The organism is Kitasatospora sp. NPDC002543, assembly GCF_053594915.1.
The window spans coordinates 115,343-162,164 of sequence record NZ_JBSFWR010000006.1; the positions used below are offsets into that span (position 1 = coordinate 115,343).

General features: G+C 71.9%; 40 protein-coding genes, 1 pseudogene and 1 riboswitch (1 of these 42 only partly in view). Of the genes and pseudogenes, 28 read left to right on the top strand and 13 right to left on the bottom strand.

Features of this window, described 5'->3' with window-relative positions:
- Positions 1–2,049 carry the 5' portion of a glycogen debranching protein GlgX gene (glgX, locus tag ACWD4P_RS04880; protein WP_449778566.1) on the bottom strand. The gene continues 102 nt to the left of window position 1, outside the view, so only the first 2,049 of its 2,151 coding nucleotides appear in the window; its start codon is at positions 2,047–2,049; its stop codon lies beyond the left edge, outside the window.
- A 278-nt stretch (positions 2,050–2,327) separates the two neighbouring features.
- Here glgX and ACWD4P_RS04885 point away from each other — a divergent pair, with 278 nt between their 5' ends.
- The 4 genes from ACWD4P_RS04885 (at position 2,328) to ACWD4P_RS04900 (ending at position 7,194) form a co-directional block, all read left to right on the top strand.
- Positions 2,328–3,563: a L,D-transpeptidase gene (locus ACWD4P_RS04885; RefSeq protein WP_449778567.1), complete on the top strand. Its 1,236-nt coding sequence runs from the start codon at positions 2,328–2,330 to the stop codon at positions 3,561–3,563.
- Positions 3,564–3,780: 217 nt separating this feature from the next.
- Positions 3,781–5,037: a L,D-transpeptidase gene (locus tag ACWD4P_RS04890; RefSeq protein ID WP_449778568.1), complete on the top strand. Its 1,257-nt coding sequence runs from the start codon at positions 3,781–3,783 to the stop codon at positions 5,035–5,037.
- Between the two features lie 206 nt (positions 5,038–5,243).
- A complete protein-coding gene (locus ACWD4P_RS04895; protein ID WP_449778569.1) occupies positions 5,244–6,497 on the top strand; it encodes a L,D-transpeptidase in 1,254 nt (417 codons plus the stop codon).
- A gap of 148 nt (positions 6,498–6,645) precedes the next feature.
- Positions 6,646–7,194, top strand: a complete 549-nt coding sequence (locus ACWD4P_RS04900; protein ID WP_449778570.1) for an ATP-binding protein — start codon at positions 6,646–6,648, stop codon at positions 7,192–7,194.
- A gap of 324 nt (positions 7,195–7,518) precedes the next feature.
- On the opposite strand, the gene ACWD4P_RS04905 is transcribed toward ACWD4P_RS04900, so the two are convergent.
- The 3 genes from ACWD4P_RS04905 to ACWD4P_RS04915 all read right to left on the bottom strand — a co-directional run bounded on the left by ACWD4P_RS04905 (position 7,519) and on the right by ACWD4P_RS04915 (position 9,581).
- Positions 7,519–8,364 (bottom strand): hypothetical protein, encoded by an 846-nt coding sequence (locus tag ACWD4P_RS04905; RefSeq protein WP_449778571.1) that lies wholly within the window; start codon positions 8,362–8,364, stop codon positions 7,519–7,521.
- A gap of 210 nt (positions 8,365–8,574) precedes the next feature.
- Entirely contained in the window at positions 8,575–8,775 is a 201-nt protein-coding gene (locus tag ACWD4P_RS04910; protein WP_449778572.1) for a DUF397 domain-containing protein, read from the bottom strand.
- Positions 8,772–9,581 (bottom strand): helix-turn-helix domain-containing protein, encoded by an 810-nt coding sequence (locus tag ACWD4P_RS04915; protein WP_449778573.1) that lies wholly within the window; start codon positions 9,579–9,581, stop codon positions 8,772–8,774. The genes ACWD4P_RS04910 and ACWD4P_RS04915 overlap by 4 nt, the downstream gene beginning before the upstream one ends.
- Before the next feature lie 160 nt (positions 9,582–9,741).
- On the opposite strand from ACWD4P_RS04915, the gene ACWD4P_RS04920 reads away from it, so the two are divergent.
- From ACWD4P_RS04920 to ACWD4P_RS04930, 3 genes are all read left to right on the top strand, one after another.
- Positions 9,742–10,176 (top strand): ATP-binding protein, encoded by a 435-nt coding sequence (locus ACWD4P_RS04920; RefSeq protein WP_359820219.1) that lies wholly within the window; start codon positions 9,742–9,744, stop codon positions 10,174–10,176.
- A 184-nt stretch (positions 10,177–10,360) separates the two neighbouring features.
- Positions 10,361–11,671 (top strand): AAA family ATPase, encoded by a 1,311-nt coding sequence (locus ACWD4P_RS04925; RefSeq protein ID WP_449778574.1) that lies wholly within the window; start codon positions 10,361–10,363, stop codon positions 11,669–11,671.
- Positions 11,625–12,254: an RloB family protein gene (locus ACWD4P_RS04930; RefSeq protein WP_449778575.1), complete on the top strand. Its 630-nt coding sequence runs from the start codon at positions 11,625–11,627 to the stop codon at positions 12,252–12,254. Before ACWD4P_RS04925 ends, ACWD4P_RS04930 begins: the two co-directional genes overlap by 47 nt.
- Positions 12,255–12,275: 21 nt before the next feature.
- On the opposite strand, the gene ACWD4P_RS04935 is transcribed toward ACWD4P_RS04930, so the two are convergent.
- Positions 12,276–13,553 carry a hypothetical protein gene (locus tag ACWD4P_RS04935; RefSeq protein WP_449778576.1) on the bottom strand — a complete coding sequence of 426 codons (1,278 nt, stop codon included), beginning with the start codon at positions 13,551–13,553 and terminating at the stop codon, positions 12,276–12,278.
- A 167-nt stretch (positions 13,554–13,720) separates the two neighbouring features.
- The gene (locus ACWD4P_RS04940) at positions 13,721–14,665 is read right to left on the bottom strand and encodes a trypsin-like serine peptidase (RefSeq protein ID WP_449778577.1); all 945 of its coding nucleotides are present in this window, start codon (positions 14,663–14,665) and stop codon (positions 13,721–13,723) included.
- Positions 14,666–14,991: 326 nt separating this feature from the next.
- Between ACWD4P_RS04940 and ACWD4P_RS04945 the strand changes: the two genes are divergently transcribed.
- A complete protein-coding gene (locus ACWD4P_RS04945) occupies positions 14,992–15,933 on the top strand; it encodes a DMT family transporter (RefSeq protein WP_449778578.1) in 942 nt (313 codons plus the stop codon).
- Positions 15,934–16,023: 90 nt separating this feature from the next.
- Complete coding sequence (locus tag ACWD4P_RS04950; protein WP_449778579.1) at positions 16,024–16,797, top strand: class I SAM-dependent methyltransferase; 774 nt, start codon at positions 16,024–16,026, stop codon at positions 16,795–16,797.
- 25 nt (positions 16,798–16,822) lie between these two features.
- On the opposite strand, the gene ACWD4P_RS04955 is transcribed toward ACWD4P_RS04950, so the two are convergent.
- Positions 16,823–17,572 carry a TetR/AcrR family transcriptional regulator gene (locus ACWD4P_RS04955; protein ID WP_449778580.1) on the bottom strand — a complete coding sequence of 250 codons (750 nt, stop codon included), beginning with the start codon at positions 17,570–17,572 and terminating at the stop codon, positions 16,823–16,825.
- Positions 17,573–17,718: 146 nt separating this feature from the next.
- On the opposite strand from ACWD4P_RS04955, the gene ACWD4P_RS04960 reads away from it, so the two are divergent.
- The gene (locus ACWD4P_RS04960) at positions 17,719–18,312 is read left to right on the top strand and encodes an NADPH-dependent FMN reductase (protein WP_449778581.1); all 594 of its coding nucleotides are present in this window, start codon (positions 17,719–17,721) and stop codon (positions 18,310–18,312) included.
- 28 nt (positions 18,313–18,340) lie between these two features.
- Entirely contained in the window at positions 18,341–19,876 is a 1,536-nt protein-coding gene (locus ACWD4P_RS04965; RefSeq protein ID WP_359821480.1) for an MFS transporter, read from the top strand.
- A 142-nt stretch (positions 19,877–20,018) separates the two neighbouring features.
- On the opposite strand, the gene ACWD4P_RS04970 is transcribed toward ACWD4P_RS04965, so the two are convergent.
- The 4 genes from ACWD4P_RS04970 to gcvT all read right to left on the bottom strand — a co-directional run bounded on the left by ACWD4P_RS04970 (position 20,019) and on the right by gcvT (position 24,511).
- A complete protein-coding gene (locus ACWD4P_RS04970) occupies positions 20,019–21,386 on the bottom strand; it encodes an L-serine ammonia-lyase (RefSeq protein WP_359821482.1) in 1,368 nt (455 codons plus the stop codon).
- A 162-nt stretch (positions 21,387–21,548) separates the two neighbouring features.
- The gene (gene glyA, locus ACWD4P_RS04975; RefSeq protein WP_359821485.1) at positions 21,549–22,817 is read right to left on the bottom strand and encodes a serine hydroxymethyltransferase; all 1,269 of its coding nucleotides are present in this window, start codon (positions 22,815–22,817) and stop codon (positions 21,549–21,551) included.
- An 85-nt stretch (positions 22,818–22,902) separates the two neighbouring features.
- The gene (gcvH, locus tag ACWD4P_RS04980; protein WP_359821487.1) at positions 22,903–23,277 is read right to left on the bottom strand and encodes a glycine cleavage system protein GcvH; all 375 of its coding nucleotides are present in this window, start codon (positions 23,275–23,277) and stop codon (positions 22,903–22,905) included.
- A 112-nt stretch (positions 23,278–23,389) separates the two neighbouring features.
- On the bottom strand, positions 23,390–24,511 hold the full coding sequence (gene gcvT, locus ACWD4P_RS04985) for a glycine cleavage system aminomethyltransferase GcvT (protein ID WP_359821490.1): 1,122 nt from the start codon (positions 24,509–24,511) through the stop codon (positions 23,390–23,392).
- A gap of 229 nt (positions 24,512–24,740) precedes the next feature.
- Positions 24,741–24,842: riboswitch (glycine riboswitch) on the bottom strand.
- Between the two features lie 209 nt (positions 24,843–25,051).
- Here gcvT and ACWD4P_RS04990 point away from each other — a divergent pair.
- The 7 genes from ACWD4P_RS04990 to ACWD4P_RS05020 all read left to right on the top strand — a co-directional run bounded on the left by ACWD4P_RS04990 (position 25,052) and on the right by ACWD4P_RS05020 (position 33,512).
- Positions 25,052–25,855: an enhanced serine sensitivity protein SseB C-terminal domain-containing protein gene (locus ACWD4P_RS04990; protein ID WP_449778582.1), complete on the top strand. Its 804-nt coding sequence runs from the start codon at positions 25,052–25,054 to the stop codon at positions 25,853–25,855.
- Between the two features lie 116 nt (positions 25,856–25,971).
- Positions 25,972–26,895: an enhanced serine sensitivity protein SseB C-terminal domain-containing protein gene (locus tag ACWD4P_RS04995; RefSeq protein ID WP_359821495.1), complete on the top strand. Its 924-nt coding sequence runs from the start codon at positions 25,972–25,974 to the stop codon at positions 26,893–26,895.
- A 445-nt stretch (positions 26,896–27,340) separates the two neighbouring features.
- The gene (locus ACWD4P_RS05000) at positions 27,341–28,330 is read left to right on the top strand and encodes an ABC transporter permease (RefSeq protein ID WP_359821496.1); all 990 of its coding nucleotides are present in this window, start codon (positions 27,341–27,343) and stop codon (positions 28,328–28,330) included.
- Between the two features lie 92 nt (positions 28,331–28,422).
- Positions 28,423–30,192, top strand: coding sequence for an ABC transporter substrate-binding protein (locus ACWD4P_RS05005; RefSeq protein WP_359821499.1), 1,770 nt, complete (start codon positions 28,423–28,425; stop codon positions 30,190–30,192).
- A 98-nt stretch (positions 30,193–30,290) separates the two neighbouring features.
- Positions 30,291–31,301, top strand: a complete 1,011-nt coding sequence (locus ACWD4P_RS05010) for an ABC transporter permease (protein WP_359821502.1) — start codon at positions 30,291–30,293, stop codon at positions 31,299–31,301.
- The gene (locus tag ACWD4P_RS05015; RefSeq protein WP_359821505.1) at positions 31,298–32,368 is read left to right on the top strand and encodes an ABC transporter ATP-binding protein; all 1,071 of its coding nucleotides are present in this window, start codon (positions 31,298–31,300) and stop codon (positions 32,366–32,368) included. The genes ACWD4P_RS05010 and ACWD4P_RS05015 overlap by 4 nt, the downstream gene beginning before the upstream one ends.
- A 34-nt stretch (positions 32,369–32,402) precedes the next feature.
- On the top strand, positions 32,403–33,512 hold the full coding sequence (locus ACWD4P_RS05020; RefSeq protein WP_449778583.1) for an ABC transporter ATP-binding protein: 1,110 nt from the start codon (positions 32,403–32,405) through the stop codon (positions 33,510–33,512).
- Positions 33,513–33,589: 77 nt separating this feature from the next.
- On the opposite strand, the gene ACWD4P_RS05025 is transcribed toward ACWD4P_RS05020, so the two are convergent.
- Complete coding sequence (locus ACWD4P_RS05025; protein WP_449778584.1) at positions 33,590–35,002, bottom strand: acyltransferase family protein; 1,413 nt, start codon at positions 35,000–35,002, stop codon at positions 33,590–33,592.
- 129 nt (positions 35,003–35,131) lie between these two features.
- Between ACWD4P_RS05025 and ACWD4P_RS05030 the strand changes: the two genes are divergently transcribed.
- On the top strand, positions 35,132–35,791 hold the full coding sequence (locus tag ACWD4P_RS05030) for a trimeric intracellular cation channel family protein (protein WP_359821511.1): 660 nt from the start codon (positions 35,132–35,134) through the stop codon (positions 35,789–35,791).
- Here the strand turns inward: ACWD4P_RS05030 and ACWD4P_RS05035 are convergent.
- Positions 35,697–36,464 (bottom strand): IclR family transcriptional regulator, encoded by a 768-nt coding sequence (locus tag ACWD4P_RS05035; RefSeq protein ID WP_449778585.1) that lies wholly within the window; start codon positions 36,462–36,464, stop codon positions 35,697–35,699. The two genes, ACWD4P_RS05030 and ACWD4P_RS05035, sit on opposite strands and share 95 nt — an antisense overlap.
- Before the next feature lie 254 nt (positions 36,465–36,718).
- Between ACWD4P_RS05035 and ACWD4P_RS05040 the strand changes: the two genes are divergently transcribed.
- The 9 genes and pseudogenes from ACWD4P_RS05040 to ACWD4P_RS05080 all read left to right on the top strand — a co-directional run.
- Positions 36,719–37,900 carry a cysteine desulfurase family protein gene (locus tag ACWD4P_RS05040; protein ID WP_359821516.1) on the top strand — a complete coding sequence of 394 codons (1,182 nt, stop codon included), beginning with the start codon at positions 36,719–36,721 and terminating at the stop codon, positions 37,898–37,900.
- An 86-nt stretch (positions 37,901–37,986) separates the two neighbouring features.
- On the top strand, positions 37,987–39,123 hold the full coding sequence (gene mnmA, locus ACWD4P_RS05045) for a tRNA 2-thiouridine(34) synthase MnmA (protein ID WP_449778586.1): 1,137 nt from the start codon (positions 37,987–37,989) through the stop codon (positions 39,121–39,123).
- Between the two features lie 118 nt (positions 39,124–39,241).
- Positions 39,242–39,352: pseudogene (locus ACWD4P_RS05050) on the top strand (NUDIX hydrolase); the annotation flags it as partial.
- Positions 39,353–39,503: 151 nt separating this feature from the next.
- The gene (locus tag ACWD4P_RS05055; protein WP_359821521.1) at positions 39,504–40,151 is read left to right on the top strand and encodes a DUF433 domain-containing protein; all 648 of its coding nucleotides are present in this window, start codon (positions 39,504–39,506) and stop codon (positions 40,149–40,151) included.
- Entirely contained in the window at positions 40,148–40,678 is a 531-nt protein-coding gene (locus ACWD4P_RS05060; protein WP_449778587.1) for a PIN-like domain-containing protein, read from the top strand. The genes ACWD4P_RS05055 and ACWD4P_RS05060 overlap by 4 nt, the downstream gene beginning before the upstream one ends.
- Complete coding sequence (locus ACWD4P_RS05065) at positions 40,675–41,199, top strand: LOG family protein (RefSeq protein ID WP_359821527.1); 525 nt, start codon at positions 40,675–40,677, stop codon at positions 41,197–41,199. The genes ACWD4P_RS05060 and ACWD4P_RS05065 overlap by 4 nt, the downstream gene beginning before the upstream one ends.
- 13 nt (positions 41,200–41,212) lie before the next feature.
- Complete coding sequence (locus tag ACWD4P_RS05070) at positions 41,213–41,902, top strand: SDR family oxidoreductase (RefSeq protein WP_359821530.1); 690 nt, start codon at positions 41,213–41,215, stop codon at positions 41,900–41,902.
- 295 nt (positions 41,903–42,197) lie between these two features.
- Positions 42,198–44,450, top strand: coding sequence for a right-handed parallel beta-helix repeat-containing protein (locus tag ACWD4P_RS05075; RefSeq protein ID WP_449778588.1), 2,253 nt, complete (start codon positions 42,198–42,200; stop codon positions 44,448–44,450).
- Positions 44,451–44,687: 237 nt separating this feature from the next.
- The coding region (locus ACWD4P_RS05080) for a right-handed parallel beta-helix repeat-containing protein (RefSeq protein WP_449778589.1) at positions 44,688–46,822 on the top strand (2,135 nt) is incomplete at its 3' end.

The window sequence follows — 46,822 nt, forward strand, 5'->3', positions numbered from 1 at the left end:
CACGGTCTCGTACCGGGCCGCCGTCGCCGCCCCGGGCCCGCCGGGCAGCGTGAACACCACCGGCTCGGGGCCCCCGTTGAGCAGCAGCAGGAAGCTGTCGTCGCCGATCGGCCGCCCGTCCCCGTCGGGTTCGGGCAGCGCGGTGCCGGAGAGCAGCATGCCGAGGCAGGCCGTGGGCGCGAACCAGTCGGCCTCGGTCATCTCCTCGCCGCGCGGCGTGAACCAGGCGAGGTCGGGCCGCCCGCCGGGGGTGGTGGCCCGGCCGGAGAAGAACGCCCGCCGGTGCAGCACCGGGTGCGCCCGGCGCAGCCGGACCAGCCGGGCGGTGAGGGCGCACAGCTCCCGCCAGCCGGGCTGTTCCAGCAACGACCAGTCGAGCCAGCCGACTTCGTTGTCCTGGCAGTAGGCGTTGTTGTTGCCGCCCTGGGTGCGGCCCAGTTCGTCCCCGGCGGTGAGCATCGGGACGCCGGCGGAGAGCAGCAGGGTGGCGGTCAGGTTGCGCAGCTGGCGCAGCCGCAGCGAGTTGACGGCCGGGTCGGTGGTCTCGCCCTCGGCGCCGTGGTTCCAGGAGCGGTTGTCGTCGGTGCCGTCCCGGTTGTCCTCGCCGTTGGCCTCGTTGTGCTTGCGGTCGTAGGAGACGAGGTCGCGCAGGGTGAAACCGTCGTGCGCCGTCACGTAGTTGACCGAGGCGTACGGGCGGCGGCCGGCCCGCTGGTAGAGGTCGGAGGAGCCGGAGAGGCGGTAGCCGAGCTCGCGCACGTCGGGGCGGGCGCCGCGCCAGAAATCCCGCACGGTGTCGCGGTACCGGTCGTTCCACTCGGCCCACAGCGGGGGGAAGCCGCCGACCTGGTAGCCGCCGGGGCCGACGTCCCAGGGCTCGGCGATCAGCTTCACCCGGCCGAGCACCGGGTCCTGGGCGACGGCGGTGAGGAAGGGGTGCTCCATGTCGACGGCGTCGGAGTTCCTGACCAGTGCGGCCGCCAGGTCGAAGCGGAAGCCGTCCACGCCCATCTCCGTCACCCAGTAGCGCAGCGCGTCGGTGACCAGCCGGACCACCTGGGGGCGGCGGGTGTCCAGGGTGTTGCCGCAGCCGGTGTAGTCGGCGTAGCCGCGCGGGCGGTTCGGCGGGAGGCGGTAGTAGGCGGCGTTGTCGATGCCGCGCAGCGACAGCGCGGGGCCGAGGGCGCCGCCCTCGGCGGTGTGGTTGAACACCACGTCCAGGATCACCTCGATCCCGGCGGCGTGCAGGGCGCGGACCATCCGCTTGAACTCGCCGACCTGGCCGCCGCGGGAGCCGGAGGAGGAGTAGCCGGCGTGCGGGGCGAAGTAGCCGATCGTGTTGTAGCCCCAGTAGTTGACCAGTCCGCGGGCCTGGAGGTGGTCCTCGCTGGCGTACTGGTGCACCGGCAGCAGTTCGACGGCCGTCACCCCGAGGCGGGTGAGGTGGGCGAGGGCGGCGGGGTGGGCGAGGCCCGCGTAGGTGCCGCGCAGGTGCGGGGGGACGTCGGGGTGGCGCATGGTGAAGCCGCGCACGTGGAGCTCGTAGAGGACCGTCTCGGGCCACGGGGTCCGCGGGCGGTGGTCGTCGGACCAGTCGTCCTCGTCGTGGACGACCACGGACCTGGGCACGTACGGCGCGGAGTCCCGGTTGTCCCGGACGGTGTCGGCGACGTCCGCCTCCGGCCAGTTGCGGACGGCGGAGCAGGCGGCGTCGTGGGAGGTGTAACAGCCGTCGACGGCGCGGGCGTACGGGTCGAGCAGCAGCTTGGCGGGGTTCCAGCGGGCGCCGGTCCACGGGTCCCAGCGGCCGTGCACGCGGAAGCCGTAGCGGGTGCCCGGGGGGACGCCGGGGAGGAAGCCGTGCCAGACCTGGATGTCCTGTTCGGTCAGGTGGTGGCGGGACTCGTGGCCGTCCTCGTCGAAGAGGCAGAGCTCGACGGCTTCGGCGCCGGGGGTCCAGAGGGCGAAGTTGGTGCCGCGGCGGGCGGGGTCGTGGTGGGCGCCCAGGGGGTGGTGGCTGCCGGGGGTCACGTGCTGGTCCGACGCCATGGGGTGGCCCTCCTGGGTGGTGTTCCGGGTCCGTTCACCTCTTCTTTCCCGGATCGCGTCGACCAGAAGCGGTGAGGTGCGGGGGTTGGGGGGTGGGGGCGTGGGGCGCGGTGAGGGCGCGCGGGTTTCGTCCCGCGCGCCCTTCGGGGGGTGCGGTTCGGTGTGGATGGGTGGGGCCGGTCGACGGGATGGGGGGAATCCGGGGTGGTCGGCGTGTCCCCGTGTCGTCGGGGCTCGTTGTTCCGGGCGTCGGACATGAACAGTGGGAGGGCCCCGGGATGCGGCGCCGAGGACGGGTGTGGGCGCGGGGCGTGGCGGCGGTGGTCTGCTGCCTGGGGCTCCTCGCGGGGTGTGGCGGTCCTCCGGGGGCGCCGGGCGGGGACGCGGTCGCGGGCGGCGCCCGGGCGGTGGCCCAGGGGCCGTCCCGGGCGGTGCTGACGGTGCAGCCGGCCGACGGCGCGCAGGACGTGCTGCCGGAGGCGGCCGTCCGGGTGGGGGTGACGCAGGGGCGGCTGGTGTCCGTGCGGCTGGCGGACGGCAAGGGCGTCGAGGTGCCGGGCACGATCGGGGCCGACGGGAGCGGGTGGACGCCGGACGGGCCGCTGCCGCTCGGGACGGCGTTCACGCTGGACTCCGTCGCGGAGGACGACCAGGGGCAGAAGGCGGCCCAGCACTCGGCGTTCACGACCGTCACGCCGACGCACACCTTCGTGGCCTTCTTCACCCCGGAGGACGGTTCGACGGTCGGCGTCGGCATGCCGGTCTCGCTGCGCTTCAGCCGGCCGATCACCGACCGGGCGGCGGTGGAGAAGGCGGTGCAGGTCACCGCGGACCCGCCGGTGCCGGTGGCCGCGCACTGGTTCGGCAACCAGCGGCTGGACTTCCGGCCGCAGCAGTACTGGGCGGCCGGCACCCGGGTCTCGGTGGCGCTGCGGCTCAAGGACGTGCAGGGCGCGCCGGGGGAGTACGGCACCCAGAGCCGGGACCTGCACTTCACCGTCGGCCGGGCGCAGGTCTCCACCGTCGACCTGGACGCCCACACGCTGACGGTGCGGGCCGGGCAGGGCGGCAAGGTGGTCCGGGTGCTCAAGGTCTCCGGTGGCAGCCGTGACCACTCCACCTACCGGGGGGTGATGGTGGTGTCGGAGAAGTACAAGGTGACCCGGATGAACTCGCAGACCGTCGGCATGGGCGACGAGTACGACATCAAGGACGTGCCGCACGCGATGCGGCTCACCGCCTCCGGCACCTTCGTGCACGGCAACTACTGGGCGGATCCCGGGGTGTTCGGCTCCGCCAACACCAGCCACGGCTGCATCGGGCTGGCCGACGCCAAGGGCGGGTCGAGCAAGGACTCCCCGGCGGGCTGGCTGTTCGAGCACAGTCTGCCCGGGGACGTGCTGGAGGTGAAGGCCTCCTCCGGGGACTTCGTGCCGCCGCAGAACGGCCTCAACGGCTGGAACGTGCCGTGGGAGCAGTGGGTGGCCGGGAGCGCGCTGCGGCAGGTGCCGTAGGCGCAGCGGCGGCGCTTGCGCCTGGTCTGTCCGTCTTTGCCACCGTCTTTACGACTGCTTCACATGCCGTCAACCCCACTCCCCTCAGGTTTCACTCGGATGGCTTAGTTATCCTGCTCCGGCGCGTCCGGGATCCGGCCGGAAAGATCGGCCGGATGGTGCAACTCATGGGGGCACTCAACGCGTCAAGTGAGTGAATACCGGGAGGGGAGAAACCGTGAAGACGGGTAAGACGGCCGGCGCAGCGATACGCACCACCAACCGCTACGGGCGCAGGAGTGCGATGGCGCTGGTCATGGGTGGGGTGCTGCTGCTCACCGCGGCCTGCAACGACGACAAGGGCGGCGGTTCGAGCGGTTCGGGCGGTTCGGCGGGCGGCGGCAGCTCCGCCTCGGCCGCCGCGGACGGGGGCGGCGCGGCCACGCCGAAGCCCTCGGCGGCGGTGCTCGCCGTGGAGCCGGCCGACGGCGCCCAGGACGTCGCGCCGAACGGGCTCCAGGTGTCCGTCTCCAACGGCAAGCTGACCACGGTCGAGGTGACCGACAAGGACGGCAAGCCGGTCGAGGGGGCGATCACCCCGGACGGTGCCGGCTGGAAGCCCGCCGGGACGCTGGCCGTCGGCATGGCGTACAAGGTGAGCGCGCAGGCCAAGGACTCCGAGGGCCTGGTGGCCGCGTCCACCACCTCGTTCACCACGCTGACGCCGGACAAGAAGGTCTCCACCAACGACAACATCAGCGACGGCGCCACCTACGGCGTCGGCATGATCGTCTCGGTGAACTTCAACAAGGACGTCAAGAACAAGGACGCCGTCGTCAAGGGCATCAGCATCGAGTCCAGCAACGGCACCGTGGTCAAGGGCCACTGGTTCGGCGACCGCCGGGTGGACTTCCGTCCGGAGCAGTACTGGGCGCCGGGCACCAAGGTGACCGTCAAGTACCGGCTGAAGAACGTCGAGGTCGCCCCCGGCATCTACGGCGACGTGGACAAGGACGAGCCGTTCACCATCGGCCGGTCGATGGTCTCCACCGCGGACGCCAAGTCGCACCAGATGACCGTCGAGCGGGACGGCCAGAGCACCACCGTGCCGGTCACCCTGGGCGCCGACGCCACGCCGTCCTGGGGCGGGACGATGGTGGTCATGTCCAAGGAGAAGGTCACCCGGATGAACTCGCAGACCGTCGGTCTCGGCGGCGAGTACGACATCAAGGACGTGCCGCACGCGATGCGGCTGACCACCTCCGGCACCTTCGTGCACGGCAACTACTGGGCCAGCCCGTTCGGCAAGACCAACGCGAGCCACGGCTGCGTGTCGATGCAGGACGTGAAGGGCGGCAGCGACTCCTCGGTCGCGGGCAAGTTCTTCAACGACTCGATGGTCGGCGACCCGATCAAGGTCGTGAACACGAAGGAGAAGACCGTCGCGCCCTCCAACGGGCTGGGCGGCTGGAACGTCGACTGGGCCAACTGGTAGGCCCTACCCGCGCGGTGGGCCCGGCAGTCCGGGCCCGCCGCGCGTTCTCCGCAGTCCGGCCCGGTCCTCACCCGTTGGGGTCGGGCCACTGCGGTTTCCGGGGCGGCGAGCCCCACGCATGGCGCAACCTTTCCGGTGGCCGGGCGCGTCGAGCGGTCGGGTCCGTCGGATCCACGGGGACTACGGGGTTTGAGGGAGGGATCGGCGTGAGGTCGATACGCGGAGTGGTGGCGGTCGGTCTGGTCGGCGGGGCGATGGCGCTGACGGCCGCCTGCGGCGGGGGGAACGGGGGCGGCGGCGGGGGGAGTGCCGCGAAGGCCGATCTGGGGGCCGGTGCGGCGAGCGCCAAGCCCGCGGCGGTGCCCTCGACGGTGTCCTCGGCGGTGCCCGGCAGCACGGTGCCGAAGGTCTCCAAGGCCGCCGTGAACATCGAGCCCAAGGCCGGTTCGGTGGACGTCGCGCCGAACGCGCTGAAGATCGGTGCGACCGGGGGCAGGCTCACCACCGTCAAGGTGAACGACAGGACGGGCAAGGAGGTCCCCGGCACCATCTCCGCCGACGGCTCCTCCTGGACCCCGGCGGCCGGGCTGGAGGTCGGCACCGCCTACCGGGTCAGCGCGATGGCCGCGGACGCCGACGGCGCGGTCGCCACGGCGGACAGCGACTTCTCCACGCTGACCCCGACGGCGCTCGCCAAGGCCTCGGACAACGTGGACGACGGCGCGACGTACGGCGTCGGCATGATCGTCTCGGTGGCCTTCGGCAAGGACGTGAAGAACAAGGACGAGGTCGCCCGGGGGATCACCTTCGAGACCACCAACGGCACCGTGGTCAGGGGGCATTGGTTCGGCGACCGCCGGCTGGACTTCCGTCCGGAGCAGTACTGGGCGCCGGACACCAAGGTGGTCGTGCACTACCGGCTCAAGAGCGTCGAGATCGCCCCCGGGGTGTACGGCACGGACCGGGACGAGCCCTTCACGATCGGGCGGTCCCAGGTTTCGACGGTTGACGCCGCCGCACACAAGATGACGGTCGTATCTGCTGGTCAGACGAACGAGATCGACATCAGCGCCGGCGCACCCGAACACCCCACCTGGAACGGGACGATGGTGGTCATGTCCAAGGAGGGCGTGGTGCGGATGCAGTCCAGCACCCTGCCCGGGATGACCGGCGCGCCGTACGACCTCCAGGTCCCGCACTCGATGCGGCTCACCGACTCCGGCACGTACGTGCACGGCAACTACTGGAGCAAGAGCAGCACCTTCGGCGAGGACAACGTCAGCCACGGCTGCGTGGGCCTCAAGGACGTCGAGGGCGGCGGCTCCAACACCTCGATGGGCAAGTTCTACGACGGTTCGCTGGTCGGCGACGTGATGGTCGTGAAGAACTCCACGAGGAAGGAGACGCTCGACCCGTCGAACGGGCTGAGCGGTTGGAACGTGCCGTGGGGCAGCTGGTAACCGGCTGCTGAGCCGGGGAAGGGGTCAACCGGGGCTTGACGGAAGTCGGCCCGGGAGGCCCCTTCTTGCATCCGGCATATGCCGACGCGAAGAGATCGTTTGCTCATTGTCCGTACGCGGCTGCTTGCGTTCCGCAATGATGGTCCGCATGGCGGGTTGGGGCGAAGCAGATCAGTCATTGGTTCCCGGGGCCGGAGTGGTGGCCGAGGCGTCGTGGATCGACGTCCGGGGCGGTGGGCTCACGGCACTGGAGCGGCTCACCTCCGAGGAGCTGGAAGAGCTGTACTCCGGCAGACTCCGCGACCCGTCGGCACCCAACGAGGTACGGCTCCCGTCCCGGTCCGAGTCCGGCCCGGTGTCCCGCAGGCTGGTGCTCTCCGTCCTGGAGTCCTGGGGCCTCCACCAGCACCTGGAGGCCGGGGAACTGCTCACCAGTGAGCTGGTGAGCAACGCCGTGCGGCACGCGGCCGGGCGCACCATCGGCCTGCACGTCAGCCGCAAGCCCGGGTGGCTCCGGATCGAGGTCCGGGACTCCTCGCGGGCGCTGCCGTGCATGATCCTCGCGGAGGCGACGCCGGTGAACGAGCGCGGGCGGGGGCTGCGGATCGTCGACGACCTGGCCGACCGCTGGGGCGCGGACCTGCTGCCGCGGGGCAAGGGCGTCTGGTTCGAGCTGAAGGTGCGCGAGCGGCCCTGAGGGGTCTGTGGCCCTCCCCGGTCATCGCGAGGGCCCGGAAAACACGCGGGGCCCCCGGATTCGCCGTGGTCCGGCGGATGGGGGCCCCTGCAAGTCATCGCGCCGGCCAAGGGGGTGCGTGCCGCGCGATGGGCGTCGGCAGTGCCAGGTCGGGCCCGCCGAAGTCATCGGCCCAGGTCGGCGCGCTGTCTCGCCCGCCGTTGGGCTGCTCTGACTATCGCACGAATCTCAGCATGCGGGCAAACCGGGTGTCTTTGATTGCAAGGTTTGTTATCTAGTTCACCTTTGGATTTTGCATAGGTTAACGCTGCCGCCTGTGAATATTCACAATCGCGGCGATGTGACCATGGCTTCACGGGCTCGGGCGGCATGGGCGCGCACGGTGGCGGGGGAGAGCCGGGAGCGGGGCGGCGAAGGCGCCGGGGGCGTCGGGGTGCCGCTGCGGCAGGCGCGGCAGAGGCCGCCGAGGAGGGCGTGCGGGCGGCAGGGGGCGCGGCAGGCCGTGCATTCGAGGACCCGGGCCGGGTGGTCCGGCTGCGGCGGGCGTTCCGGGGGCATCTTGTCGAGCAGGCGGTGACGCGTGAGGGCGGCCGGGCTGTGGACGTCCGGCGGGAGGCCCGCCGTGAGGGCGGCCGTGAAGAGGGCCGGGGTGGCGCCCCGGGCCAGCCACTCGGCGGCCAGCGGTTCGAGGGCGGTGCAGTCGGCGGCCGAGAGCGCGAGGCGGGGGTCGGCGAGGCCCAGGCCGGCGAGGGCGGCGTAGGCGGCCGAGGGGAGGGGCGTCCGGTTGCGCGTTCGCTCGTCGGGGGGATCGGGGGCGGCGGGCGTTGACGCCTCGCCGGTGGTGAGGACACGGGCCCACCAGGCATCCGAACGGGGCGTACGGGAGAAGTAGGTGCGGAACACCCAGCGGCAGTCCTTGGCGGCGATGCGCTCCCGGACGCGACGCAGGTGACCTGCGGCGGAGAGCCGGTTGAGGGCCGTGCGGCAGGCCATCTGCCCGTAGTGGGGCTGGAGGACGGCGAGGGTCTTCACGTCCATCGCGGCACCGTCGGGGAGGTGGTCGATGATCGAGGCGAGGTACGCCTCGCGGGCCGGGAGGTGGGAGAAGTCGGATGCGGAGCGGGGGAGTTGCTCCGGGGCGGACTGCTTGCCGTACCCGGGGGCGGCCATGGCGGTAGGGTTGTGGGTAGCCACAGGATCGAGCTCGCATTTCGATCGTGCCGGTCAGACCCCCGTTCGGTGTTGGCGCACCGGCGGGGGTTGTTTCGTTGCTGCGCACGCTACACGGGGAAACCGGCTGCGGTGTAGTCGTGACGATAAGTCATATGTGCTGGTTGCAGGGGTGGTTGGAAGGTGGTTGCCCACCCGTTCCATTGAGGGTCACTCGGCCTGCGCGGCTTGAGCTTCGGAGGCGAACGAGACGAAGGCGGACCAGGCCTCGGGGGAGAAGGCGAGGGTCGGGCCGGCCTTGTCCTTGGAGTCCCGGACGTGGACGGTGGAGGGGGAAGAGGCGACCTCGACGCAGTTGCCGCCGTTGTAGTCGCTGTAGCTAGAACGGAACCACGGCACGATGGTGTTCATAGGTGCTCCAGTGTCTTTCGGATGAGCTGTGCTGATTCCCGCGTATTCAGGGCCTGTGCGCGGATCATTGCGTGGCGCCGATTGAGCTTGCCCACGATTCGGGGTTCGGAGTGGAGTGCGTTCGTTTCATGCGTCTCAACATACGCATACTGCTCATTTTCGATCGTTTCCAAGACGATTAGAGATCCCGAGAGGCCGGAGGGGAGTACCTGGCCAGTAGGTACGAGCTGGATCCGGACGCTGAGTGAGTTCTCGAACTCAAGCAGCCGGTGGAGCTGCTCCCGCATGACTTCCCTGCCGCCGATGAAGGTGTGGAGGGCTGCTTCGTAGATGGTGAAGCTGAACAGCATCCCGGGCTCCACGAGCCTCTCTTGCCGCTTGAGGCGGAGTGCCAGCCTCTCTTCAACAGTAGTGCTGTCCACGGGCGGTACGTGGTGGCTGAGAATCGTCCTGGCGTAGGCCTCGGTCTGCAGCATGCCTGGGATGTGGAGGGCCTCGTAGAAGTAGATGGCAACTGCCTCCTTCTCGACATCGAAGTAGACGTCGCTGCGTGCGGGCCTTGGCTCCGGTGTCAGGTATGGATGAGCCGCCACCAACATCCCCTGCGCGCCGCACAACTCATCCGCTGCCTGAAGCACCTTGAGTGTCGGCCGCCGCCTCCCGGCCTCCATCGACCTCACGCTCTCGATGTCGTAGCTGGCCGCCTGGCTCAGCTGTTCCCGCGTCACTCCTGTCCGTTGGCGCCACCGCTTGATCTGATCGCCGCAGTACTTCCACGACATCGGGTTCTCCTTCGGCGTGCTCACGGCCCCGCCCCCTCCTTGCTCTGGTACAGGGCGGTCACTCTCCGTCTGTACATGCGGCGTTACTGCTGAGGCTATGCCCGCCTGCCGACGCTTGAAGGGTGAAATGGCCGAACTCAGCCCTCCCGAGTGAAGCCGTCCGTACACCCCACCAAGGACTCTGATGCTCACTCAGCCCGCCGACCTCGTCGAGTGGATGTTCCCCCGCCTCCCCCGCAGCGCCGGCCGCGCCCGGATCCGCTTCATCCGGCAGGCCTTCGAGTGGGAGGTGCCCGTGGACTCCGCCGAGACCGCCCTGATCCTCCTCAGCGAGCTCGTCACCAACGCCTGCCGGCACGCCCGTGGCCCGCGTGACCGGATGATCGGCGTGCGCGTCCTCCTCCCCACCCCCTCCCTCCTGCGGATCGAGGTCTCCGACGCCAACTCCGACCTCCCGACCCTCCGGGACGCCACGCCCGCCGACGAGTCCGGACGGGGCCTGGCCCTCGTCGCCGCCCTCGCCACCTCCTGGGGCGCCCACCTCCGGGGCGACGACTACATCGGCAAGACCGTCTGGTGCGAACTCGCCCTCCCCACCCCCGCCAACCCCCACGGCTGACCCGGCCCTACCTGTCGCGCAGGAAGTCGAGCCCGCCGACTTCCTGCGCCGATCCCGGGCCCTCGGTGCGTGGAGCCCCGGGGATCCCACCGGCACGGGGCGGCCTGTTCAGGCTTGCCGAAGGCCTGATTGCGCGATTGACTTGCGCAGAAAGGCCTGACATCCCGCGAAGGGGGGATCACAGATGTTGCTGAACTTCAGGGTCGCGAACCACCGCTCGATCAGAGACGAGCAAGCACTCCAGCTCTACTCGGTCTACGACGCGGACAGGCCACCGGGGACGCGTTGGGAAGCGGTCCCTGTGGCGGGCATCTTCGGGGCCAACGCGGCCGGCAAGTCGAACGTGCTCGATGCCCTGGCGTACATGACCAAGATGGTCGTCGACTCGCACCGTGACGCGGAGCCGGACGGTGGTGTGGCCCGGCAGCCCTTCCGTCTCGAAGAGGCGGCGCGCGGGGAACCGTCCTGGTACGTGGCGGACCTGCTGATCGGCGGGATCCGCTACACCTACGGGTTCAGCGTGGACGACGAGCGAGTGGTCGACGAGTGGCTGCACAGCTTTCCCCATGGCAGGAAGCGCAAGATCTTCGAGCGTTCGGCCGACGGGTTGGAGATCGGTGACTCGCAGCACCGGCGGGAACTGGAGCTCGTCGAGAACATCACCGAACCCAACGTCCTCTTCATGTCCCTTGCGGCACGCTCCCGGCAGGACGACTTCCGCCCCGTGTACGACTGGTTCGCCCGGAGTCTCCTGTTCGGGCGGCGCATGGGCATGCTGGGTACGACGCGGTTCCTTGAGAATCTCGATCGCCATCCCGAGCTCATCGAGCTGCTGCGGGCCGCAGACCTCGGGATCACGGAATGCGGCACCGAGCGTGTGCTGCTCGACGAGGAGGAGCTGCGGAAGCGGTACGGCTCGCGCATCCCGCCGCGAATGCTGGAAGAGCTCGAAGAGCGAGGGCCGCGTGAGATCCGCCGCCCCTGGATAGGGCATCGCGGGCGCGACGGAATCGTCAAGATGGATATCTCCGAGGAGTCCGAGGGAACACAGGCGCTGCTGCGTCAGGCACCTCTCTTCACTGCGGTACTCCGCCGCGGCGGGACTTTCGTGGTGGACGAAATCGACTCGAGCCTCCATCCGATTCTGACCGCGCGCCTGATCGGGCTATTTCAGAATCCCTCGACCAACCCCAATGGTGCTCAGCTGATCTTCACCTCGCACGACGCCAGCCTGCTCGGCCGAGTCGGCGGGGAGGAGATCCTGCGGCGGGACCAGGTCTGGTTCGTGGAGAAGAACGAGCACGGCGAGACGGAGCTGTTCGCACTCGCCGACTTCAAACCGCGCCAGGAGGAGAACCGCGAACGGCGGTACCTCGGCGGGAGCTACGGCGGCGTGCCGTACATCGACGACAATTTTGCCAGCGCTGTGGCAGCGCGGGGGGACCAAAATGGCCAGGGCGGCGAAGCCGAGCGGACGCAAGCGTCCCTCTTTTGATACCTCACTGACCCGGCGGTCGGCGTACCGGGAGTCGAAGCAGCGACTGCTGGTGGTCTGCGGTGCGGAGGTGACCGAGAGCGACTACATTCAGGGGCTGAAGTCCCGGACTCGGAATTCTGCGGTCTCCGTGAAGATATGCGAGCATCCGAAGTCTCCCGCCCAGGTCGTCGATCGCGCGGATCTCCTGCGCGACCAGGCCGGCGGTGAGTACGACGAGGTGTGGTGTGTCCTCGACGTCGACGAATTCGAAAACCTGGGGCAGGTCGCAGCCGAGGCGAGGAAGAGGAGCATCGAGGTGGTGTTCTCCAATCCCTGCTTCGAGGTCTGGCTCCTGCTCCATTTCGGGGACTACCGCCGACCGGTTCATTCGTTCAAGGAACTCCTGCCGGATCTTGAGAGGCACTTTCCGGCCGGATACAAGAAGACCGGCATGAACTTCGACCATTACGAGCCGAACTGGCGGTTGGCTTCGGGGCGGGCGAAGCGACTGGCCGAATCGGGGACGGAGCACGAGGTCGCTCCGTCCACCGGCATGTGGAGGCTCGCGCTCGCCATCGGAGGTGGCGAGGCGGAGCGGTGAGGGCGCTCCGGGCCCGCTGGGTCAGGAGAGAGAGAAGCCCATCGTGTTCACCACCGGGGTCATCGGCACGTACAGCACCTGGGAGTAGCAGGTGGTCGGGTGCGCCGTCGACCCGGCCGGGCAGGCGACCTCGGACCTCGCCGCCACGATCACGCCGCGGGCCTCCATGTCGCCGTTCGGGCCGGACGGGTTCGCGACCGCCGGGCCGCCGCTGTCGCCCTTCGCCGCGATCGCCCGGCGGTCCCCGCCCTTCGACTCCGCGACGTCCACCGGCTTGATCCTCGTGCCCTCGTCGTTCTTCGTCTCCACGTCGACCCGCTTGATCCGCACGTCGCACTTCCACCCCGACTGGGCGCCGCTCAGGCAGACCAGGTCCCCGACGTTGTTCCGTCCGGCGCCGTACGTGTGCCGGGACGACCCGCCCCCGTCCGACCACGCGCCGTCGTAGAACCGGCCGCCGCCGCTCCCGTTGACGGCGATCATGCCGACGTCCAGGCCGTCCCCGACCGAGGACAGGTCGCCGATGTAGCTCCCGGTGCCGTTGTAGTACCGGCCGCCGCCGCAGTGCGCGGCGGTCAGCACCACCTTCGTCCCGCCCTTCCAGCCGCTGAACGCCGTCGAGCAGAACGACGCCTTCCCGGTGCTCACCTCGGCGCCCGCGTAGTACGGCGCGCTGTCGGAGTGCCGGCTGCCGGACAGCGCGACCGGCGTTCCCTCCACGCTGGCCGTCACCGGCATCCCGGCGATCTCGGCGGCCTGCGAGGAGTAGGCCTGCACGGTCGCCTCACCGCCGGTCAGCCGCTTCGCCTTCGCCGGCTCGTAGGTGATCGCGATGGCGGTGCCGTCCTCCTGCGGGCCGATCGACGTCCACGCGTCGCGCTCCACGGCGGCGGTGAACCGGTCGATCGCGGCGCGCATCTCCGCCCGCGAGTACGGGCTCCGGTGGACGTCCACGCTGTAGCCGGGGCCGGCGCTCGCACCGTTCGCGGCGGCCGCGGCGTTCGCGTCGAGCAGTGCGCGGACCCGGGCCGGGGCCTCGCCCTTCCAGTAGACGTCGGCGTGCTGGTTCGCCGCGTCGATCACCGTCCCGGCGTAGCCCGCCGCCGCCGGATCCCCGGACTCCACCCAGTCCTGCACCGGGTCCGTCATGCGGTGAAGCAGCTGCTGGGCCTCCGGATCGCGGAGCACCGGCAGGCTCACGGACAGGTACGGCTCGTCCCGCGCGACGTCGACGGCCATCAGGCCGGAGGCGATCACGACGGTCAGGGCCAGGGACAGCGCGAGGCGGGAACGGCGCACGAGCGGGTCCTTCCGGTGAGCCGACGGGGCCGACACTCAGCGTAGGGGGCGCTCGACGTTCCGCTACCGGCCGAGGCGCCGGACCGGCCGCCGAGTGGTTGCACGGGTGAGCGGGCGCGCCCCCGGGAGGGGCGGAGCGGCCTCCCGGGGGCGCGTGGGGCGGGCGGTCAGGAGTGCTGCGCCCCGTTGAAGGCGTTGTAGGCGTCGTCGCGGTAGTAGGCGCTCACCGCCCACCACTTGCCCTGCCAGCTGTCACCCGTGACGAAGTCGCCGGTCTGCACGGCCGAACCGTCGTTCTGGTCGTAGTCCACGATGAACGGCCCGCCGCTGGCACCCCCGCCCAGGCCGATGCAGTTGTCGATCCGCGCGGTCGACGGCTGTTCCGGGCCGGCCACCGGCTGGCCGCCGCACCACAGGGCGTGCTCCTTCGTGGCCGGGACCACCCCGGGGATGCCGATGATGTGCGCGTAGTTGTTGATGTCCCGGTTGAAGCCGATGCCGGTGGAGCCGACGACGTCCGCGATGTGCCGGCCGTCCTTGGTGTTCAGCACGATGAAGGCGATGTCGCCCTGCGGGGCGGGCGTGGTGACCCAGACGGCCGAACGCCAGGTCCACCAGCCGTAGGGGGCGTTGCCCGCGTCGTAGTTGGGGGCGAACTGGAAGTCGTGCCCGCCCTCCACGCAGTGTCGGGCGGTGGCGATGACGTCGCGGTTGGCACTGGAGACGACATTGGCGGTGCAGACGCCACCCCCGGTGAGCAGCCGGCCGGTGGTGCCCCAGACGCTCGCCTTGGCGGCGGCCATCGGGCTGTCGGCGGCCTTCGCGTCGGCCTTGGCGCCGGCCCCGGCGCCGACGGTGGGCGCGGTCGCGTGGAGGGTCAGCGGCCGGCCGCCGAGCGAGCTCGGCTCCGGGTTCCAGGTGGTGTCGGCGGCGTTCGCCGGGTTGATCAGGACGTGGCTCAGGCCGCTGACCTTCTCGATCGGCTTGGCGGTCGCAGCCGTGTCCGTGGCCGCGGTCGTGTCCGTGCTCCGGGTGGCGGCCGGGGCCGGTGCGGCCAGGCCGAGGGCCGCCGTCGACACCACGACTGCCGCGAGGAGACCGTGCATGCGCATGGGGGTTCTTCCTTCCGCTGGGGGACGTGCTCTCCCGTCACGGTGGAAGCGGCAGGTATACATCGAGTCAAGGACGCATCAACGACCGGAGCCGCGCGAGAAGTCGGGCCCGCCGACTTCTCACGCGGGCCGTGGGTACCATCGGGGCGTGAACCTGTACTGGCACGTCGTCCTGCCACCGCTCAGCGCCTGACCGGGCGCACCCGACGGTGGCTTGACCCCCCACGACCCCGGCTCGGCCCGATGGCGGCCGCCGCGGGCCGACGGCGTGCGCCCGTTCTCGAAACCCCCTCCCTGACGGTCTTCGACGACGGAAGTTCACGACTGTGCCGAATCGCTCGTCCTCACCTGCCCGCACCCTGCCCACGCGCCCCCGCCGCGCCCGCGCCCGCTCCGGCGGTGGCGCGCCGCCCATCCTGATCGCCGCCGTCCTCTGGGGCACCACCGGGACGGCTAGCTCGCTGGCGCCCGCGGGCGCCCCGGCAGCCGGGATCGGGGCCGCCGGGCTGGTGTTCGGCGGACTGCTGCTGTTCCTCACCGACCGCTCCGCGCGAGTGCTGCCCCGGGCGTGCGCGCCGCGCGAACGGTGGCTGCTCGCGGCCGGGGCCGTCGCGGTGGCGGGCTACCCGCTGACCTTCTACCCGGCGGTCAGCCGTACGGGCGTCGCCGTGGCCACCGTGATCGCCCTCGGCAGCGCGCCCGTCTTCACCGGGCTGCTCGGCCTGCTCGCCCGGCAAGGACGGCCCGGCGGGCGGTGGACCGGGGCCACGGCACTCGCCGTGCTCGGCTGCACGGTCCTGGTGCTCGGCCCCGAACTCGCCGGGAACGGCACGGCGGTGGACCCGCTGGGAGTGCTGCTCGCGGCACTGTCCGGGCTCTCCTACGCCGTGTACTCGCTGATCGGCGGCCGGCTGATCGCCGCCGGACACCCCTCGGGCGGGGTGATGGGCGCGATGTTCGGCGGCGGGGCGCTGATCGTCCTGCCGGTGCTGCTCGCCGGTGAGCCGGCGTGGCTCGCCACGGCGCGGGGAGCCGGAATCGTCCTGCACCTCGCCGTGGTCACCACGTTCCTCGCGTACTGGCTGTTCGGCCGCGGCCTGCGGCACACCACCGCCCGGACGGCCACCACCCTCACCCTCGCCGAGCCCGCCGTCGCCGCCGTCCTCGGCGTCGCGGCCCTCGGCGAGCGGCTGCCCGCGGTCTCCTGGTGCGGCCTCGCCGTCCTCGCCGCCGGCCTGGCCGTCCTCGCCCTCCCGGCCCGGCCCTAGCACGCCCGCGCGGGAAGTCGGACCGGCCGACTTCCCGCGCGATCGGGCGAACCGGTTGCCGTCGCCGCTCCCGTTTGCTGGGCTGACCGGATGGGACACCTGGAGAACGAGGTCCGACCGGCGGCGTACGACCGGATCGGTGTCGGGTACCGGCGGATCAGGCGGCCGGACCCGCGGTTGCACGCGCTGATCGGGGCCGCGCTGCGGGGTGCGCGCACGGTGGTCAACGTCGGGGCGGGGGCGGGGTCGTACGAGCCGGAGGACGCCGAGGTGACGGCCGTCGACCCGTCGGGGGTCATGCTCGACCAGCACCCGGGGCGGCGGAAGGTCAGGGCGTCGGCCTCGCGGCTCCCCTTCGCGGACGGGGCGTTCGACGCGGCGATGGCCGTGCTGACCGTCCACCACTGGCCCGACCTGCGGCAGGGGCTCGCCGAGCTGCGGCGGGTCGCCCGGCGGCAAGTGGTGTTCACCTGGGATCCGGCGCACCGGCCGCAACTGTGGCTGATGGAGGACTACCTGCCGGAGATCCGGCAGCTGGAGGACGGCCGCTTCACCCCGCTCGCCGCGGTGGTGGAGGCCCTGGACGCCCACACCGTGCTGCCGTTCCCCGTCCCGTACGACTTCACCGACGGCTACCAGGCCGCCTACTGGCGGAGGCCCGAGCTCTACCTCGACCCGGTCGTCCGGCAGGCCAGTTCGACCTTCGCGACGCTGCCGCCGGAGGTGGTGGAGCCGGCGATCGGGCGGCTGCGGGCCGACCTCGCCTCGGGGGAGTGGCACCGGCGGTACGCCGACCTGCTCGACCGGGAGAGCGTGGACTACGGGTACCGGCTGGTCATCGCGGGCGAGCGCCCGCAGGGGTAGCGCCCCCGCGCGAGGGGCGGGCCGGTCAGAGGCCGAAGTGGGCGGCGATGCCGTCGAGGACGCAGTCGAGGCCGGTGGTGAACTGCCAGTCGGGGTCGTCCTTGCGGGTGGCCTCGTGGAGGTAGCGCTGGTAGGCGGGGTAGCGGCCGGTGCCCATCAGCCAGGTCATCCGGGGGGCGAGGGCGGCGCGGGTCTGGTCGCCGTCGGTCCAGCCGCGCTCGCGGCGCAGGGCCTCCAGGGTGACCTCGGCGGCGACGGAGCCGTGGACGTAGCCGGTGACGGTGCGGAACACCGCCATGGTGGTGTCGGCGTCCAGGCCGTGTTCGGCCAGGGCGGAGAGCGCGCGCTCGGGGACGGCGAGCTGGTTGGGGCCGAGGGAGAACGGGGTCGCGGCCCGGACGGTCCACGGGTGGGCGAGGTGCATGGCCCGCAGGTGGACGGCCAGGGCGCGCATGGTGTCCCGCCAGCCTTCGGCGGGGGCGTCCAGCGGGAGCCGGCCGTAGACGAAGTCGACCATCAGCTCGATGAGTTCGTCCTTGCCGGTGACGTACCGGTAGGCGGCCATCGGGGCGACGCCGAGTTCCGCCGCGAGTCGGCGCATGGTGACGGCGTCCAGGCCCTCGGCGTCGGCGAGGGCGACCGCGGCCTCGGCGATCCGGTGCGGGGTGAGCGTGGTGCGGGGCGCGGGGGCCGGGCGTTCCAGGCGTTCCCAGAGCGAGACCGGGGGCTTGTCGTCGCCGGCGGTGTCCCCGGCGGGGGCCTGCTGAGCGGGCACGGGGCGGGCTCCTTCCGACTGGGGTGGTTCGCAGCCTAGCAGCTGAAGTGTACGGCGTATCGGCTGTGGACGGCGTACGCGTTGATGTGTACGTTGTATTCGCAGCGATACGCCGTACACATCACCTGTCCCGGAGGGGGACCCCCATGTCCACGGAGCAGAGCCCGAAGGTCGCCGTCCTCGTCGGCAGCACCCGCGCGGGCCGGTTCGGCCCGGTGGTGGCCGACTGGCTGATCCGCCACCTCGACGCACGCGGCGGCACGGCCGTCGACCGGATCGACCTGGTGGAGACCCCGCTGCCGGTCGTCTTCCCGTCCTTCGGCGGCGAACTGCCCCCGGGCGACGCCGAGCTGCTGGCCGCCGTATCGCCCCGGCTGGAGGCGGCCGACGCCTTCGTGATCGTCGTGCCGGAGTACAACCACAGCTTCCCGGCCTCGCTGAAGAACGCCATCGACTGGCACAACCAGCAGTGGCACGGCAAGCCGGTCGCCTTCGTCTCGTACGGCGGCCGCTCCGGCGGCCTCCGCGCCGTCGAGCAACTCCGGGTGGTGATGGCCGAGTTGAACGCCGCGACGATCCGCAACACGGTCAGCTTCCACGGCGCCGCGCAGTGCTTCGACGCCGAGGGCGGGGCGCTCGACCCGGCCGCCGACGCCGCCGCCAAGGCGATGCTGGACCAACTCGACTGGTGGGCACGGGCGTTGCGGGAGGCCCGGCAGGCCCGCCCGTTCGCGGCCTGAGCCCGGGGGAGGGGGAAGGACCGTGGTCGTGGAACCGCCCGAGGCCAGGCCCAAGCCGCCGCTGACCGGCGTGGTCGGGCTGATGCTCGGCATCTTCCTCGCGGCCCTCGACGGGGAGATCATCAGCACCGCACTGCCCACCGTCGTCGGTGACCTCGGCGGGCTGGAGCACCTCTCCTGGGCCCTCACCGCCTACCTGCTGACCTCCGCCGCCACCACCCCGATCTGGGGCCGGCTCGGCGACCTGTACGGGCGCAAGGGCGCGTATCAGTGGTCGGTGGTGGTGTTCCTCGCGGGCTCGGTGCTCTCCGGGCTCGCCCAGTCCATGGCGCAGCTGGTGGTCTTCCGGGGCCTCCAGGGGATCGGCGCGGGCGGGCTGATGGTCGGCGCGCTCTCCGTGATCGGGGTGCTCGTCCCGCCCGGCGACCGGGCCCGGGTGCAGTCCGTGATCGGCGTGCTGATGCCGGTCGCCTTCGTCGGCGGACCGCTGCTCGGCGGCCTGCTCACCGAACGTCTCAGCTGGCGCTGGGCCTTCTACGTCAACCTGCCGATCGGGCTGTTCGCCCTGCTCGCGGTCGGTGTCGGGGTGCGGCTGCGCACCGAGCGGGTGCGCGCGCCGTTCGACTGGACCGGGGTCGTCCTGCTGACCACCGGAATCACCGCGCTCACCCTGGTCGGTACCTGGGGCGGGGTGGCCTACTCCTGGACCTCCCCGCAGCTGCTCGGCGCGGCGGCCGTCGCGGTGGTCGCGGTGGCCTGGTTCGTCCGGACCGAGCTGCGCGCCCCCGGGCCGCTGATCCCGCCCGCGCTGTTCCGCGTCCGCAACTTCACGGTCGCGCAGGTGCTCGCCTTCCTGTCCGGGGCGATCATGCTCGCCCTGATCGGCTACCTGCCGCAGTACTTCCAGTTCGTCCAGGGCGTCTCGCCCACCGTCGGCGGGCTGCTCCTGCTGCCGCTGATGCTCGGCATGATGGCCACCCAGCTGGTGACGGCGCGGCTGATGGGCCGGCCCGGCGGCGAGCGGCGCTACCCGCTGCTCGGCGGGGTGCTGGCCTTCGCCGGGTCCGCCCTGCTCCTGCTCCTCGGCCCCGGTACGCCGGTGGCCCTCGGCTCGGCGCTCACCGCCGTCGCCGGGGTCGGGATCGGCCTGCTGACCCAGAGCACCCTGCTGACCTCGATGGGCACCGTGCCGCCGCAGGACATGGGCGCGGCGATGGGCGTGGTGACGCTGTTGCGGAGCATCGGCGGCTCGCTGGGCATGGCCGTGCTCGGCGCGGTCTACTCGGCGCGGCTCACCGGCTCGCTCGCGGAGCACCTGGGCGCCGAGGACGCCGGCCGCCTCACCGGCGGCGCCCTGACGCCGTCGGCCCTCGCCGGGCTCCCGGGCGGGGTCCGGGACGCCGTCGGGGCCGCGGTCACCGGCGGGGTGCACGGCACGGCCGCGGGAGGCGCGGTGCTGGCCGCGGCGGCCGCGGCGGTCGCCCTCCTGGCCCGCCCGCAGCGGCCGGCGCCGCAGGAGCCGGCGGAGGCCGCCGCCGGGCCCCGGGTGGAGGCAGGGGCCTGAGAGGACCCACGGGGGATCGCGGGGGACCGCGGGGATCGCGGGGGACCGCGAGGGAACGGGGGGACGGGGGACGGGGGGACGGGGGAGACACGGCGGCCCCCGGCGGAGCAGGACTCCGCCGGGGGCCGTCAGGCTGCCGGGATCAGCACTCGATGACGTTCACGGCGAGGCCGCCGCGCGAGGTCTCCTTGTACTTGATCTTCATGTCGGCGCCGGTCTCCTTCATCGTCTTGATCGCCTTGTCCAGCGAGACGTGGTGCCGGCCGTCGCCGCGCAGAGCCATCCGGGCCGCGGTGACGGCCTTGACCGAGGCCATGCCGTTGCGCTCGATGCAGGGGATCTGGACCAGGCCGCCGACCGGGTCGCAGGTGAGGCCGAGGTTGTGCTCGATGCCGATCTCGGCGGCGTTCTCGACCTGCTCGGGGGTGCCGCCGAGGACCTCGGCGAGGCCGCCCGCGGCCATCGAGCAGGCGGAGCCGACCTCGCCCTGGCAGCCGACCTCGGCGCCGGAGATGGAGGCGTTCTCCTTGAAGAGCATGCCGATGGCGCCGGCCGCGAGCAGGAAGCGGACGATGCCGTCGTCGTCGGCGCCCGGGATGAAGTTCAGGTAGTAGTGCAGGACGGCCGGGATGATCCCGGCGGCGCCGTTGGTCGGCGCGGTGACGACCCGGCGGCCGGAGGCGTTCTCCTCGTTGACCGCCATCGCGTAGAGGGTCACCCACTCCATCGCGTTGGCCGGCCCGATGCCCTCGGCGCGCAGGGCACGGGCGCCGGACGCGGCCCGGCGGCGGACCTTCAGCCCGCCCGGCAGGATCCCCTCGCGGGACATGCCGGCCCGCACGCACTCCTGCATCACGGACCAGATCTCCAGCAGACCGGTCCGGATCTCCTCCTCGCTGCGCCAGGCCTTCTCGTTCTCCAGCATCAGGCCGGAGATGGACAGCCCGGTCTCCCGGCTGAGCCGCAGCAGCTCGTCACCGGTGCGGAAGGGGTACTTCAGCGCGGTGTCGTCGGGCTTGACCCGGTCCGCGCCGATCGCGTCCTCGTCCACGACGAAGCCGCCGCCGACCGAGTAGTAGGTCTTCTCCAGCAGGGTCGAGCCGTCCGCCGCGTACGCCCACAGGGTCATCCCGTTGGCGTGGTACGGCAGCGAGCGGCGGCGGTGCAGGACCAGCTGGGTGTCCGGGTCGAAGTCGATGCTGTGCTCGCCGAGCAGGTTGATCCGCTTCTCGGCGAGGATCCGCTCGACGTCCTTGTCGGCCTGGTCGACGTCGACGGTGCGGGGCGAGGCGTTCTCCAGGCCCAGCAGGACGGCCTTCGGGGTGCCGTGGCCGTGGCCGGTGGCGCCGAGCGAGCCGTACAGCTCCGCACGCACGCCCGTCACCCCGTCCAGCAGGCCCTCGGTGCGCAGTCGGCGGGCGAACATCCGGGCGGCGCGCATCGGGCCCACGGTGTGGGAGCTCGACGGGCCGATGCCGATGGAGAAGAGGTCGAAGACGCTGATGGCCACGGGGGACGTCCTTGTCTGGTCTCGTGGAAGGACTTGCGGGCAGGGAGGGGCCGACACGGGACGGGGCACCGCGCGCACTGTCCAGTGTGCGCGGTGCCCCGGGGCGCCAGGAACGCCGGAGGGGTGAGGCCGGTCACCCCGCCCGAACGATCACCGGAGTGATCAGAGGTTCGGGTACAGCGGGTACTTCTCGGCCAGGGCGGCGACCCGGGCCTTCAGCGCGGCGGCGACGGTCTCGTCGAAGGCGGGCTTGAGCGCCTCGGCGATGATGTCGGCGACCTCGCTGAAGTCCTCGGCCTGGAAGCCGCGGGTGGCCAGGGCCGGGGTGCCGATGCGCAGGCCCGAGGTGACCATCGGCGGACGCGGGTCGTTCGGGATCGCGTTGCGGTTGACGGTGATGCCGACCTCGTGGAGGCGGTCCTCGGCCTGCTGGCCGTCGAGCTGGCTGTTGCGCAGGTCGACCAGGACCAGGTGGACGTCGGTGCCGCCGGACAGCACGCTGGCGCCGGCCTCGGCCACGTCGGCCTGGAGCAGGCGCTCGGCGAGGATGCGGGCGCCGTCCAGGGTGCGCTGCTGGCGCTCCTTGAACTCCTCCGAGGCCGCGACCTTGAAGGCGACCGCCTTGCCGGCGATCACGTGCTCCAGCGGGCCGCCCTGCTGGCCGGGGAAGACCGCGGAGTTGATCTTCTTGGCGTACTCGGCCTTGGACAGGATGACGCCGCCGCGCGGGCCGCCCAGGGTCTTGTGGGTGGTGGTGGTGACCACGTCCGCGTAGGGGACCGGGTTCGGGTGCAGCCCGGCGGCCACCAGGCCGGCGAAGTGCGCCATGTCCACCATGAGCAGCGCGCCGACCTCGTCGGCGACCCGCCGGAACGCGGCGAAGTCGAGCTGACGCGGGTAGGCCGACCAGCCGGCGATGATCAGCTTCGGCTGGTGCTCCTTGGCGAGGCGCTCGACCTCGGCCATGTCGACCTGGCCGGTCTTCTCGTCCACGTGGTACGCGGCCACGTTGTAGAGCTTGCCGGAGAAGTTGATCTTCATGCCGTGGGTCAGGTGACCGCCGTGGGCCAGGCTCAGGCCCAGGATGGTGTCGCCCGGCTGGATCAGCGCGAACATCGCGGCGGCGTTGGCCTGCGCGCCCGAGTGCGGCTGGACGTTGGCGTGCTCGGCGCCGAACAGGGCCTTGATGCGGTCGATCGCGATCTGCTCGACCACGTCGACGTGCTCGCAGCCGCCGTAGTAGCGGCGGCCGGGGTAGCCCTCCGCGTACTTGTTGGTGAGCACCGAGCCCTGGGCCTCCATGACCGCCACCGGGGCGAAGTTCTCGGAGGCGATCATCTCCAGGGTGGTCTGCTGGCGGTGCAGCTCGGCGTCGACCGCGGCGGCGATCTCCGGGTCGAGGGCGTGCAGGGACTGGTTGAGAACCGTCATGGTGTGGTCTTCCCGGTGGAGGTGGAAAGGGGGCCGCGGCTGGGGCGGGGCGGCCGCCGCGCGGAGGCCGCCCCGGTCAGGTGTCTCAGCCGCCGATGAAGGCGGTGTACTCGTCCGCGCTGAGCAGGGTGTCGGTGGCCTCGACGCGCACCTTGATCAGCCAGGCGTTCCCGAACGGGTCCGCGTTCACGGACGCCGGGTCGTCGACGACGTCCTGGTTGATCTCGACGACCTCGCCGGTCACGGGGGAGAACAGGTCGCTGACCGACTTGGTGGACTCCAGCTCGCCACAGGTCTCCCCGGCGGTCACGGTGTCGCCGACCGCGGGCAGCTGCACGTAGACGATGTCACCGAGCGCGGTGGCGGCGTGCTCGGTGATGCCGATCGTGGAGACACCGTCCTCGGCGGCCGTCAGCCACTCGTGCTCCTTGGTGTACTGCAGGTGCTGGGGGTTGCTCATGGCGTCATTCTCCAGGATGGGAAGCGGGTACGACGAAGCGGGCCGCCGCGCGGACGGCTGCGACGTGCGTGTATGGGAAAACCGGGGCCCTGCGGAGGCTCGGGGCGTGGGCTCAGCGGGCGCGCTTGTAGAACGGCAGCGCCACGACCTGGACGGGCTCGTGCTTGCCGCGGACGTCCACCGCGACGGTGGTGCCGGGCTCCGCGTGGGCGGCGTCGACGTAGGCCATCGCGATCGGCCGGCCCAGGGTCGGGGACGGCGCGCCGGAGGTGATCCGGCCGATCGGCTCGCCCTCGGTGGAGACCACGGTGTACTCGGCGCGCGGCACCCGCTTGCCGTCGGAGACCAGGCCGACCAGCTTCTTCGGCGGGTTGGTCTCGGCCGCGGCGGCGGCCTGCTCCAGCGCCTTGCGGCCGACGAAGGCGCCCTCGTTGGTGGTCTTGTCGAAGCGCACGACCCGGCCCAGGCCCGCGTCGAACGGGGTCAGGTCGGTGGACAGCTCGTGCCCGTACAGCGGCATGCCGGCCTCCAGGCGCAGCGTGTCGCGGCAGGACAGGCCGCAGGGGATCAGGCCCCGGCCCTCGCCGGCGGCGGTCAGCGCCTGCCAGACCGGCTCGGCGTCGACCGGGTGGCAGAAGATCTCGAAGCCGTCCTCGCCGGTGTAGCCGGTGCGGGCGAGCAGCACGTCGCGGCCGGCCACCTTGGCCGGGAGGATCGCGTAGTACTTCAGCCCGGGCAGGTCGGCGTCGGTGGTCCCGGCCAGGATGCCGGTGGCCTCCGGGCCCTGGACGGCGATCAGCGCGTAGGTGTCGCGGTCGTCGGTGACGACGGCGTCGAAGCCCTTGGCACGGGCGATCAGCTCGTCGAGGACCAGCTGGGCGTTGGAGGCGTTGGCGACGACCAGGAAGGCGTCCTCGCGCAGGCGGTAGACGATCAGGTCGTCCAGGATGCCGCCGTCCTCGGCACAGATCATGGTGTAGCGGGCGCGCAGCTCGCCCAGCGCGGAGACGAAGCCGACCAGCGCGTGGTCCAGCATCTCGCCGGCCTGCGGGCCGGTGACGGTGATCTCGCCCATGTGGGAGAGGTCGAACAGGCCGGCCTTGGTGCGGACGGCGAGGTGCTCCTCGCGCTCGCTGCCGTAGCGCAGCGGCATGTCCCAGCCGGCGAAGTCGGTCATGGTCGCGCCGAGGGCGCGGTGCAGCGCGTCGAGCGCGGTCAGGCGGAGGGACGACATGGCCAGGAACTCCTCGGTCGGGGCACTCAGGGGTGCACGCGCCGGACCGGACCCGAAACGGGGCCGACCCTGCGCGCGGGCATGCGGCGGCGTGGGTCTCCCCATCTGTCGTCGAACCTGAGAGCTTCACCGCCCGCCGCCCGCAGCCGTTTCCAGCTTGGGGGACAGCATGGCGGCTTGCACCGTGGGTGGGCGCACGACAGGGCCGGGCGCCGCTTTCCAGATGTGCCTAACCCGTGCGGTAGGGGTGCCTGAGAGATTCCGGGGAGGACTTGCTCCTTCGGCGCCGGCTGTGCCTGAACGGCACTCCGGGCTCTCCCGCGCGGGTTCGAGCGGCCGGTATGGAGTTGGTGGGGCCCGCGGCGCATGCCGTCGGACGGGCACATCATGGCACGTCCCGGAGCGGGAGGGGAGAGGGGACCCGGTCACATCGGCCGGACCCGAACACGAGTCCTGACCCCACACCCCCCTCGCCTCTAGACTGCTGCGCGTCGGCGCAGCAGAGGGCGGCCGACCGGCAGAGGGCGGAATCGGCGGCGCATGGGGTACCCGGTGGAGCAGCAGCAGGGGTGGGGCGGAGCGGACGAGGCGCCGGCGGGCGGCTCGTGGCCGGCCAACGAGCTGGAGCAGGTGCTGACCGCGGCCCTGGGCGATCCGGGCGCGACGGCACGGGTGATCGAGGTGCTGGCCCGCAGTCAGGTCTGGGTGCCGCTGCCGGCCGGGGCCGACCCGCAGGGGCAGGCGCTGGACCTGCCGACCGTCGAGCTGGGCGGGGACCCGTACGTGCCGGTGTTCTCCTCCCAGGAGGTGTTCCTCCAGCAGGCGCCGGGGATGGCCTTCGCGATCGCCCCGGTGTGGGAGTTCGCCCGCGGACTGCCGCTGGGCGTGGGCATCGCGGTGAACCCGGACGCGGCGGTGGGCATCCCGGTGCCGCCGCAGGGCGTCGCCGAGCTGCGCCGCGGTCCGCGCGAGGACCGCTGGGAGTCGGCCGGGGACGCCTCGGCACCGACCGGCGGGCGGGTGGCGCTGCGCGAGCCGGTGCCGGGCGAGGACCCGGAGCACTTCCTGGCCGCCTGCCGGGGCGAACTGTCGGCACTGCCCGGGGTGCTGACCGCGCGCAGGGCGCTGGCCAGCATCGAGGGCGAGCCGACCGTGATGTTCGTGGGCGTCCAGTTGGACCCGGCGGCCCCGGCCGACCCGGCCGCGGTGAACGACGCGCTCGGCCGAGCGCTGGGAACCGCGCCGCTGCCCGGCGGCGTCCACCTCGTACTGCTCGACCTCGCCGACGACCCGGTGGTCGAGTGGCTGCTCACCCGGGTACTGCCGTTCTATACGCGGGCCTGAGCGGGTCCGGATCAAAGGCACGTCGCCGTGGCGGTGGCCGGTGCCGCGCCATAGGGTGCGTGCAGACGGCCGACGGGCCGGCGGGTTGAGGGAAAGAGGCGCGGCGAGGTGGGCGCATGAGTGCGGGAACGGGAGCGGGCGGTGTGCCGGGGGCCTGGGGCCAGGCACCGGCCGGGCGCCCGGGAGCTGATCCCGGCGCGTTGGAGCGCGCCCTGCGCGATGTCGCGCCGGAGCGCTACGACGCGTACGAGCGGCTGCTGCACGCGCTGGCGGACGGCCAGGTCTGGATGCTGCTGTGGCACGGCACCCCGGGCAGCCCGGACGCGCAGTACGGGAACATGGAGATCAGCGGCCACGGCTACGCGCCCGCCGTCACCTCGTCCGAACAGCTGACCTCCTCCGGCTGGGCCCGGGCCCACGAGGTCATCTCCGGCCGGGAGATCGCGGCCTCGCTGTACCGCACCCGCTGGGGCCTGTGGCTCAATCCGCACGCGCCCGGCGGAGGCGTCGGGGTGCCCTGGGCCGACCTGCGGCGGATCGCTGCCGGCCTGGACCGGCTGCCGGCGGGCCCGTTGAAGCTGAGCGAGCCGCAGTTGAACGCCCAGCCGTTCTTCGCGCTGCTGGAGCGGCAGGCCGTCGAGGTGCGCGCGGTACGGGCGCTGCGCCGGGCCTGGGTGCAGCCCGCGGTGGGCGAGCCGTACCTGGCCATCGGCCTTGACCTGTACGAGAGTTCGCCGCCGGCCGTGGAGGCGGTGCGGGCGCTGATGCAGCGCGCGATCGCGGTGGCCCCGGAGGGGCTCGCGGTGTCCACGGTGGCGATGTCGGACGAGTACGACCCGGTGGCGCTGTGGATGCGCGCCAACGCCCGGCCGTTCTTCGACCGGGAGGCGGGCCGACCGCCGACGGGCCCCTACCCGCCGGTGCCCCCGCCGCCCTACCCCGGCCAGTCGATGCCGGGCTACGCGTACGGAACCCAGCCGCCGGCGCAGGGCTGGCAGCAGCAACCGCAGCGGCCCTGGCCCGGCTACCCCGGGCGCTGATTGCCAAAACTCATTCCCCGAAGCCGACTTGATTGTCCATCAAGTCGGCTTCGATGCTTTCCGGACGAATTTCCTGAAGTGCGACCCGGTCATCTTGACATGGCAGTTACAGCCATGTGAAGAGGTATATGCCAGAGATCGGGGAGGTGCATGCACACAGATCACAGTTGGGCATCTGTCGGTTGGCAGGGCTGGCGCAAGCCAGTTCGGATGGCAGAGAGTTCTGCGCAACGCACCGCGCGTGCTGGAACCCCACAAAGGTGAGCGCGTACGCCGACAGCCCGTCCACGCGACGCCCATCCCGCGTGGTGGCAGTGCCTGTGCACGACGCACTGCCGTCAACACCCGCTCCTCCTAAGCACTTCCGCACGTCCGCAGCCGCACCGCCGAAGCCGGCGACCGGCACCCGTGGGCCGGCCACCGTCGGCGAGGGGACCAACTGACCATGACCGCATCCGTGACCACCGCCGGGAACGAACCGGAGGCACCCGCCGCCGCCAGCCCGGCCAAGAAGATCGAGGGCCGCTCCCTCGGCCAGATCGCCTGGACCCGCTTCAAGCGGGACAAGGCCGCCGTCGCCGGCGGCATCGTGGTGATCCTGCTGATCCTGCTCGCCGTGCTGGCCAAGCCGATCGAGTCGATGTTCGGGCTCGACCCGGACGCCCTCCACCAGGACCTCCTGGACGCCGACCTCGGTGGCCTGCCGTTCGGCGACTGGGGCGGCATGAGCTGGGACCACCCGCTCGGCATCGACCCGCTCCAGGGCCGTGACCTGCTCACCCGCGTCATCGAGGGCTCCTGGGTCTCCCTGCTGGTCGCCTTCGGCGCGACCCTGCTGTCCAACACCATCGGCACCGTGCTCGGCATCATGGCCGGCTACTACGGCGGCTGGGTGGACACCCTGATCAGCCGGGTGATGGACGTCTTCCTGGCGTTCCCGCTGCTGCTCTTCGCCATCGCGATCTCGACCTCGCTGCAGGGCGGGGCGTTCGGCCTGCACGGCCTGCCGCTGCACATGCTGGTGCTGATCTTCGTGATCGGCTTCTTCAACTGGCCCTACATGGGCCGGATCGTGCGCGGCCAGACCCTCTCGCTGCGCGAGCGGGAGTTCGTCCACGCCGCCCGCAGCCTGGGTGCCCGCGGTCCGTTCATCCTGTTCAAGGAACTGCTGCCCAACCTGGTCGGTCCGATCCTGGTCTACTCGACGCTGCTGATCCCGACCAACATCCTCTTCGAGGCGGGGCTGAGCTTCCTCGGCGTCGGCATCCAGCCGCCCCAGGCCTCCTGGGGCGGGATGCTCCAGGACGCGATCCGGTACTACCAGGTGGACCCCCAGTACATGGTGGTCCCCGGCCTGGCGATCTTCGTGACCGTGCTCGCCTTCAACCTGCTCGGCGACGGCCTGCGCGACGCCCTCGATCCCAAGAACAACTGACCACGCGTCACCCGTCAGCAACGCACGATCGACTGACCCCGCGTCAGGACCCTCGACACCTCCTCCACCTCCCCAAGGGGTTGATCTCACCCATGCGCAGGTCCCGTACCGTCGCCCTGACCGCTGCGGCCGCCGCCGCGGTCCTGGTCGTCACCGGCTGCACCAGCTCGTCGAAGGGCGGCTCCTCCTCGTCCTCCTCCGGCGCCGCCGAGGGCGGCTCCGGCGCCAACGCCGCCACCAAGGGCGTCGTCAACGCCTCGGACAAGAAGGGCGGGACGGTGACCTTCGAGATGAAGGGCACCCCGGACTCGCTCGACCCGGGCAACACGTACTACGCGTACATCTACAACTTCTCGCGTCTGTACGCCCGTTCGCTCACCACCTTCAACCCGGCGCCGGGCGACGCGGGCAACAAGCTCGTCCCCGACCTCGCCGAGTCGATGGGCCAGGTCAGCCCGGACGGCCTCACCTGGACGTACAAGCTGCGCAAGGGCCTGAAGTACGACGACGGCAGCGCGATCTCCGCGAAGGACGTCAAGTACGCCATCGAGCGCTCGAACTACGCGCTGGACGTCAACTCCAACGGCCCGGTCTACTTCCGCGAGCACCTGGTGGACAACGCCACGCCGTACGCCGGCCCGTACAAGGACAAGGACGGCGGCCTCGACTCGATCGAGACGCCGGACGACACCACGATCGTCTTCCACCTGAAGCACCCCTTCGCCGACTTCGACTACCTGGTCAGCGCCCCGCAGACCGCGCCCGTCCCGCAGGCCAAGGACACCGGCTCGGACTACGTGAAGAAGATCGTCTCCTCCGGCTCCTACAAGTTCGAGTCCTACGAGGACGGCAAGCAGGCCGTCCTGGTCCCGAACACCAACTGGGACCCGAGCACCGACCCGATCCGCAAGCAGCTCGCGGACAAGATCCTGCTCAGGATGAACATCGACCAGGCCACCATCGACAAGGACCTGCTGGCCGGCAACGCCCAGGTCGACCTGGTGGGCGGCGGCGTCGACCCGCAGACCCAGGCGCAGATCCTCCAGAACCCCAAGCTGAAGGCCAACACCGACAACGCCTACGGCGGCCGCCTGGTCTACATGGCGATCAACTCCAAGATCGCGCCGTTCGACAACATCGAGTGCCGCAAGGCCGTGCAGTACGCGGTCGACAAGGTCTCCGTGCAGACCGCGCTCGGCGGCCCGATCCGCGGCCAGATCGCCAACAGCGTCCTGCCGGCCGACATCCCGGGCCACCAGGACTTCAACCTGTACGAGACCAAGGACAACAAGGGCGACGAGGCCAAGGCCAAGGAAGCCCTGAAGGCCTGCGGCAAGGAGGGCGGCATCAACACCGTCCTGTCGGCCCGCACCGAGCGCGCCACCGAGGTCGCCGCGGCCACCTCGATCCAGGCCGCGCTGAAGAAGGTCGGCATCAACGCCGAGATCCAGCAGTACCCGCAGGGCAAGTACCTCCAGGACGCCGCCGGCTCGCCGCAGTTCGCGGCCGAGCACAACATCGGCCTGATGATGATGCAGTGGGGCGCCGACTGGCCGACCGGCTTCGGCTTCCTCCAGCAGATCGTCGACGGCCGCACCATCAAGCCGTCCGGCAACAACAACCTGGCGCAGCTGGACGACCCCGCGGTCAACAAGCTGATCGACGACTCCGCGATCAACACCGACAAGGCGGCCCGCGAGAAGATCTACGGCGACATCGACAAGAAGGTCATGGAGCAGGCGGTCTACGTGCCGCTGACCTACTTCAAGGTCTTCCTGTACCGGCCGGACAACGCCACCAACATGGTCTCCACGTCGGCGTTCTCGGGTGAGTACGACTACCTGAACATCGGCACCAAGTAAGAGCCTGGCTCCGCATCCCTGAAGGCAGGTGAAGGCAGCGGCGCCCGCCGCCCTCCGGAAGATCCCGGACGGCGGCGGGCCGCCGGAGCCGCCCAACTGTGTTTGCCTACATCATCCGCAGGATCATCGCGGCGGCGATTTTGCTGCTGGTCGTCAGCGCCGTCACCTTCGCGATCTTCTTCCTGCTCCCGCGCCTCGCCGGGGAGACGGCCGACCAACTGGCCGCCCAGTACATCGGGAAGAACCCGTCGCCCGAGGCGATCGCGGCGGTCAAGCAGAACCTCGGCCTCGACCAACCGCTCTACAGCCAGTACGGCAAGTTCCTCAAGGGGCTGGTCAGCGGAGCCGAGTACACGTTCGGCCCGGAACCGGCCACCTGTCACGTGCCCTGCTTCGGCTACTCCTTCAAGAACCACCTCGAGGTCTGGCCCGAGCTGACCAAGCGGATCCCGGTCACCGTCTCGCTGGCCGCCGGCGCGGCCGTGCTCTGGCTGGTCTCCGGCGTCGCCACCGGCGTCGTCTCCGCGCTCAAGCCGCGCTCGATCTTCGACCGGCTCTCCATGGGCGTCGCGCTCGCCGGCGTCTCGCTGCCGGTCTTCTTCACCGGCGCGCTGCTGCTCACGCTGTTCAGCTACGAGTGGCCGATCCTGGACAACCTGCAGTACGTGAACCTCACCGACGACCCGCTGATGTGGGCCCGCAACCTGATCCTGCCGTGGATCTCGCTGGCCTTCCTCTACTCCGCGCTCTACGCCCGGCTCACCCGCGCCGGAATGCTGGAGACCATGAGCGAGGACTACATCCGCACCGCCCGGGCCAAGGGCCTGGTCGAGCGCAAGGTCGTCACCCGGCACGGGCTGCGCGCCGCGCTCACCCCGATCGTCACGATCTTCGGCATGGACCTCGGGCTGCTGCTCGGCGGTGCGCTGATCACCGAGCAGGTCTTCTCGCTCCAGGGCGTCGGCCAGTTCGCCGTCCAGGCGATCTCCGACAACGACCTGCCCAAGATCCTCGGCGTCACCCTGCTGGCCGCCTTCTTCATCGTCGTCTGCAACCTCGTGGTCGACCTCCTGTACGCGCTCGTCGACCCCCGGGTGAGGCTCTCGTGACCGACCTCCAGAAGACCCCGGCGGACGCCGCCCCGACCCCGACCGGCGACCCGTTCCTCTCCGTGCGCGACCTGCGGATCCACTTCGACACCGACGACGGCCTCGTCCGCTCGGTGGACGGGGTCAGCTTCGACCTGCACAAGGGCCGCACCCTCGGCATCGTCGGCGAGTCCGGCTCCGGCAAGTCCGTCACCTCGCTCGGCATCATGGGCCTGCACCGCTCCAAGCGGGCCCGGATCAGCGGCGAGATCCGGCTGAACGGCGAGGACCTGGTCGCGGCCGGCCCGGACCGGGTGCGCCAACTGCGCGGCCGCGAACTGGCGATGATCTTCCAGGACCCGCTGACCGCGATGCACCCCTACTACACGGTGGGGCAGCAGATCGTCGAGGCGTACCGGGTGCACCACCCCCAGGCCACCAAGAAGCAGGCCCGGGCCCGCGCCGTCGAGATGCTCGACCGGGTCGGCATCCCCCAGCCGGACCGCCGGGTGGACGACTACCCGCACCAGTTCTCCGGCGGCATGCGCCAGCGCGCGATGATCGCCATGGCGCTGGTCAACGACCCCTCCCTGCTGATCGCCGACGAGCCCACCACCGCCCTGGACGTCACCGTCCAGGCGCAGATCCTGGACCTCATCCGCGACCTCCAGGAGGAGTTCGGCTCCGCCGTCATCATCATCACCCACGACCTCGGAGTGGTCGCCGAACTGGCCGACGACATCCTGGTCATGTACGGCGGCAAGTGCGTCGAGCGCGGCCCCGCCGAGACCCTCTTCGACGCGCCCGAACACCCCTACACCTGGGGGCTGCTGGGCTCGATGCCGCGGCTGGACCGGGAACTCCAGGACCGGCTGGTGCCGGTCAAGGGCACCCCGCCCAGCCTGATCAACGTGCCGTCCGGCTGCGCGTTCCACCCGCGCTGCCCGTACGCCGACCGGACCGGCGGGCGCTCCACGAGCGAGGTCCCGGTGCTGGCCGAAGCCGCGCCCGGACACTTCGCGGCCTGCCACCTGGCGGCCGACGAGCGGCACCGCGTCTTCGCCGAAGAGATCGCGCCCCGGCTGTGAGCCCGGCCTCGTACCACCTTTCTGGAGAGAACCGATGACGGACACTCAGACGGCGAGCATCCCGTCGCCGGCCCCCGCCCCCGGCCGCGAGCCGCTGCTGAAGGTGGCCGGCCTGACCCGGCACTTCCCGATCCGCGGCGGGCTGCTGCGGCGCCAGACCGGCGCGGTGCGGGCCGTCGACGGCATCGACTTCACGGTCAACGCCGGTGAGACGCTGGGCGTCGTGGGCGAGTCCGGCTGCGGCAAGTCGACCATGGGCCGACTGGTCACCCGGCTCGACGAACCGACCGGCGGGACCATCGAGTTCGAGGGCACCGACATCACCCACCTGGGCGTCGGGGCGATGCGGCCGCTGCGCCGCGACATCCAGATGATCTTCCAGGACCCGTACTCCTCGCTGAACCCCCGGCACACCGTCGGCACCATCGTGGGAGCGCCGTTCAAGCTCCAGGACGCGGTGCCGGCGGGCGGCCTCAAGAAGGCCGTCCAGGACCTGCTGGAGCTCTGCGGCCTCAGCCCCGAGCACTACAACCGCTACCCGCACGAGTTCTCCGGCGGCCAGCGCCAGCGCATCGGCATCGCCCGGGCGCTCGCGCTCAAGCCGAAGATGATCGTCGCGGACGAGCCGGTCTCGGCGCTGGACGTGTCGATCCAGGCGCAGGTGGTCAACCTGCTGGACGACCTCCAGACGGAGCTCGGGCTGACCTACCTGATCATCGCGCACGACCTCTCGGTGGTCCGGCACGTCTCGGACCGGGTCGCGGTGATGTACCTCGGCAAGATCGTCGAGATCGCCGACCGGGACTCGCTCTACCGCAGCCCGATGCACCCGTACACCAACGCGCTGATGTCCGCGGTGCCCGTCCCGGACCCGCGCCGCCGCCAGCGCGCGGGCCGCGAGCGGATCCTGCTCAAGGGCGACGTCCCCTCGCCGATCAACCCGCCCAGCGGCTGCCGCTTCCGCACCCGGTGCTGGAAGGCGCAGGACGTGTGCGCGAGCCAGGAGCCGCCGCTGGTGGCGCTCAAGACCGGGCACCAGGTGGCGTGCCACTTCCCCGAGCTCCGCGAGGGGAACGACCAGCACGGCCCGGAGAACGCTCCGGAGGGCGCTCCCGGGAACGTGACGGAGGGCGCCACGGCCTGAGGCCCCGAACGAGGGAGGCCGCCCGTCCCCGGGATCCGGGGACGGGCGGCCTCTTCGGCGTTCGCGGGTCGCGCGGCTCAGGCGCCGCCGGTCGGCTCCGGTGCCGGCTCCGGCTCGCGCGGGGCCGGGGCGGCCGCGGCGGGCGGCGCGGGGGAGGGCGCCGGGAAGCGGCGGTCCAGCGCCCGGACCACCCGGCGGCCGAGGTTCTGGAACGGGATCTCCACCAGCCGGTACGACAGGTAGGCGAGCACCACGAGCGCCCCGAGGTAGCCGAGGGTGAGCACGGCCTGCCCCCTCAGCCCGACGAGCGGCGGGCGGCTCCTGAGCTGCCAGCCGACGAGGAACATCAGCGGGCCGTGCAGCAGGTACACCGAGAAGCTGATCGTGCCGAGCCCGCTGAGCCAGCGCGGGAAGCGCCGGCGGCGCAGCAGCATGGCGGCCGCGAACAGGGCCCAGGCGGCCAGGTAGGCGAAGGAGAAGGACTGCCAGGACGGCGTCCAGGTGTGCCACAGCGCGGTGTCGCGGTTGTACAGGTAGCCGACCGTGACACCGGTGACGACCACGAAGGCGCAGCAGAGCAGGGCCGGGAGCCGGTCGAGCTGACCGTGCTCCAGCCGGTACAGCACGGTGCCGGCGAACATGGTCGCGAAGATCAGCATGGTCTCGAAGCCGGTGGTCCGGTTGTTCACCGTGATCAGGACCAGGCCCAGGCCGCCCAGCAGCAGCGCGCCCCAACGGGTCAGGTCCGGGCGGGCGGTGGCGATGCAGGCCATCGCCATCAGCACCACGATCCCGCCGGCCACCACCAGGTTCCTGGTGGCCGGGAGGTCCACCGAGATGCCGCCGATCGGCAGCCAGGTGCCGAGCACCAGGGCGGCGGCGGCGAAGCCGACCGTGATCGGCGCGCTGCGCCGGTGCCACCCCTGCACGAAGAGGGCCGACACGAAGTAGTAGAAGACCATCTCGTAGGTGAGCGACCACATCACCCCGAGCGTGCTGGGAACCCCCAGCAGGTCCTGCAGCAGCAGGCCGTTGGCGGCGAACGACAGCGCCGGATGCTCGAAGGTGAAGCCCTGGACGATCTGGTCACCGCGGGGCAGCACCAGCAGGCTCGCCACCACCGCGACGGCCACCGCGGGGTAGATGCGGAAGAACCGCCCCGTCCAGAACGCCCGGACGTCACCGCGCCGTTCCAGCGAGGCCGGGATGATGTAGCCGCTGACCAGGAAGAACAGCATCACGCCGAAGAAACCGAGGTCCAGGTACCGCGGCACCCGGCTCGCGTGCGGGATCTTGTCCATCAGCCCGAAGTGGTGCATGGCGACGGCGAGGGCGGCGATGCCGCGCAGCGCGTCCAGCCAGCCGAGCCGGGCGGCGGAGGGGGAGCGCGGCGGCTTCGACTCCGGCGACTCCGGGTGCGGTGACTCCGGCGGCGGGCCGGCGGGGGCCGGTGTCGGGTCCGGCGTCGACCGGGGCTTCACGAGCTTCACAGGCGGAGGCTAGCGGAATCCGCCCGGCGCCACGGGCAGGGAAGCACGCGTCCGGACTCCGGCGGGGCGTTCGTATCCGGACGGTGGACGTGCACCGGAGCACCAGGCCGCATCGGGTACACATGGACGGTGACATCCCAGCTCTTCCCGTCCGACGTGCAGCAGTCGCTGGACCTCGTCGGCATCTTCGTCTTCGCCCTCTCCGGGGGCCTGCTCGCCGTCCGCAAGAACATGGACATCTTCGGGATCTGTGTCCTCGCCGAGGTCACCGCCCTGGGCGGCGGGGTGATGCGCGACCTCGTGATCGGCGCGACCCCGGTCGCCGCGTTCACCAACCTCGGCTACTTCGTGACCCCGCTCGGCGCCGCCCTGGTGGTGTTCTTCCTGCACCCGGAGGTCGAGCGGATCAACCGGGCGGTGCAGACCCTGGACGCCCTCGGGCTCGGGCTGTTCTGCGTGACCGGCACCGCCAAGGCGCACGACTTCGGACTCGGCGCCGTCGCCGCGATCGCGCTCGGCATGGTGACCGCGGCCGGCGGCGGGGTGATCCGCGACGTGCTGGCCGGGGAGATCCCCTCGCTGCTGCGCTGGGACCGCGAGATCTACGCCGTCCCCGCCCTGGTCGGCGCCACCGTGGTCGCGCTGCTGATCGCCGCCGACCGCCTCACCGGTGTGACCGGCACCGCCGCCGCGCTCACCGCCTTCGGGCTGCGGATGCTCGCCCTGAAGTACGGCTGGCGGGCCCCGCGTGCCTGGCACCGCAACGGGTCTCGCACCAGCGAGGAGTAGGCGAGCCGCCGTACGCGAGCGAGATCGCCTCGGCGGTGCAGAGCAGTTCCGGCACCATCCGGGCCAGTTCGGCCGGCGGCACCTCGCTCGCCGGGGCGCTCAGCGCGCAGGCCGCCACCGTCCGTCCGCCGCTGCCCGCCACCGGCGCGGCCACGCAGGTCACCGGCTCCCGGTGCTCGCGGGACTCGGCGGCCCAGCCGCGGCGGCGCACCGCCGCCAGCTCGGGCTCCCCGGGGGCGTCGTCCGCGGACAGCCCGGCGAGCAGCACCCGGCCGACCGCCGTCCCGTCGACCGGCGCGCGGCGCCCGATCCTGGACGGCTCGGAGCCCGGCTGCCCGGCCACCTCGTCCAGGTAGAGCACCTCGCCCTCGTGCAGGACGGCGAGCCGGACGGTGAAGCCGCAGCGGGCGTTGAGCGCGGCCAGGTACGGCGCGGCGACCTGCCGGACGTCGAAGTCCTCCAGCGCGCGGTGGGCCAGCGAGAGCACCCGGCCGCCGATCCGGTAGCGCAGATCCGGCTGGCGGCGGGCGAATCCGTGCTCCTCCAGGGTGCGCAGCAGCCGCAGGGCGGTGGACTTGTGCACCCCGAGGCTGCTGGCGGCCTGCTCCAGCGAGAGCGGCGCGTCGCCGAGTGCGTCGAGCAGGGTCAGCGCGCGGTCGACCGACTGCGACATGGCGTTTCCCGTGGATCCGGCTGACTGGTGGCGTCAGGCTAACCGCTGGGTGGCTCAGTGGTACAAACCAGTGCCGGACGCGGGCGTCCGGCGGCGGTGCGCGGGGCTTGGTCACGGCGGTGCGCGGGGCGGTGCGCCCGCGGTGCGGCGGCGGTGCAGCGGCGGCGGTGCGGCGGCGGTGTGCGGCGCGGGTGGCCGGATCAGTGCGTAGCCCTGGAAGGGCGTACGGTGCCGCGCTCTACAATCGGATGGTTATGCCATACCTGGACCATGCGGCGACCACGCCGATGCTGCCCGAGGCGATCGCCGCGATGTCGGCGCACCTGGGGGTGGTCGGCAACGCCTCGGCCCTGCACGCGGCCGGCCGCCGGGCCCGCCGGGTGGTCGAGGAGTCCCGGGAGTCGCTGGCCGAGTCGCTGGGCGCCCGCCCCAGCGAGATCGTGCTCACCGGCGGCGGTACCGAATCCGACAACCTGGCCGTCAAGGGCCTGTACTGGGCCCGCCGGGACGCCGACCCGGCCCGCACCCGGGTGCTGTGCAGCCCGGTCGAGCACCACGCGGTGCTGGACGCGGTGCACTGGCTCTCCGAGCACGAGGGCGCCGACGTCGAGTACCTGCCGGTGGACGGCCACGGCCGGGTGCACCCGGAGGCGCTGCGCGAGGCGGTCGAACGCGATCCGGCCTCGGTGGCGCTGGTCACCGTGATGTGGGCCAACAACGAGGTCGGCACCGTCCAGCCGGTGCGCGAACTGACCGCTGTGGCGGCCGAGTACGGCATCCCGGTGCACGCCGACGCGGTGCAGGCGCTCGGTCAGGTCCCGGTCTCCTTCGCCGAATCCGGGCTCACCGCGCTCACCGTCACCGGGCACAAGATCGGCGGCCCGTTCGGCATCGGCGCGCTGCTGCTCTCCCGGGGCGCCACGCCCGTACCGCTGCTGCACGGCGGCGGGCAGGAGCGCGACGTGCGCTCCGGCACCCTGGACGCCCCCGGCGCGGCCGGCTTCGCGGCCGCCGCGGCCTGGGCCGTGGCGCACCGGGCCGAGCACGCCGTCACCCTGGGCGCGCTGCGGGACGACCTGGTGGCCTCCGTGCTGGACGCCGTCCCGGACGCGATCCTCAACGGCGACCCGTCCGCCGAGGGCCGGCTGCCCGCCAACGCCCACTTCTCCTTCCCCGGTTGCGAGGGCGACGCCCTGCTGATGCTGCTGGACGCCCAGGGCATCGAGTGCTCCACCGGCTCGGCCTGCTCCGCGGGGGTTCCGCAGCCCAGCCACGTGCTGCTCGCCATGGGCGTCGACCCGCTGCTGGCGCGTGCCTCGCTGCGGTTCTCGCTCGGGCACACCTCGGTGCGGGAGGACGTGACGGCGCTGGCGGAGGCCATCGGGCCGGCGGTGCAGCGGGCGCGCAACGCCGGGCTGGCCTCGGTACGGCGGTAGCCACCGCGCCGGGCCGGCTTTCGGTGCGGCGGTGATTCCCGCGCGGGGGTGGGCATGTCCGGCGGCCCCGTAGGCTTGTACTCACCATGACTGACTTCCCGGGTGCCCCGACCACACCGTCCACCGGCCGCCTGCGCGTGCTCGCGGCGATGTCCGGCGGAGTCGACTCCGCCGTCGCCGCCGCGCGCGCCGTCGAAGCCGGGCACGAGGTGACCGGCGTCCACCTGGCGCTGTCCAGCAACCCGCAGTCCTTCCGGACCGGCGCGCGCGGCTGCTGCACGATCGAGGACTCCCGGGACGCCTGGCGCGCGGCCGACGTGATCGGCATCCCCTTCTACGTGTGGGACCTCGCCGAGCGCTTCCGCGAGGACGTGATCGACGACTTCGTCGCCGAGTACGCCGCCGGGCGCACCCCCAACCCCTGCCTGCGCTGCAACGAGAAGATCAAGTTCGCGGCGCTGCTGGACAAGGCCGTCGCGCTGGGCTTCGACGCCGTCTGCACCGGCCACTACGCCCGGATCGTCGACCTGCCGGACGGCTCCCGCGAGCTGCACCGTGCCGTGGACGGCGCCAAGGACCAGTCGTACGTGCTCGGCGTGCTCGACGCCGACCAGCTCGCCCACTCGCTCTTCCCGCTCGGCGACACCACCAAGGACGCCATCCGCGAGGAGGCCGAGCGCCGGGGCCTGGCCGTGGCGAAGAAGCCCGACAGCCACGACATCTGCTTCATCGCGGACGGCGACACCCAGGGCTTCCTGGCCAAGCACCTCGGCACCGCGACGGGCGACATCCTCGACGTCGACGGCACCAAGCTGGGCGAGCACGACGGGGCGTACGGCTTCACCATCGGCCAGCGCAAGGGCCTGCGGATCGGCCGCCCGGCCGCCGACGGCAAGCCGCGGTACGTGCTGGACATCTCCCCGGTGAACAACACCGTCACCGTCGGCCCGGTGGAGGGCCTCGACGTCACCGGGCTGACGGCCATCCGCCCCCGCTGGTGCGGCACCGAGCCCCTGGCCGACGGCCGCTACACCGCCCAGCTGCGGGCCCACGGCGAGGAGGTGCCGGTGAGCGCCTCGGTCGTGGACGGCGAGCTGCGGGTGCGGCTGGACGCCCCGGTGCGGGGCATCGCCCCCGGCCAGGCCGTGGTCCTCTACGACGGCACCCGCGTCGTCGGCTCGGCCACCATCGCCTCCACCGAGCGCCCGGCCGTCACCGCCTGAGCGGGAGCACGTCCGCGGGGGAGTCCAGCCAGGCCCACTGGGCCTGCTCGGTGACCGTGAGGCCGAACCGCTCGGAGCCGGGGCAGCCGTGCTCCTCCCACCAGCGGTGGGCGTCCTCGATGCGGTCTCCGACCGGATGGCCGAGGTCTACGCCGTACGCGTCCTGGACGCACTCCGCGACGACACCGCACCGACCATCCGCACCCATGACGGCCGACACCTGCTCTGACCCGTCGGCCTGCTCGCGGAGCAGGCCGCCGGGCATCGGGATCTTCACGGTCCGGCACCTCGTTCGGGTGAAATGATGGCGGGCCCGCCGACCGTACGGGACCATGAACTACGGTCGGTTCCAGGCCCGTACACGGAGTGGAGGTGCCGCAGTGTCCTACGAGCCGAGGCTGGCAGCGGCGCTGTCCGGCGCCACCCTGCGCCAGCTCTCGCACTGGCGGAAGGCCACAGCCTCACAGGGTGCCGTCCTGGTGCCCGAGCTCTCCGCGGCGCGGCCGATCCTCTACTCGTTCCGGGACGTCGTCGCCCTCCGCATCTGCGTCCGGCTGCGCCAGGAGGCGTCGCTCCAGAAGATCCGTCGCGCGCTGGACACCCTGCGTGACGGTCTCGACGAGCAGAAGCACCTGTCCAGCTACCGGCTGGTGGCCGGGGACGGCACGATCTACCTCGCGGCGCCCGATCACGCGGTCGATCTGGTCCGCAGGCGCGGCAACGTGGTCATCCACGACCTGGTCGACGTGCTGCAGCCGTTCTACCGGAACGGCCGCCAGATCCCGGCCCTGCTGCGCCCCCGGAACCACCTGACCGTCGACCCGCTGGTGCGTGGCGGTGAGCCGGTGATCGAGGGAACGCGGATTCCCGCCTCCGAGGTCGCCTCGCTCCTGAAGGACGGCATCCCACCGGAGTCGGTGAAGGACTTCTACCCCGGTGTCGCCCCGGAGGCGGCGCGAGACGCGGCAGACTTCACGGCCTACGTGGACAGCTACGCGGACGAGGGGCCCCGGCAGGCCGCGTCTTGAGGATCCTGCTCGACGAGAACGTCCCGCTCCCCTTGGTCCACATGGCACGGCTGCTCGTGAAGCGGCACGAACTCCGGCACGTGGCCGAGACCGACGGCTGGGCGGGTACCAAGGACGTCGAGCTCTACGCGAGGGCCGCCTCGGCGGGCTTCCACGCCGTGATCACCAACGACACCAAGCAGATGGCCCGGCCACTGGAGGTGGCCGCGATCGCCGCGTCCGGGCTGCACCGGATCGAGTACCGTCACAACCACAAGCACGGCGGTCTGGTGGGGCTCGGGGTCGCCGTCGCGACGGTGTGCGCGGGACTGCCGCACGCGCTGGGCGAGTTGGAGAGGGCCTCCGGTCAGCTGCTGATATCGCTCACCTCGATCGACCCCTCGCACCAGAACCGCCTACGAGTCGTGGACCCGTCCGCGAGCCCGCCGAAGCACTGGCCGGCCCCCGACCGTCCGCTCCCGGGGCCACGTGCGGGTAATAGCGGTGAGCGGTGTGCCGGGGGCGTGATAGACCAGACGACACTATGAACATCTCTGTCTTCTGCTCCGCGTACTCGCTCGACGACCGCTACTCCGCCCCCGCCGCGGAGTTCGCCCGGCTGCTGGGGGAGGGCGGCCACACCCTGGTCTGGGGCGGCTCGAACGCCGGGCTGATGGGGCTGCTGGCCGACGAGGTGAAGGCCTCCGGCGGCCGGCTGGTCGGCGTGATGGTCGAGATGCTGCGGCACAAGGCGTACGTCGGCGCCGACGAGCTGGTGTGGACGGCCGACCTCCCCGAGCGCAAGCGGGAGCTCGCCTCGCGGGCGGACGCGATCGTCGTGCTGGTTGGCGGGCTGGGCACCCTGGACGAGGTGACCGAGGTGCTGGAGCTCAAGAAGCACGGGATGTTCGACAAGCCGGTCGTCGTCCTGGACACCGAGGGCTTCTACTCGGGCCTGCGCACCCAGATGGAGCGGATGGACACCGAGGGCTTCCTGCCGCGCCCGCTGGCCGAGCTGATCACCTTCGCGGACACGCCCGCCGAGGTCTTCGCCCAGCTCAAGGCCTGAGAGGATCGGGACCATGGCTGCACATCTGATCACCGGCGCCGGCTCCGGCATCGGCGCCGTCCTGGCCGGGAAACTCGCCGAGCGCGGGGACGAGCTCTGGCTGCTGGCCCGCGACGCCCGTCGGGCCGCCGAACTGCGCGAGCGCTTCCCCGGGGCGAAGACCCTGGCCGGCGACCTCGGGGACCCGGGCAAGCTGTCCTGGGCCTTCGGGCACCAGCAGCTGCCCGTCCGGCTGGACTCGCTGCTGCACGTCGCGGGCACGGTCGAGCTCGGCCCGGTCGGCGACCTGACCCCCAAGGCCTGGCAGGAGACGCTCAACGTCAACCTCGTCGCCCCCGCCGAGCTGACCCGCCTCCTGCTGCCGTCCCTGCGGCTCGCCAAGGGCCACGTGCTGTTCGTGAACTCCGGCGCCGGCCTCAACGCCCACGCCGAGTGGTCCGCGTACGCGGCCAGCAAGCACGGCCTCAAGGCGCTCGCGGACTCGCTGCGCCAGGAGGAGCACGCCAACGGGGTCCGGGTCACCTCGGTCTACCCCGGCCGCACCGCCACCGCGATGCAGGTCAAGGTGCACCAGCAGGAGGGCAAGGAGTACGCCGCGGACCGCTGGATCGAGCCCGAGTCCGTCGCCAGGGCGATCCTCGCGGCCCTCGACGCCTCCCGGGACGCGGAGATCACCGACATCACCGTCCGCCCGGGCCGGTAGCGGCCGGCACGGGAAGTCGGCCCGGCCGACTTCCCGTGCGCGCAGCGGAGTTCGACCTCGCACCCGGGCACCCGACGGCCCCGGCACCGAGCCCAGCGCTCGGTGCCGGGGCCGTTCCGCGTGCGGTGGGCGGCCCGCGGAATTGTCGTTGGCGCGGCCCCTCCGGGTGTGGAATGATCCGCTCCGCCTCAAGTTGATCAAGGACTGGCCAACAGGGGGCAAAGGCGTCATTCCGCGCTTCAAGTCGCCCAGGAGGGCTCCCATTTCCAGATTCCGTACGGCTCTCGCCGTCGGCGTGACGCTGCTCGGGGCGGTCGGCCTGCCGGCCGTCTCCGCGGGCACCGCGGCCGCGGCGGGCGGCACGCTCCACGTCGACAACGCCGCGGGTGCGCACTGCACCGACAGCGGCACCGGCGCCCAGTCGGCGCCCTACTGCACCATCGCGGCGGCCGCCGCCGCCGCGCAGCCGGGGCAGACGGTGGACATCGCCGACGGCACGTACCCCGAGGACCTGACCATCACCCGGTCGGGCACGGTGGAGGCGCCGATCACCTTCCGGGCGAGGAAGAACGAGAACAGCCCGGGCGGCGGTGCCCGCATCGGTGGGTGGAACCGGCAGACCAACGGCTTCTTCGTCACGGGTGCCCAGCACGTCCGCTTCGAGAACCTGACGTTCGACGTGGGCTACCAGCGGCCGTCGATCGTGGTGAGCGGCGCCCGGGACGTGGTGTTCGACAACACCGCCGTCTTCGGGGGCACCGGCGTCCGGATCACCGGTGCGTCCGACAAGGTGGTGTTCGGGCGGGGCAGCGTCGGCTCGACGGGCCCGGCGATCACCGTCGACGGCGGTTCCACCGGAACCGTTCTGACCACCAACATGGTGCAGCCCAACGCCACCGGCATCGTGGTGCAGGACTCGCCGAACACCGTCGTGGTGAGCAACTCGCTGAACACGAACTGCTCCGGCGGGATCGTGCTGGACGGCGCCTCGACCGGTGCGGTCGTCGAGAACAACGTGGTGAACACGGCGGCCATCCTGGAGAACTCCTGCGGGGCCAAGGCCACCGGCGCCACCGGGATCACCGTCGCGGTGAACTCCTTCCCGGGCCTCAAGGCCGACTACAACGTGGTCGACTCGCGCAGCGATGCCGCGGCCTACCACTGGGGCGGCACCCCGTACGCCACCCAGCAGGCGTTCACCGCCGCCACCGGCCAGGGCGCGCACGACTTCGTCGCCCCGTCGTGGGTCCACAAGGGCCCGGACGCGCCGCTGGACGTCACCGTCGACTCGGCGGACGAGAACGCCCCCGGCATGCTGCCCTCCGACCGTGGGGCCTGGGCGCCGGTGGACGACGTGACGGTGCCCAACACCGGTACCGGCCGCGGATTCCGCGACCGCGGAGCCTACGAGATGCAGGACGTGGGCAGCGCGTTCACCCCGGCCGGCCCGACCCGGCTGCTGGACACCCGTCAGCCGATCGGCGTCCCGGCGGCCCAGGCGGTCCCGGCCTGGGGCACCGTCGACCTCCCGGTGACCGGCGTCGCGGGCGTTCCGGCGGAGGGCGTGACCGCCGTGACCCTGAACGTGACGGTGACCGAGCCGGGCGCCGACGGCCACTTGACCGTCTACCCACACGGGGACGCGGCGCCGAACTCGTCGAACCTGAACTGGGTCGCCGGCCGGACGATCCCGAACCTGGTGACCGTTCCGGTGACGGACGGCAAGGTGTCGTTCTACAACGCCTCCGGTGGCACGGTGCACCTGATCGCGGACCTCGCCGGCTACTACAGCACCAAGGGTTCGCTGTTCCACGCCCAGGGGCCGACGCGGCTGCTGGACACCCGGGCGCCGATCGGTGTCCCGGCGGCGCAGGCCGTCCCGGCCTGGGGCACCGTCGACCTGCCGGTCACCGCCGTCGCGGGCGTCCCGGCGGCCGGTGTCACCGCCGTGACGATGAACGTGACGGTCACCGACCCGGAGCAGGACGGGCACCTCACGGTGTACCCGCACGGCGGCAAGGCACCGGACGCGTCCAACCTGAACTGGGTCGCGGGGCGGACGATCCCGAACCTGGTGACGGTGCCGGTGACGGACGGGAAGGTGTCGTTCTACAACGCCTCCGGTGGCACGGTGCACCTCATCGCGGACCTCGCCGGCTACTACAGCGCCGAGGGCAAGGTCAGCTACCGCCCGGCCGGGCCGTACCGCCTCCTGGACACCCGCCAGGACGCCAACTGGGACGCGGAGGCCCGCCCCGCGGGCACCGTCCCGGCCTGGGGCACGGTGGAGATCCCGGTCGGCGAGATCCCGAACGTCGCCGCGCTGACCCTGAACGTGACGGTCACCGAGCCGGGCGCCGAGGGCCACCTCACCGTGTACCCGCACGGTGACGCGGCGCCGAACGCCTCGAACCTGAACTTCCTGCCGGGGGAGACCATCCCCAACCAGGTGGTCGTCCCGGTCAAGGACGGCAAGGTCTCGTTCTACAACGCGAGCGGTGCTCCGCTGCACCTGATCGTCGACCTGTTCGGCTACCAGGCGTACTGATCCCGCCCGCTCCCGACGGCCCCGGCACCGAGCCCCGCGCTCGGTGCCGGGGCCGTTCGCGTACAGCCCGGCGGCCTGCGGACTTGCCGTTGGCGAGGCCTCTCCGGCTGTGCGATGATCCGCTCCGCCCTCCAGTCGATCAATTCAGGACACGGGGGGTCGGAACGCGCCGCAGGCGCTTCAAGTTCGCCCAGGGGGACTCCCATTTCCAGATTCCGTACGGCTCTCGCCGTCGGCGTGACGCTGCTCGGGGCGGTCGGCCTGCCGGCCGTCGGTGCGGGTGGCGCGGCCGCGGCGGGCAGCACGCTCCACGTCAACAACGCCGCGGGTGCGCACTGCACCGACAGCGGCACCGGTACCCAGGCCGCGCCGTTCTGCCACGTCGCGGCCGCCGCGGCGGCCGTCCAGCCGGGGCAGACCGTCGAGATCGGGGCCGGGTCCTACAGCGACACCGCGGTGACGGTGACCCGCTCCGGTACCGCCGACGCTCCGATCACCTTCCGCAGCCAGGCCCAGGAGCACACGGCGGGCGGCGTCGCCTCACTCACCGGCGGGGCGCCGAACTACCCGGACAGCGCCATCGTGGTCAAGGGCGCCGACCACCTGCGCTTCGAGAACCTGGTGGTGCACAGCTACCAGCGGCCGTCCGTCGTGGTCGACGGCGGACACGACGTCTCCTTCACGAACATCGCGGCCTCGGGCGGCGGAGTCCGCATCACCGGCGCCTCCGACAAGGTCACCTGGGCCCGCGGCGACTTCAGCTACGCGCCGGGCCCGCTCCTCCAGGTCGACGGCGGCTCCACCGGGACGGTCCTGACCACCAACGTGGTCCAGCCCAACAGCGTCACCGACTCGACCGGCATCCTGGTCAAGGACGCGCCGAACACCGTCGTGGTGGCCAACACCGTCAACGCGCCCTGTTCCGCCGGGATCGTCCTGGACGGCACCTCGACCGGTGCGGTGGTCGAGAACAACGTGGTGAACACCGCGCAGAACCAGAACTCGGCCTGCACCACCCCGGCCGGTGCCACCGGGATCACGGTCGCGGCGAACTCCACCACGGGCACCAAGGTCGACTACAACCTGATCGACCCGCGCAGCGGCGGCGCGGCCTACAGCTGGGCCGGCACCGCCCTCACCACCCCGGACCAGCTCGCCGCGAACACCGGGCAGGGCACGCACGACTTCGTCGCCCCGACCTACGTACCGAAGGGGCCGGACGCCCCGGCCGACCACCGGATCGACTCGGCGGACGAGAACGCCCCGGGCATGCTGCCGACCGACCGCGGGGGCTGGGCCCCGGTGGACGACCCGACGGTGACCAACACCGGTACGGGCAGCGGCATCCGGGACCGCGGCGCCTACGAGATGCAGGACGTGGGCAGTGTGTTCACCCCGGCCGGTCCGACGCGGCTGCTGGACACCCGGGCGCCGATCGGTGTCCCGGCGGCGCAGGCCGTGCCCGCCTGGGGCACCGTCGACCTGCCCGTCACCGGTGTGGCGGGGGTTCCGGCGTCGGGTGTGACGGCGGTGACGATGAACGTGACGGTGACGGAGCCGCAGGCCGACGGGCACCTCACGGTGTACCCGCACGGTGACGAGGCGCCGAACGCCTCCAACCTCAACTGGCCTGCCGGGCGGACGATTCCGAACCTGGTGACGGTGCCGGTGAAGGACGGCAAGGTGTCGTTCCACAACGCCTCCGGTGGCACGGTGCACCTGATCGCCGACCTCGCCGGCTACTACAGCCCGAAGGGTTCGCTGTTCCACGCGCAGGGGCCGACGCGGCTGCTGGACACCCGGGCGCCGATCGGTGTCCCGGCGGCGCAGGCCGTGCCCGCCTGGGGCACCGTCGACCTGTCGGTGGCCGGTGTGGCGGGGGTTCCGGCGTCGGGTGTGACGGCGGTGACGATGAACGTGACGGTGACGGAGCCGCAGGCCGACGGGCACCTCACGGTGTACCCGCACGGTGACGAGGCGCCGAACGCCTCCAACCTCAACTGGCCTGCCGGGCGGACGACCCCGAACCTGGTGACGGTGCCGGTGAAGGACGGCAAGGTGTCGTTCCACAACGCCTCCGGCGGCACCGTCCACCTGATCGCCGACCTCGCCGGCTACTACAGCGCCGAGGGCAAGGTGACCTACCGCCCGACCGGGCCGATCCGGATCCTCGACACCCGTACCGACACCTGGTCGGAGTCCGGCGTCCGCCCCGCGGGCACCGTCCCGGCCTGGGGCACGGTGGACATCCCGGCCGGCGACTACCCGAACATCGCGGCGCTGACCCTGAACGTGACGGTCACCGAGCCGGGCGCCGAGGGCCACCTCACCGTGTACCCGCACGGTGACGCGGCGCCGAACGCCTCGAACCT

What these genes read in the sequence shown, in the direction of transcription:
- ACWD4P_RS04885 (WP_449778567.1), top strand. Translation starts at nt 2,328, where the DNA reads ATGCGGCGCCGAGGACGGGTGTGGGCGCGGGGCGTGGCGGCGGTGGTC.
- ACWD4P_RS04900 (WP_449778570.1), top strand. Translation starts at nt 6,646, where the DNA reads ATGGCGGGTTGGGGCGAAGCAGATCAGTCATTGGTTCCCGGGGCCGGA.
- ACWD4P_RS04905 (WP_449778571.1), bottom strand. Translation starts at nt 8,364, where the DNA reads ATGGCCGCCCCCGGGTACGGCAAGCAGTCCGCCCCGGAGCAACTCCCC.
- ACWD4P_RS04910 (WP_449778572.1), bottom strand. Translation starts at nt 8,775, where the DNA reads ATGAACACCATCGTGCCGTGGTTCCGTTCTAGCTACAGCGACTACAAC.
- ACWD4P_RS04920 (WP_359820219.1), top strand. Translation starts at nt 9,742, where the DNA reads ATGCTCACTCAGCCCGCCGACCTCGTCGAGTGGATGTTCCCCCGCCTC.
- ACWD4P_RS04925 (WP_449778574.1), top strand. Translation starts at nt 10,361, where the DNA reads ATGTTGCTGAACTTCAGGGTCGCGAACCACCGCTCGATCAGAGACGAG.
- ACWD4P_RS04930 (WP_449778575.1), top strand. Translation starts at nt 11,625, where the DNA reads ATGGCCAGGGCGGCGAAGCCGAGCGGACGCAAGCGTCCCTCTTTTGAT.
- ACWD4P_RS04940 (WP_449778577.1), bottom strand. Translation starts at nt 14,665, where the DNA reads ATGCGCATGCACGGTCTCCTCGCGGCAGTCGTGGTGTCGACGGCGGCC.
- ACWD4P_RS04950 (WP_449778579.1), top strand. Translation starts at nt 16,024, where the DNA reads ATGGGACACCTGGAGAACGAGGTCCGACCGGCGGCGTACGACCGGATC.
- ACWD4P_RS04960 (WP_449778581.1), top strand. Translation starts at nt 17,719, where the DNA reads ATGTCCACGGAGCAGAGCCCGAAGGTCGCCGTCCTCGTCGGCAGCACC.
- glyA (WP_359821485.1), bottom strand. Translation starts at nt 22,817, where the DNA reads ATGACGGTTCTCAACCAGTCCCTGCACGCCCTCGACCCGGAGATCGCC.
- gcvH (WP_359821487.1), bottom strand. Translation starts at nt 23,277, where the DNA reads ATGAGCAACCCCCAGCACCTGCAGTACACCAAGGAGCACGAGTGGCTG.
- gcvT (WP_359821490.1), bottom strand. Translation starts at nt 24,511, where the DNA reads ATGTCGTCCCTCCGCCTGACCGCGCTCGACGCGCTGCACCGCGCCCTC.
- ACWD4P_RS04990 (WP_449778582.1), top strand. Translation starts at nt 25,052, where the DNA reads ATGGGGTACCCGGTGGAGCAGCAGCAGGGGTGGGGCGGAGCGGACGAG.
- ACWD4P_RS04995 (WP_359821495.1), top strand. Translation starts at nt 25,972, where the DNA reads ATGAGTGCGGGAACGGGAGCGGGCGGTGTGCCGGGGGCCTGGGGCCAG.
- ACWD4P_RS05000 (WP_359821496.1), top strand. Translation starts at nt 27,341, where the DNA reads ATGACCGCATCCGTGACCACCGCCGGGAACGAACCGGAGGCACCCGCC.
- ACWD4P_RS05005 (WP_359821499.1), top strand. Translation starts at nt 28,423, where the DNA reads ATGCGCAGGTCCCGTACCGTCGCCCTGACCGCTGCGGCCGCCGCCGCG.
- ACWD4P_RS05020 (WP_449778583.1), top strand. Translation starts at nt 32,403, where the DNA reads ATGACGGACACTCAGACGGCGAGCATCCCGTCGCCGGCCCCCGCCCCC.
- ACWD4P_RS05035 (WP_449778585.1), bottom strand. Translation starts at nt 36,464, where the DNA reads ATGTCGCAGTCGGTCGACCGCGCGCTGACCCTGCTCGACGCACTCGGC.
- ACWD4P_RS05040 (WP_359821516.1), top strand. Translation starts at nt 36,719, where the DNA reads ATGCCATACCTGGACCATGCGGCGACCACGCCGATGCTGCCCGAGGCG.
- mnmA (WP_449778586.1), top strand. Translation starts at nt 37,987, where the DNA reads ATGACTGACTTCCCGGGTGCCCCGACCACACCGTCCACCGGCCGCCTG.
- ACWD4P_RS05065 (WP_359821527.1), top strand. Translation starts at nt 40,675, where the DNA reads ATGAACATCTCTGTCTTCTGCTCCGCGTACTCGCTCGACGACCGCTAC.
- ACWD4P_RS05070 (WP_359821530.1), top strand. Translation starts at nt 41,213, where the DNA reads ATGGCTGCACATCTGATCACCGGCGCCGGCTCCGGCATCGGCGCCGTC.